Source organism: Dermacoccus sp. Ellin185, assembly GCF_000152185.1.
Taxonomy (GTDB): Bacteria; Actinomycetota; Actinomycetes; order Actinomycetales; family Dermatophilaceae; genus Dermacoccus; species Dermacoccus nishinomiyaensis.
The window spans coordinates 169,018-224,490 of sequence record NZ_AEIQ01000088.1 but is presented as its reverse complement, the minus strand read 5'-3'; the positions used below and the strand labels follow the sequence as shown (position 1 = coordinate 224,490).

General features: G+C 68.8%; 52 protein-coding genes and 1 pseudogene (2 of these 53 cut by a window edge). 29 read left to right on the top strand and 24 right to left on the bottom strand.

From position 1 onward, the window contains the following. A protein-coding gene (locus HMPREF0321_RS10430) for an MFS transporter (protein ID WP_006946276.1) crosses the window boundary here: on the bottom strand, positions 1-801 show its 5' portion. It extends 348 nt beyond the left edge of the window; 801 of the gene's 1,149 nt are visible here — the first part of the coding sequence; its start codon is at positions 799-801; its stop codon lies beyond the left edge, outside the window. 410 nt (positions 802-1,211) lie between these two features. Here HMPREF0321_RS10430 and HMPREF0321_RS10425 point away from each other — a divergent pair, with 410 nt between their 5' ends. Then, entirely contained in the window at positions 1,212-2,804 is a 1,593-nt protein-coding gene (locus HMPREF0321_RS10425; RefSeq protein ID WP_040014828.1) for a DEAD/DEAH box helicase, read from the top strand. A 56-nt stretch (positions 2,805-2,860) separates the two neighbouring features. On the opposite strand, the gene HMPREF0321_RS10420 is transcribed toward HMPREF0321_RS10425, so the two are convergent. Next, the gene (locus HMPREF0321_RS10420; protein WP_006946092.1) at positions 2,861-3,784 is read right to left on the bottom strand and encodes a patatin family protein; all 924 of its coding nucleotides are present in this window, start codon (positions 3,782-3,784) and stop codon (positions 2,861-2,863) included. 133 nt (positions 3,785-3,917) lie between these two features. On the opposite strand from HMPREF0321_RS10420, the gene HMPREF0321_RS17090 reads away from it, so the two are divergent. From HMPREF0321_RS17090 to HMPREF0321_RS10410, 3 genes are all read left to right on the top strand, one after another. Next, on the top strand, positions 3,918-4,397 hold the full coding sequence (locus tag HMPREF0321_RS17090; protein ID WP_006946252.1) for a TSUP family transporter: 480 nt from the start codon (positions 3,918-3,920) through the stop codon (positions 4,395-4,397). 53 nt (positions 4,398-4,450) lie between these two features. Next, positions 4,451-4,678, top strand: coding sequence for a hypothetical protein (locus HMPREF0321_RS17085; RefSeq protein ID WP_254653988.1), 228 nt, complete (start codon positions 4,451-4,453; stop codon positions 4,676-4,678). Between the two features lie 66 nt (positions 4,679-4,744). Next, on the top strand, positions 4,745-5,608 hold the full coding sequence (locus HMPREF0321_RS10410; RefSeq protein WP_006946260.1) for an oxidoreductase: 864 nt from the start codon (positions 4,745-4,747) through the stop codon (positions 5,606-5,608). A 97-nt stretch (positions 5,609-5,705) separates the two neighbouring features. On the opposite strand, the gene HMPREF0321_RS10405 is transcribed toward HMPREF0321_RS10410, so the two are convergent. Both HMPREF0321_RS10405 and HMPREF0321_RS10400 read right to left on the bottom strand, forming a co-directional pair. After that, entirely contained in the window at positions 5,706-6,152 is a 447-nt protein-coding gene (locus tag HMPREF0321_RS10405) for a M48 family metallopeptidase (RefSeq protein WP_082740402.1), read from the bottom strand. A 118-nt stretch (positions 6,153-6,270) separates the two neighbouring features. Continuing rightward, entirely contained in the window at positions 6,271-7,284 is a 1,014-nt protein-coding gene (locus HMPREF0321_RS10400; RefSeq protein ID WP_006946109.1) for an alpha/beta fold hydrolase, read from the bottom strand. Positions 7,285-7,651: 367 nt separating this feature from the next. Here HMPREF0321_RS10400 and dnaK point away from each other — a divergent pair, with 367 nt between their 5' ends. The 4 genes from dnaK to HMPREF0321_RS10380 all read left to right on the top strand — a co-directional run bounded on the left by dnaK (position 7,652) and on the right by HMPREF0321_RS10380 (position 11,990). Next, positions 7,652-9,538, top strand: coding sequence for a molecular chaperone DnaK (dnaK, locus tag HMPREF0321_RS10395; RefSeq protein WP_006946091.1), 1,887 nt, complete (start codon positions 7,652-7,654; stop codon positions 9,536-9,538). Positions 9,539-9,659: 121 nt separating this feature from the next. Next, positions 9,660-10,289 (top strand): nucleotide exchange factor GrpE, encoded by a 630-nt coding sequence (locus HMPREF0321_RS10390; protein ID WP_006946131.1) that lies wholly within the window; start codon positions 9,660-9,662, stop codon positions 10,287-10,289. A gap of 178 nt (positions 10,290-10,467) precedes the next feature. Continuing rightward, positions 10,468-11,484, top strand: coding sequence for a DnaJ C-terminal domain-containing protein (locus HMPREF0321_RS10385; protein ID WP_006946096.1), 1,017 nt, complete (start codon positions 10,468-10,470; stop codon positions 11,482-11,484). Beyond that, positions 11,481-11,990: a heat shock protein transcriptional repressor HspR gene (locus HMPREF0321_RS10380; protein WP_006946076.1), complete on the top strand. Its 510-nt coding sequence runs from the start codon at positions 11,481-11,483 to the stop codon at positions 11,988-11,990. The genes HMPREF0321_RS10385 and HMPREF0321_RS10380 overlap by 4 nt, the downstream gene beginning before the upstream one ends. 139 nt (positions 11,991-12,129) lie before the next feature. Here the strand turns inward: HMPREF0321_RS10380 and HMPREF0321_RS10375 are convergent, their stop codons facing one another. Further along, positions 12,130-13,896 (bottom strand): oleate hydratase, encoded by a 1,767-nt coding sequence (locus HMPREF0321_RS10375; RefSeq protein ID WP_006946221.1) that lies wholly within the window; start codon positions 13,894-13,896, stop codon positions 12,130-12,132. Between the two features lie 66 nt (positions 13,897-13,962). Further along, positions 13,963-14,976: a zinc-binding dehydrogenase gene (locus HMPREF0321_RS10370; protein ID WP_006946072.1), complete on the bottom strand. Its 1,014-nt coding sequence runs from the start codon at positions 14,974-14,976 to the stop codon at positions 13,963-13,965. Between the two features lie 87 nt (positions 14,977-15,063). On the opposite strand from HMPREF0321_RS10370, the gene HMPREF0321_RS10365 reads away from it, so the two are divergent. Beyond that, on the top strand, positions 15,064-15,792 hold the full coding sequence (locus tag HMPREF0321_RS10365; protein ID WP_006946266.1) for a TetR/AcrR family transcriptional regulator: 729 nt from the start codon (positions 15,064-15,066) through the stop codon (positions 15,790-15,792). A 25-nt stretch (positions 15,793-15,817) separates the two neighbouring features. On the opposite strand, the gene HMPREF0321_RS10360 is transcribed toward HMPREF0321_RS10365, so the two are convergent. Together HMPREF0321_RS10360 and HMPREF0321_RS10355 are read right to left on the bottom strand one after the other, a co-directional pair. Further along, positions 15,818-16,657: an SGNH/GDSL hydrolase family protein gene (locus tag HMPREF0321_RS10360; protein WP_040014827.1), complete on the bottom strand. Its 840-nt coding sequence runs from the start codon at positions 16,655-16,657 to the stop codon at positions 15,818-15,820. A 285-nt stretch (positions 16,658-16,942) separates the two neighbouring features. After that, complete coding sequence (locus HMPREF0321_RS10355) at positions 16,943-17,206, bottom strand: hypothetical protein (protein WP_006946272.1); 264 nt, start codon at positions 17,204-17,206, stop codon at positions 16,943-16,945. A 152-nt stretch (positions 17,207-17,358) separates the two neighbouring features. On the opposite strand from HMPREF0321_RS10355, the gene HMPREF0321_RS10350 reads away from it, so the two are divergent. Beyond that, positions 17,359-17,640, top strand: a complete 282-nt coding sequence (locus tag HMPREF0321_RS10350) for a hypothetical protein (protein ID WP_006946280.1) — start codon at positions 17,359-17,361, stop codon at positions 17,638-17,640. A 230-nt stretch (positions 17,641-17,870) separates the two neighbouring features. Here the strand turns inward: HMPREF0321_RS10350 and HMPREF0321_RS10345 are convergent, their stop codons facing one another. Further along, complete coding sequence (locus HMPREF0321_RS10345) at positions 17,871-18,338, bottom strand: SRPBCC domain-containing protein (RefSeq protein ID WP_040014869.1); 468 nt, start codon at positions 18,336-18,338, stop codon at positions 17,871-17,873. A 326-nt stretch (positions 18,339-18,664) separates the two neighbouring features. Between HMPREF0321_RS10345 and HMPREF0321_RS10340 the strand changes: the two genes are divergently transcribed. Continuing rightward, positions 18,665-19,291, top strand: coding sequence for a DUF2382 domain-containing protein (locus HMPREF0321_RS10340; RefSeq protein WP_040014826.1), 627 nt, complete (start codon positions 18,665-18,667; stop codon positions 19,289-19,291). Positions 19,292-19,421: 130 nt separating this feature from the next. Here HMPREF0321_RS10340 and HMPREF0321_RS10335 read toward each other — a convergent pair whose 3' ends face one another. Continuing rightward, complete coding sequence (locus HMPREF0321_RS10335) at positions 19,422-19,727, bottom strand: hypothetical protein (RefSeq protein WP_006946294.1); 306 nt, start codon at positions 19,725-19,727, stop codon at positions 19,422-19,424. Between the two features lie 134 nt (positions 19,728-19,861). Beyond that, positions 19,862-20,098, bottom strand: a complete 237-nt coding sequence (locus HMPREF0321_RS10330; RefSeq protein WP_040014825.1) for a hypothetical protein — start codon at positions 20,096-20,098, stop codon at positions 19,862-19,864. A gap of 318 nt (positions 20,099-20,416) precedes the next feature. Between HMPREF0321_RS10330 and HMPREF0321_RS10325 the strand changes: the two genes are divergently transcribed. Then, complete coding sequence (locus HMPREF0321_RS10325; protein ID WP_006946253.1) at positions 20,417-21,916, top strand: neutral zinc metallopeptidase; 1,500 nt, start codon at positions 20,417-20,419, stop codon at positions 21,914-21,916. Between the two features lie 9 nt (positions 21,917-21,925). Here the strand turns inward: HMPREF0321_RS10325 and HMPREF0321_RS10320 are convergent, their stop codons facing one another. The 3 genes from HMPREF0321_RS10320 to HMPREF0321_RS16105 form a co-directional block, all read right to left on the bottom strand. Then, a complete protein-coding gene (locus tag HMPREF0321_RS10320; RefSeq protein WP_006946094.1) occupies positions 21,926-23,764 on the bottom strand; it encodes an ABC transporter ATP-binding protein in 1,839 nt (612 codons plus the stop codon). Between the two features lie 152 nt (positions 23,765-23,916). Then, complete coding sequence (locus HMPREF0321_RS10315) at positions 23,917-24,387, bottom strand: hypothetical protein (RefSeq protein WP_040014824.1); 471 nt, start codon at positions 24,385-24,387, stop codon at positions 23,917-23,919. Continuing rightward, positions 24,384-24,629 carry a hypothetical protein gene (locus HMPREF0321_RS16105; protein ID WP_006946249.1) on the bottom strand — a complete coding sequence of 82 codons (246 nt, stop codon included), beginning with the start codon at positions 24,627-24,629 and terminating at the stop codon, positions 24,384-24,386. Before HMPREF0321_RS16105 ends, HMPREF0321_RS10315 begins: the two co-directional genes overlap by 4 nt. Before the next feature lie 272 nt (positions 24,630-24,901). Between HMPREF0321_RS16105 and clpB the strand changes: the two genes are divergently transcribed. Continuing rightward, the gene (gene clpB, locus HMPREF0321_RS10310) at positions 24,902-27,562 is read left to right on the top strand and encodes an ATP-dependent chaperone ClpB (RefSeq protein ID WP_040014867.1); all 2,661 of its coding nucleotides are present in this window, start codon (positions 24,902-24,904) and stop codon (positions 27,560-27,562) included. Between the two features lie 193 nt (positions 27,563-27,755). Beyond that, entirely contained in the window at positions 27,756-28,637 is an 882-nt protein-coding gene (locus HMPREF0321_RS10305) for a universal stress protein (RefSeq protein ID WP_082740471.1), read from the top strand. Positions 28,638-28,751: 114 nt separating this feature from the next. Here HMPREF0321_RS10305 and HMPREF0321_RS10300 read toward each other — a convergent pair whose 3' ends face one another. Further along, on the bottom strand, positions 28,752-29,660 hold the full coding sequence (locus HMPREF0321_RS10300) for an alpha/beta fold hydrolase (RefSeq protein ID WP_006946120.1): 909 nt from the start codon (positions 29,658-29,660) through the stop codon (positions 28,752-28,754). Between the two features lie 121 nt (positions 29,661-29,781). Between HMPREF0321_RS10300 and HMPREF0321_RS10295 the strand changes: the two genes are divergently transcribed. Further along, positions 29,782-30,495 carry an LppX_LprAFG lipoprotein gene (locus tag HMPREF0321_RS10295; protein WP_006946146.1) on the top strand — a complete coding sequence of 238 codons (714 nt, stop codon included), beginning with the start codon at positions 29,782-29,784 and terminating at the stop codon, positions 30,493-30,495. An 81-nt stretch (positions 30,496-30,576) separates the two neighbouring features. Then, on the top strand, positions 30,577-32,391 hold the full coding sequence (locus HMPREF0321_RS10290) for an MFS transporter (protein ID WP_006946211.1): 1,815 nt from the start codon (positions 30,577-30,579) through the stop codon (positions 32,389-32,391). An 84-nt stretch (positions 32,392-32,475) separates the two neighbouring features. On the opposite strand, the gene HMPREF0321_RS10285 is transcribed toward HMPREF0321_RS10290, so the two are convergent. The 5 genes from HMPREF0321_RS10285 to HMPREF0321_RS10265 form a co-directional block, all read right to left on the bottom strand. Then, a complete protein-coding gene (locus tag HMPREF0321_RS10285; protein ID WP_040014823.1) occupies positions 32,476-33,309 on the bottom strand; it encodes a CoA ester lyase in 834 nt (277 codons plus the stop codon). An 88-nt stretch (positions 33,310-33,397) separates the two neighbouring features. After that, a complete protein-coding gene (locus HMPREF0321_RS10280) occupies positions 33,398-33,943 on the bottom strand; it encodes a MaoC family dehydratase (protein ID WP_006946184.1) in 546 nt (181 codons plus the stop codon). A 106-nt stretch (positions 33,944-34,049) separates the two neighbouring features. Next, positions 34,050-35,225 carry an acyl-CoA dehydrogenase family protein gene (locus HMPREF0321_RS10275; RefSeq protein ID WP_006946270.1) on the bottom strand — a complete coding sequence of 392 codons (1,176 nt, stop codon included), beginning with the start codon at positions 35,223-35,225 and terminating at the stop codon, positions 34,050-34,052. Between the two features lie 155 nt (positions 35,226-35,380). Next, entirely contained in the window at positions 35,381-37,510 is a 2,130-nt protein-coding gene (locus HMPREF0321_RS10270; protein WP_006946200.1) for a biotin carboxylase N-terminal domain-containing protein, read from the bottom strand. 5 nt (positions 37,511-37,515) lie between these two features. Continuing rightward, the gene (locus HMPREF0321_RS10265) at positions 37,516-39,093 is read right to left on the bottom strand and encodes a carboxyl transferase domain-containing protein (RefSeq protein WP_040014862.1); all 1,578 of its coding nucleotides are present in this window, start codon (positions 39,091-39,093) and stop codon (positions 37,516-37,518) included. A 394-nt stretch (positions 39,094-39,487) separates the two neighbouring features. On the opposite strand from HMPREF0321_RS10265, the gene HMPREF0321_RS10260 reads away from it, so the two are divergent. Then, a complete protein-coding gene (locus HMPREF0321_RS10260) occupies positions 39,488-40,111 on the top strand; it encodes a GNAT family N-acetyltransferase (protein ID WP_006946247.1) in 624 nt (207 codons plus the stop codon). 93 nt (positions 40,112-40,204) lie between these two features. On the opposite strand, the gene HMPREF0321_RS10255 is transcribed toward HMPREF0321_RS10260, so the two are convergent. Together HMPREF0321_RS10255 and HMPREF0321_RS10250 are read right to left on the bottom strand one after the other, a co-directional pair. After that, positions 40,205-40,639, bottom strand: coding sequence for a lipoprotein (locus HMPREF0321_RS10255; RefSeq protein ID WP_006946077.1), 435 nt, complete (start codon positions 40,637-40,639; stop codon positions 40,205-40,207). Positions 40,640-40,900: 261 nt separating this feature from the next. Then, positions 40,901-41,467, bottom strand: coding sequence for a DUF4352 domain-containing protein (locus tag HMPREF0321_RS10250; protein ID WP_040014822.1), 567 nt, complete (start codon positions 41,465-41,467; stop codon positions 40,901-40,903). A 167-nt stretch (positions 41,468-41,634) separates the two neighbouring features. Here HMPREF0321_RS10250 and HMPREF0321_RS10245 point away from each other — a divergent pair, with 167 nt between their 5' ends. The 5 genes and pseudogenes from HMPREF0321_RS10245 to HMPREF0321_RS10225 all read left to right on the top strand — a co-directional run bounded on the left by HMPREF0321_RS10245 (position 41,635) and on the right by HMPREF0321_RS10225 (position 46,473). After that, entirely contained in the window at positions 41,635-42,261 is a 627-nt protein-coding gene (locus tag HMPREF0321_RS10245; RefSeq protein ID WP_006946248.1) for a TetR/AcrR family transcriptional regulator, read from the top strand. A 118-nt stretch (positions 42,262-42,379) separates the two neighbouring features. Further along, positions 42,380-44,040 (top strand): annotated as a pseudogene (locus HMPREF0321_RS10240) (AMP-binding protein). A gap of 19 nt (positions 44,041-44,059) precedes the next feature. After that, positions 44,060-44,575 carry a tRNA (cytidine(34)-2'-O)-methyltransferase gene (locus HMPREF0321_RS10235; protein ID WP_006946097.1) on the top strand — a complete coding sequence of 172 codons (516 nt, stop codon included), beginning with the start codon at positions 44,060-44,062 and terminating at the stop codon, positions 44,573-44,575. A gap of 112 nt (positions 44,576-44,687) precedes the next feature. Further along, complete coding sequence (locus tag HMPREF0321_RS10230) at positions 44,688-45,935, top strand: glucose-1-phosphate adenylyltransferase family protein (protein WP_006946110.1); 1,248 nt, start codon at positions 44,688-44,690, stop codon at positions 45,933-45,935. 163 nt (positions 45,936-46,098) lie between these two features. Next, positions 46,099-46,473 carry a hypothetical protein gene (locus HMPREF0321_RS10225; protein ID WP_139023622.1) on the top strand — a complete coding sequence of 125 codons (375 nt, stop codon included), beginning with the start codon at positions 46,099-46,101 and terminating at the stop codon, positions 46,471-46,473. Positions 46,474-46,549: 76 nt separating this feature from the next. On the opposite strand, the gene HMPREF0321_RS10220 is transcribed toward HMPREF0321_RS10225, so the two are convergent. After that, the gene (locus HMPREF0321_RS10220; RefSeq protein ID WP_006946121.1) at positions 46,550-48,022 is read right to left on the bottom strand and encodes an NAD(P)/FAD-dependent oxidoreductase; all 1,473 of its coding nucleotides are present in this window, start codon (positions 48,020-48,022) and stop codon (positions 46,550-46,552) included. Between the two features lie 207 nt (positions 48,023-48,229). Continuing rightward, complete coding sequence (locus tag HMPREF0321_RS10215; protein ID WP_006946080.1) at positions 48,230-49,018, bottom strand: exodeoxyribonuclease III; 789 nt, start codon at positions 49,016-49,018, stop codon at positions 48,230-48,232. 85 nt (positions 49,019-49,103) lie between these two features. On the opposite strand from HMPREF0321_RS10215, the gene HMPREF0321_RS10210 reads away from it, so the two are divergent. The 7 genes from HMPREF0321_RS10210 to HMPREF0321_RS10180 all read left to right on the top strand — a co-directional run. After that, positions 49,104-49,886 carry an SDR family oxidoreductase gene (locus tag HMPREF0321_RS10210; RefSeq protein ID WP_040014821.1) on the top strand — a complete coding sequence of 261 codons (783 nt, stop codon included), beginning with the start codon at positions 49,104-49,106 and terminating at the stop codon, positions 49,884-49,886. A 28-nt stretch (positions 49,887-49,914) separates the two neighbouring features. After that, the gene (pyrE, locus tag HMPREF0321_RS10205) at positions 49,915-50,469 is read left to right on the top strand and encodes an orotate phosphoribosyltransferase (RefSeq protein ID WP_040014859.1); all 555 of its coding nucleotides are present in this window, start codon (positions 49,915-49,917) and stop codon (positions 50,467-50,469) included. Positions 50,470-50,682: 213 nt separating this feature from the next. Beyond that, positions 50,683-53,319, top strand: a complete 2,637-nt coding sequence (nirB, locus tag HMPREF0321_RS10200; protein WP_006946090.1) for a nitrite reductase large subunit NirB — start codon at positions 50,683-50,685, stop codon at positions 53,317-53,319. Beyond that, complete coding sequence (locus HMPREF0321_RS10195) at positions 53,316-53,720, top strand: nitrite reductase (NAD(P)H) small subunit (RefSeq protein ID WP_006946104.1); 405 nt, start codon at positions 53,316-53,318, stop codon at positions 53,718-53,720. The genes nirB and HMPREF0321_RS10195 overlap by 4 nt, the downstream gene beginning before the upstream one ends. Before the next feature lie 79 nt (positions 53,721-53,799). After that, a complete protein-coding gene (locus HMPREF0321_RS10190) occupies positions 53,800-54,069 on the top strand; it encodes a DUF4031 domain-containing protein (RefSeq protein ID WP_006946225.1) in 270 nt (89 codons plus the stop codon). 130 nt (positions 54,070-54,199) lie between these two features. Then, on the top strand, positions 54,200-54,985 hold the full coding sequence (gene cobA / locus HMPREF0321_RS10185; RefSeq protein ID WP_136788560.1) for a uroporphyrinogen-III C-methyltransferase: 786 nt from the start codon (positions 54,200-54,202) through the stop codon (positions 54,983-54,985). A 73-nt stretch (positions 54,986-55,058) separates the two neighbouring features. Continuing rightward, positions 55,059-55,473 carry the 5' end (the start) of a uroporphyrinogen-III synthase gene (locus HMPREF0321_RS10180; protein WP_231729565.1) on the top strand. Its footprint extends 455 nt past the window's final position, so the window shows 415 of its 870 coding nt (coding positions 1-415); the start codon lies at positions 55,059-55,061; its stop codon lies beyond the right edge, outside the window.

Sequence of the window (55,473 nt, the reverse complement as noted above, 5' to 3'; positions counted from 1 at the left end):
CGGCGCGTAGCCGATGCCGACGTAGTACGTGATCGACCCGAGCGCCGAGATGGCGAAACCACGCCACACCGCGGCGGGCTCGGTCTTGAGCACCTCGACGAGCGGGTTCATCGACTTGTCCGCCTCGGATTCCTCTTCGAACACGGGCGACTCCTCCATGCGTGAGCGCATGAACAGGGTCGTCGCAGCCATCGCCGCGCCGATGAAGAACGGCACGCGCCAGCCCCAGGAATCGAGGTCGTCACCGACGAAGTACGACGTCGTAATCGCCGAGAGGCCGACCGCCAGCAGGCCACCGATCTCGCTCGCCGCGGAGGCCAGCGACGTGACGAAGCCGCGGCGGTGCGGTTCGGAGCCCTCGACGAGGTACGTCATGACGCCCGAGTACTCGCCGCCGACGCTGAACGCCATGAGGGCGCGCAGCGCGATCATCAGGTAACCCGCCATTGGCCCGATGGAGGCGTACGTCGGCAGGCAGGCCGTCGCGAGCATCGCCAACGTCATGAGGGCCATGGAGATGAGAAGGACGGGCTTGCGCCCGATGCGGTCGCCGACATGGCCGAAGAACGCGGCGCCGACGGGGCGCATCAGGTAGGTGCCGGCGAAGACCAGCAGCGTCCATGCGGTACCGCTCGTGCCGCCGCCGAAGAAGACGCGCGAGATGACCGTCGTCAGGTACAGGTACAGCGTGAAGTCGTACCACTCGATGACGGTCGACGACCCCGCGACGGCGAGCGACGTCTTGCTCAGCGGGCGATGGGCGTCGAGGGCGCGTGGCGCGTCGACGGGGATGGCTGCCATGAGAGATCCCTTGTGCTGGAGGCGTCCTCGGCTCGGGTGATGCATCGAGCGTCATGGTGCGAGGGGCGGGCGCCAGGGGCGAATAGGTGACCTCCAGCCAAGCACGATGATGCGACGAATGCCACGCCCGTGACAGTGACATGTGAAGGTTCGCAACCTTTGCGCGTAGACTGGATGCTTCGTGCAGGTGGCCGACTCGCCCCTGCGCCTCCCCTCGAGTAGGAGCGCCCCGCGCTCGTCGTGCGCCCGGCGCGCGGCAGCGCCAAACCGGGCAGCACGCGTCGTCGAACGACGCCCTCCGATCTCGGGAACGCGTGGCGCATGAGAGTCGGACGATCGTCGAGATGCGAGATCGCCTGCGACGCGCGGATTCACCGCGCGGGCTTTCACCATCGATCGTTCGTCTTTCCATGCAACCTCTCCAGGAGTCATCTGTGCCCTCGTTCTCCGATCTCGGCGTGCCCGCCGTCCTCGTCAAGACCCTCGACAAGCTCGGCATCGACACGCCGACACCCATCCAGGCCGCGACGCTGCCCGACTCGCTCAAGGGCCGCGACGTCCTCGGCCGCGGCCGTACCGGCTCGGGCAAGACGTTCGCGTTCCTGCTGCCGCTCGTCGCCCGTCTCGACGAGACGCGCTACGAGATCGACGCCTACCGCCCGCGCTCGCTCGTCCTCGCGCCGACGCGCGAGCTCGCCAACCAGATCGCCGACTCGCTCAAGCCGCTGGCCGCGGCGGCCGGGCTGTCGTACACGACCGTCTTCGGCGGCGTCGGGCAGAACCCGCAGGTCAAGGCTCTCAAGGCGGGCGTCGACGTCCTCATCGCGTGCCCCGGGCGTCTGGAAGACCTCATGAGCCAGGGCTTCTGCGACCTGTCCGACGTCGAGGTCTGCATTCTCGACGAGGCCGACCACATGGCCGACATGGGCTTCCTGCCCGGCGTCAAACGCATCCTGACGAAGGTGCCGCGCGAGGCGCAGCACCTGCTGTTCTCCGCGACGCTCGACGGTGGCATCGACGTGCTCGTCAAGAAGTTCCTGTCGAACCCGGTGACGCACCAGGCCGATTCGGCGCAGTCGCCCGTCGCGACGATGGAGCACCACGTCTTCGCCGTCGACTCCGACTCGCGCATCGACGTGCTCACCGACCTCGTCTCCGCACCCGGACGCACGGTCGTGTTCACCCGCACCAAGCACGGCGCGAAGAAGCTCGCTAAGCAGCTCGCCGGCCGCGGCATTCCCGCCGTCGACCTGCACGGCAACCTGTCGCAGAACGCTCGCGTGCGCAACCTCGACGCGTTCCACTCGGGCGCCGTCGAGACGCTCGTCGCGACCGACATCGCCGCGCGCGGCATCCACGTCGACGACGTCTCACTCGTCGTCCACGCCGACCCGCCCACCGAGCACAAGGCCTACCTGCACCGCTCGGGCCGCACCGCCCGCGCCGGCGCCGCGGGCACCGTCATCACCCTCATGACGCCGGATCAGCGCGGCGACGTGAAGTCGCTGCTGCGCATGGCGAAGATCAACGCAACGACGACGAACGTCACTGCCTCGCACCCGCTGCTCGAGAAGCTCGCGCCCGGTGAGCGTCGCACGATGAGCGCCGACGAGGTCGCCGCAGCACTGCCCACCGCACCCGTGCAGGAGCCCTCGCGCAAGAAGGCTCCGAAGGACGGCGGCGAGCAGCGTCAAGGCGGACGTGGCCAGGGCGGACGCTCCGGCGGCCGAGGCGCTCAGAGCGGCGGCCGCGGCGGTCAGGACGGCGCCGGCCGTGACAACCAGGGCAGCGGACGCTCCGGCGGCGCTGCGACCGGTGGTCGCGACGGCAACCGGGCGGGCGGGCGTCCTTCCGGTGGCTCGGGTTCACGGAGCCAGGGTGGCTCGCGTGGTGGTTCGGGTGCGCGTGGCCAGGGTGGCTCGGGCGCGGCAGGACGCTCCGGCGGCGCTCGTCGCAGCGGCGGTGCAGCCCGGTTCTCATCGAACTCGCGCGCCGGGCGCTGACCCTCCCGCGATTCCCGTCCACATCGGCAAAAGCGCCCAACGGGTACGGGCGTCGATCACAACCCTGCGGCGTCGAGGGTCTCGGCCATGATGCGCTGACCGTCCTCGACGGCACGTCGCTGCACGTCCTGAGCGCGGCCGACGACGGAGATGCGCGCGACGTCGGCGGGCGGCGCCACCTGCGTCACCCGGTCGTCGTGCGACATGAGGTGCTCGAGCTCCTGCTTGCGCAGGTTGCGGCGCGTCCAGGCCGCGCTCGCGCCGGGCGCGTGACGGGACATCCACCGCGCGACGAGTCGCTTCTCGACCGCCTTGTCGCGGCTCAGATCCAGCGACGGCGCCTTGGTGCGCAGCACGAGCACGTGCGTCGCGCCCTGGGCCAGTGCTGTCTCGACGGGGATGTTCTCAGCGATCCCGCCGTCGATGAAACGTCGCCCGTCGATCTCGACGGGTGCGCCGCCGAGAACCGGCAGCCGCGCCGTGGCGCGCAGTGCGTCCTGCAGGCTCGCCTTGTCGTGGATCATCGGCGCCAGGTCGACCGCGTCGCCACTCGCCGCGTCGGTGGCGATGGGGTGGTACTCGACATCGCTCGCGAGGATCTCCTCGAACCCCATCGGCGTGACGTTCTCGTACAGGTCGTAGACGATGACGTCGGTGTCGACGACGGGTTTGCGACGCAGCGCGTTCGACGGGCGGATCGTCGCATTCATGCTCTCCGGCGCCCACCAGCCGTGCAGATTGGCCCGGGCGCGGCCACAGATCAGCCAGGCGCCGTTGAGAGCTCCGGCCGACGCGCCGTAGACCGCATCGACGGTCGTGAGCAGGTCGCGAGCCTCGAGCTCGGCCACCATGCCGCCGCCGTAGGCCGCGCGGGAACTGCCGCCTTCGAGGACGACGGTGACGCGCGCGTGGTCGTGACGCCGCAGGGGCTGGCTCGAGTTGTCGCGCCGGTGGCGCATGACGTCGAGGACGGTCTTCACGGTTCCCCATCCTGACGCGCGTCGGCCCCACGGGCCAAACGCGAGGGTGAAACCCTCCCGACCGCCCCAGGCCACCAACGCGGCCCGCTGACCAGAGGAACGGCGGCGGGGGACGACCTGCTTGGATGTGCGGATGGAGTTCACCGCCGCGATGCTCGCCGCCGTCGTCGCGGCGATCCTCGTCGGCGCGGTGCTCCAACGCCTGTCGGGTTCGGGCATGGGGCTCGTCCTGGCTCCGACACTGACGCTCATCATGGGCGCCGCCCATGGCGTCCTGCTCGCGAACGCGACGACGACCGTTTCCGGCCTGCTGCTCACCCTGACGTTGCGACGTGACGTCGACTGGCGGCGCGCCGGCATCATCTGCGCCTGTGTCGTGCCGGGCGCTCTCGTGGGTGCCGTGGTCGTACGCGAGGTCAGTGCGGCCTGGCTGCAGGTCGTCGTCGGAGTGGCGGTGCTCGGCGCGATCGGCTTCACCGTCGGCGCCGATCGCCTCGGCCGTCTACCGCACGTCACGTCCGCGTGGGTGACGCCCGTCGCAGGCGTCATCGGCGGATTCTTCAATACGCTGTGCGGGTCTCGGCGCCCGTCCTCGTCATCCACTCCCGGCTGACGCGGTGGGAGCACCGATCGTTCGCCGCGACCCTCCAACCCATCTTCATGACGATGGGGGCCATCTCGGTCATCGCGAAGACGACGCTCGGGTCGACGGGCTCGACCGAGTTGCCGCCCTGGTGGCTCATGCCGCTCGTCGTCGTGCTCGTGCTCATCGGTGTCCGCATCGGCGAGGGTCTCACGCCTCGCGTGACGACGGCGCAGGCGAAGCGACTCGCGATGGCGCTCGCCGCGCTCGGTGGCGCGTCGGCGCTCGTGCGGGGTCTTCTCACACTCTGACGCTCACCTGACGAGCATCTGCGACGCGCCGCCGCCTGCCCCCAGGCCGGCGTGGTCGAATGACGCATGAGCACTTTCACCGTCGCCGGTCATCACGTCGGACGCGTCGGGTACGGCGCCATGCAGCTTCCCGGGCCGGGCGTGTTCGGTCCGCCACGCGATCACGACGAGGCCGTCCGCGTGCTGCGTCGCGTCGTCGAGCTCGGCATCGACCACATCGACACGTCGCAGTTCTACGGCCCGAACGTCTCGAACGAACTGATCAAGGAGGCGCTGCATCCCTACGCCGACGATCTCGTCATCGTCTCCAAGGTCGGCGCCGTGCGGGGCCCGTCGGGTGAGTGGCTGCCGGCGCAGCGCCCCGACCAGCTCGTGGCCGCGGTCCGCGAGAACCTCGTGACGCTCGACGTGGAGCGGCTGCCGGTCGTCAACCTGCGCGTCATGCCCGTCGACGAGATCGGCGAGGAGAACGCCTGCCCCCTCGAGGAGCAGCTCGGTGCCATGCAGGGCCTGGTCGAGGCGGGGGAGCTCGAGGCGTTCGGCGTCAGCAACGTCTCGACCGAGCAGGCGCGCGTCGCGCTCGACGCGGGCGCCGTGTGCGTGCAGAACGCCTACAACCTCCTCATGCGTGACGACGACGCCACGCTCGAGCTGTGCCGTGAGCGTGGCGTCGCCTACGTGCCGTTCTTCCCGCTCGGCTCGGCGTTCGAGCACCTGCCGAAGGTCGGCGACGACCGGGCGGTGCAGCGCATGGCCGCCGAACGCGGCGTCACGCCGGCGCAGGTCGGCCTGGCTTGGTTGCTCGCGCGCGCCGAGAACGTCCTGCTCATCCCTGGCACATCGTCGATCGCGCACCTCGAGGAGAACACGGCGGCTCGCGACGTCACCCTCAGTGACGACGACCTCATGACGCTGAACGCCCTGCGCTGAGCGGCGCGTGCCGCGCACCGTCGCAGCGGCAGCAGCTGACGTCGATGGGAGCGTTCTTCCGTGCCCTCACAGACCAGATGCTGCCCTCCGACGTGCGTCAGATGTCGGCGCCGAGCGACTGGGCGAGGCGTCGCACCGGGGCGGCCTCGTCCTTCTTGCCCGCACGCTCGAGCGAGCGGGCCAGGAGCACGGCGGCGTCGACGTTCGTCGGGTCGACGTCGAGCAGTTCACGGGCCGCGACGGTGGCCTTCGTCAGCTGCGCCGAGTGGTAATAGCTGCGGGCGAGCAGTTCGCGAGCATCACGCGACGCGCCCTCCGGCGTGCCGGTCATGCCCTCGATGAGACGCGCCGCCTCGGTGTACTTGCGCGTGTCGAACAGCTCCTTGGCCGTGCGCAGGGTCTCGTAGGGGTCGCCGCTCGGGTCGGTGATCGTGTGCAGGCCTGACGGACTGGTCGCCGCGCCGAGCATCTGCTCCATCGTCGGCGTGGCCGCCGGCTCGTGCGCCTTCATCGGCGTGGTGGGCTCGAAGGTCTCGTCGCTCATGGCTGCTCCTGTGCGTCGCGGTGTGTCCGCGTCAACCATCGCTGCGGCGCCGCTGTTCCCGATCACCTCGCCTCCGAACCGCGCGCCGACGAGTGGTGGCAGCACACCGCGGGGTTCGTCAGTCCGTCGTGCGTGCCGCTTCGGACGTCGACTCGTCCTCCGCGGCCTCCGCGGCGTCGAGGGGTACGGCATCGACGTCGGGGGAGTCGTGCGGGCCGTCGTATCCGGCGAGGGAGCGGCGGCTGCCGCGGGCGACGAGCGCATCGTCGCCGGTGACCATCCCGCGCAGCGTCGTCGCACCGCCACGCAGTCGCGAGAGGAAGCGCACGAGCGAGCGGCGCTCGTCGGGGTTCGTGCGCTGGTCGATCTGTCGATCGCGAGGGTCGTCGTGCGCGGCTTCGGGGTGCTGCATGTGCTCGATGATCAAGGCGGCCACGGCGCCGGCGTGCGCGTACATGACGGAGTGCGCTGCGCTCGGGATCTCCCAGGCGCGTGCGTGCGGCGTGATGTCGCACAGGTGCCGTGCCCAGGAGCGCGGGCTGGTCGCGTCGTGCTGCCCACGCAGGATAAGGGTGTGCGCGCGCACGTGCGGGAGCCGCTCTTCGATCGGGTAGTTCATCATCTTCGGCAGCACCTTGAAGAACCACCACGGCCCGCAGAGCACGTAGGAGATGAGGACGTGCACGGTGATCGCGAAGGGTTCGCGCCCGGCGCACTGGGCGAGGCGCCACGCCTGGCGCGCGATGCTGCTCTCGGCAGAGTTCACGACGGGGCCGATGAGGACGATGGTGCTGAGATCCGGGCGCCGCGCCGCGACCTCGGTGACGACCTGTGAGCCCATGGAATGCCCGACGAGGACCGGGTCGTCCAGCTCGAGCTGGGTGATCGCGGCCTCGACGAGATCCGCGAATCCTTCGATCCCGGGCGTTTGCTTGCCGTGCGGAACGCCGCCGAAGCCGGGAAGGTCGATGGCGTGGACGGTGCCGACCTGATTGAGATCGAGGGCGAGGCGAACGTAATAGTCGGAGGCCACTCCGATGCCGGCGACGAGGACGAAGTCGCGACCGCGGGGGCCGCTGATCGAGGTGACGCGCGCTTGGGAGGGGCCGTGCTGCACGCGCGAGACCGTCACGTTTCCGCTCGTCGCGTGTTGCTCGGGCTCTGTCCGCATCGTCGCTCTCCATCGTCCCGCGGCGCCGGCGAACCCACACGCGCTCGCCCTGTCTATCCCGCGATCCTACCCAGGGGTAGTGGCGGCGTCCGCGCGACGGGCGAGGCTCGTCCAAGGCTGACGAGACGGGGCCCGGAGAAAACTTCTGCGACGGGGAATGAAGTGCGGATCAAACAAGTTGAGTCAAGTAACAGCAACTTTGGTGAGCCGAGGGTTGACACTCACGGCGAAACGGAGTTGAGTCAATATCAGTCAATCTGACGGTGTGGGCCACGCCTGCAGGGCGCGCGCACAGATCGTCGTTTCATCGAACGAAGGAGATCCCACCATGGGTCGCGCAGTCGGTATTGACCTCGGTACCACCAACTCGGCCGTCGCCGTTCTCGAAGGCAACGAGCCCAAGATCATCGCGAACGCCGAGGGCGGTCGCACCACCCCATCCGTCGTCGCGTTCACGAAGAACGGCGAGATCCTCGTCGGCGAGATCGCGAAGCGTCAGGCGGTCACGAACGTCGATCGCACCATCCGTTCCGTCAAGCGCCACATGGGCACGGACTGGACGACGGAGATCGACGGCAAGAAGTACACGCCGCAGGAGATCTCGGCCCGTATTCTCATGAAGCTCAAGCGTGACTCCGAGGCCTACCTCGGCGAAGAGGTCACGGACGCCGTCATCACGGTTCCCGCCTACTTCGACGACGCCGAGCGTCAGGCCACGAAGGAGGCCGGCGAGATCGCGGGCCTCAACGTCCTGCGCATCGTCAACGAGCCCACCGCCGCGGCCCTCGCCTACGGCCTCGACAAGGGCAAGGAGGACGAGCTCATCCTCGTCTTCGACCTCGGTGGCGGTACGTTCGATGTCTCCCTGCTCGAGGTGGGCAAGGACGCGGAGGACGGCTTCTCCACCATCCAGGTGCGCGCCACCTCCGGTGACAACAAGCTCGGTGGCGACGACTGGGACAACCGCATCGTCGAGCACCTCATCAACAAGGTGAAGAGCGAGTCCGGCGTCGACCTGAGCAAGGACAAGATCGCCATGCAGCGTCTGCGTGACGCCGCGGAGCAGGCGAAGAAGGAGCTGTCGAGCTCGACGTCGACGAACATCTCCCTCCAGTACCTGTCGATGGGCGAGAACGGCCCGATCCACGTCGACGAGACGATCACGCGTGCTCAGTTCGAGCAGATGACGAAGGACCTGCTCGAGCGCTTGAAGAAGCCGTTCGAGAACGTCATCAAGGACGCGGGCGTCAAGATCTCCGACATCGACCACGTCGTCCTCGTCGGTGGCTCGACCCGCATGCCGGCCGTCGTCGAGCTCGTCAAGCAGATGTGCGGTGGCAAGGAGCCGAACAAGGGCGTCAACCCGGACGAGGTCGTCGCCGTCGGCGCCGCGCTGCAGGCCGGTGTGCTCAAGGGTGAGCGCAAGGACGTGCTGCTCATCGACGTCACGCCGCTGAGCCTCGGCATCGAGACGAAGGGTGGGCTTTTCACCAAGCTCATCGAGCGCAACACGGCCATCCCGACGAAGCGCACCGAGGTGTTCTCGACGGCTGAGGACAACCAGCCGTCCGTCGACATCCAGGTGTTCCAGGGTGAGCGCGAGATCGCCAAGGCCAACAAGGCTCTCGGCAACTTCGAGCTCACGGGCATCGCTCCCGCGCCGCGTGGCGTGCCGCAGATCGAGGTCACGTTCGACATCGACGCCAACGGCATCGTGCACGTCTCCGCGAAGGACCGTGGCACGAACAAGGAGCAGTCGATGACGATCTCCGGTGGCTCCGCGCTGCCGAAGGAGGACATCGAGCGCATGGTCCGCGAGGCGGAGGAGCACGCCGCCGAGGACGCGAAGCGTCGCGAGGAGGCCGAGGCCCGCAACACGGGCGAGGCTCTCATCTACTCGACGGAGAAGTTCCTCGAGGAGAACGGCGACAAGGTGCCCTCTGACGAGAAGTCGGCCACCGAGAGCGCCCTCGCCGAGCTCAAGGAGGCCCTGAAGCCGGAGTCGTCCGCGTCGCCGGAGGACATCAACGCGAAGGCCACGGCGCTGTCTGAGGCCAGCCAGAAGATGGGCGCCGCGATGTACGCCGCGCAGGCCGAGAACGGCGACGCCGCGGGTGCGGCCGGTGCCGAGGGCGCTGCAGGCGAGCAGAAGCAGGGTGGCGACGACGTCGTCGACGCCGAGGTCGTCGAGGACGACGACGACACCTCCAAGTGAGTGCCTGACCGGGGTGCCCCGCGCACCCCGGTCGGCCCCTGACACGAGTACGGCCGGTGGGCTGCCCACGGGGAGCCCACCGGCCGCTTCGCCACCAGGAGGTGGCAGGAAGGAGTCCGTCATGACGGACCAGAACACGAGCGGCGCCACGCCCCACAACGCCGACGGTGCGACGCAGGGCGAGACCGACAACTCGTTCGCCGGCGGTGTGGGTTCCGACCTGCCCGGCGGAGAGCAGCCCGAGAACCTGCAGACGCGTTCCGACGAGGCCGCCACGCAGGCCGGCCCCGACGCGACGAGCGCTGACGACGCGGTCGCCGAGCACCCGGACACGAAGCTCGCTGCGGAGCGCCTGTCCGACCTGCAGCGCATCCAGGCCGAGTACGTCAACTACCGCAACCGCGTCGAGCGCGACCGGGCTCGTGAGAAGGAGACGACGATCGGCTCGGTCGTCGAATCCCTCATCCCGGTCCTCGACGACATCGAGCTCGCGCGCCAGCACGGCGACCTCACCGAGGGCCCGATGAGCAAGATCGCCGACAAGATCGAATCGACGCTCAACCGCTTCGGTGTGGCACGCTTCGGCGCGGTCGACGAGGCGTTCGACCCCAGCGTCCACGAGGCGCTCATGCACGTCGAGGCCGAGGCGCCCGAGGGCGTCGACGGAACCTTCGTCGTGCAGGTGCTGCAGCCGGGCTACAAGGTGGGCGAGCGCGTCGTGCGTCCCGCCCGCGTCTCGGTCGCAGGCTGATCGAGCGCGCCGCGGCCGAGCCGAGTCGCTTCGTGCCGCGGGGCAACCTGCTTCGCTGACGTCGCGGCGGCGCCCCCACCGGGCGCCGCCGACACACAACTGAAAACCCCATTCGCACGCGCACGCGATGCACGCCCGGTCCGCAACCGGCGGGCGTGAAACCACGAAGGAGGTGCGCATGGCCAGTCAGGACTGGTTCGAAAAAGACTTTTACGCCACCCTCGGTGTCGCGCAGGACGCGAGCGAGGAGGACATCAAGAAGGCCTACCGCAAGCTGGCCCGCAAGTACCACCCGGACAAGAACCCCGGTGACACCTCCGCCGAGCAGAAGTTCAAGGAGATCGGCGAGGCCAACCAGGTGCTCTCCGATCCGCAGCAGCGTCAGGAGTACGACGCCGTGCGTCAGATGGCGCGAGGCGGCGCCCGCTTCAGCGGCGGTGCCGGCGGCGCCGAGGACGTTTTCTCGTCGATGTTCGGCGGGGGCGGCGGCAGCGGTTACCGCACCTATTCGAGTGGGGCGGGTGGCCAGCAGGGCATCAACCTCGAAGATCTGCTCGCCCAGTTCGGTGGCGCCGGCGGAGGCTTCGGGGGCGGCGGGTTCAGCTCCGGCTTCGGCGGCGGCTCCCGTCAGCGCGCCGCCCAGAGAGGCGAGGACGTCGAGGCGCGCGCGTCGATCACGTTCCGTCAGGCCGTCGAGGGCAGCGAGGTGCGCATCAGCGACGCCGATGGTCAGAGCTTCACCGCGCGCATTCCGGCCGGGGTGAAGGACGGGCAGAAGATCCGGTTGCGCGGCAAGGGCCGTCCCGGCTTCGGCGGTGGCCCGAACGGCGACATGATCCTGCACATCAGCGTCGGCACCGACCCGGTCTTCGGCCGCGACGGTGACAACCTCACCGTCGAGCTGCCCGTGACGTTCGCCGAGGCCACCCTCGGCGCCACGGTGCAGGTGCCCACCTTCGACGGCAAGAGCGTCAAGGTCCGCGTCGCGCCCGGCACGCCCTCGGGCCGCAGCCTGCGCGTCAAGGGCCGTGGCGTGAAGACGAAGAAGGCGACCGGCGACCTCATCGCGAAGGTTCACGTCGTCGTGCCGAAGGAGCTCACCGACGAGCAGCGTCGGGCCGTCGAGACCCTCGCGGCGGGCGAAGCCGACCCGCGCGAAGAGCTGCTCGCGAAGGCGCGTCAGGCCGCGTCGTGACGCCGTCGCGGGTCGAACGGCGGCTCGGCGAGATCGTCGACGACCACAACGGACGCGTCGGTGACGAGCGGCTGCACGGCCTCGACGATCCGGCGAAGCCGGTGTACGTCATCTCCGTCGCCGCCGAACTGGCCGGGATGCACGCCCAGACGCTGCGCCAGTACGACCGTCTGGGGCTCGTCACCCCCGAACGCACGGGTGGCGGCGGCCGCCGCTACTCGATGCGCGACATCGCGCAGCTGCGTCGGGTGCAGGAGCTGTCGTCGGAGGGAGTCTCGCTCGCCGGCATCCAACGCATCATGGAGCTCGAGCACCAGGTCACGGCGCTACGGGCGCGGATCGAGGAGCTGAGCGAACAGAACGCGCAGTACCGGGACGCACTCGAATCGCGCTCTCACACGTGCGTCTTCGCGGCCGGACGCGACGGCATCGTCGCGCTGGGGCCCGGCGAACGACCGCGCCCGCGCTCGATCGGGCGTTCGCTCCGGCCGTACAGCACCCGCTGAGCCCGAGCTCGTCACGACGCACGCTCCGGAGCGCACGACGCAGCGCCACACCGTCGTCGGACAACACCTGCATGGCCGAGGCCCTCATCCCCGACTCGGGATGAGGGCCTCGGCGCGCGATGCGGGCGTCAGGTTGCCGTCACAGGATGCCGTGCTCGCGCAGCAGCACGCCGATCTCGGTGGAGTCGAGCCCCTTCGCGATCTTGCGGCGCAGTACGGCGGGGCCGGGCAGCTCGGTCTTCTCGCCGTCCTTGAGGCGCGCCGAGGCATCGAGCAGCGTCCGCACGTCGTAGGTCGAGTTGAACACCTCGGGCACACCGCGCTCGACGCCGAACAACTGGTAGGTGGCTTCCATGCCGGTGCGCACCGAGTACTCGGTCGTGAAGATGCAGTCGCGGCTGGTCTCGGCGAACTGGCCGATGAAGGCGAAGTTCTCCGCGCCCTCCGGCACGACGTCAGGGCGGTCACCGGCCTTGCGGGGCATGAAGAACGACGTCACGTACGGCATCATGACCGGTACGCACTTCGCGCCCGTCGCCGCGAGTTCGGGGATGTCAGCCTCGGGCACGCCGAGGTGGTAGAGCCACTCGGCGGTGATCTCCTCGCCGGTGCACTCGCTCATCGGCTTCTTGACGTAGTCGCCGGGCGTGTCGACGAACAGGCTGTAGACCCACACGACGATCTGGTCCTTCGGCTGCTTCTTGAAGTGCGGCTGGCGGTTCACCGTCCAGCTCATGAGCCAGCTCGAATCCTTGACGGTGACGATGCCGCCCGTCACGACCCGTCCGCTGAAGGGGTCGCGCTTGGCGATGCGCCGGATGTACTCGGGGATGCGCTCATCGAGCGTCGTGACGGTCGCCGACTCCCACTTCGTCTCGTCGATGGAGCTGCAGAACACCTCGGGGCGCCCGAACGACGGATCCTTGCGCGCGATCTTCTTCCACAGGTCCCACGCCGACGCAGGGCCGCGGTTCAGCGTCGCGGCGGTGTGGTGGTCGCCCTCGTCGGAGTTGTCGACGAGCGAGCCGATCGTCAGCAGGACGTAATCGTCGTCCCCGAGGTTGACGCCCGTGTCACCGGCGTGCTCACCGGTGCGGGTCCACTCGATGCGGGTCGCGCGCTTGGCCGACGCCGTCAGGTCGAACTCGACGTCCGTCACCTCCGTGTCGTACTGGAAACGCACGCCCTGCTCGCTCAGCCACTTCGTCATCGGCAGCACGAGCGACTCGTACTGGTTGTACTTGGTGAACTTGAGCGCCGAGAAGTCCGGCAGTCCGCCGATGTGGTGGATGAAGCGGTGCAGGTACAGCTTCATCTCGAGTGCGCTGTGCCATTCCTCGAACGCGAACATCGTGCGCCAGTAGAGCCAGAAGTTGCTGTCGAGGAAGTCGCGGCCGAACACCTCGTCGATGCGCTTGTTCTCCATCTCCTCGCGCGTCGCGAGGAACACCTTGACGAGGTCCTTCTGCGCCTTCTTGTTCAGCGTGAACAACCCGTCGGTGTGCGCGTCCTGGCCGCGTTCGACGGTGGCGCGCTGCAGCGAGTAGTTCGGGTCGTCCTTGTTGAGCCAGTAGAACTCGTCGAGCACGGACGCGCCCTCGACCTCGAGGCTGGGGATCGTGCGGAAGCAATCCCACAGGCACTCGAAGTGGTTCTCCATCTCGCGTCCACCGCGGATGACGAACCCCTTCTCGGGCTCCTCGATCCCGTCGAGGGCGCCACCGGCGAGGGAGCCCTTCTCGAGGATCGTGATGTTCTCGCCGGGGACGGCGGCGTCACGGATCATGAAGACGGCCGCCGCGAGGCCCGCGAGGCCGCTGCCGACGATCCAGGCGTGCTTGCTCGCGGCGTCCTTCGGCGGGCGGGGACGGGCGAAGGCTTCGTAGTTTCCACTGCTGTAGTACATGGGACCTCCTCGAGGTCGGGTGCGCGAGATCATCGCGCCGGACGATGGATGAGCGGACGTGCGCCGTCAGGGATGCAGGATGAAACGGATCGGGTTGCCGTCCTTGCGCGCGAGCCGCTCGAGCACTTCGGGCGCTTCCTCGAGCGGGAAGACCCCGCTGATCGACGCCGACAGGTCGAGCCGCTTCGTGCGGGTCAACGCGACGAGCTGGTGGACGTCCGTTCCCTCGCTGCCGTAGTGGCCGCGCAGCGTCAGCTGCTTGTAGGCGAATGCGGTGTCGGACGGAATCTCGATGGGCCGCCCGGCGAGGCCGACGATGACGAGACGTCCCTGCGGCGCGAGGGAGGCCATCGCCTGGGCCCGCACGGGGGCCACGCCCGCGAAGTCGAACGCGACGTCGAGACCGCGGGGCGAGAGCTGGCGGATGGCGTCCTCCGCGTCTTCAGGGGCGCACGCCACGTCGGCGCCGACGGCGAGCGCCCGTTCGCGCGCGGCCTCGAGCGGGTCGATCGCGACGATGGGGGAGGCGCCGATGAGACGCAGCAACTGCACGGCGTGAATGCCCAGCCCGCCGAGGCCCCAGACGCCGACGGCCTCGCCGGCGCGCACGCGCCCGCTCGTCTGGATGGCTGCCCACGGCGTCGAGACGGCGTCGGGGATGATGGCGGCCTGCTCGAACGGGAGGTCGTCGGGGATCGGGACGAGCGTCTCGGCCTGCGCGAGGGCGTTTTCGGCGTACCCGCCGTCGTAGTCGACGCCGCGCGTCAGGATGCGGCCGTTCGGGAGGCGGTGGCCGGCCTGCAGCAGGACGCGGCTGCCCACTTCGATGCCGGGCAGTGTCGGCACGCCGTCACCGAGGGCGGTGACGACGCCCGCGACCTCGTGACCGAGCGTCACCTTCTCGCTGTCGAGGAACTGCGGCGCGATGAGCCCTTCGAGCAGGTGCACGTCCGACAGGCAGACGCCCGCCGCCTTCACCTCGATGACGGCTTGGCCCGGCCCTGGCGTCGGGACGGGTACCTCCTCGACGTTCAGGGTGTGGTGCGTGACGTCGAGGCGTGCGGCCTTCATGGTGTCCATGGTGTCTCCTTCGTTTCCGATATTTTTGACTGTACTCATTTTTTGCGGCGCCGCCAGGGCCTTTCGGCCCGGGTAATGTTTCGATCCATGTCGCTTCCCCTCAGCGCCACGGCCGCCTCCGCGGCACCGTCGGCCGGTTCGACGGCCCCGACGAGGCCGGCCCCCACGCCGGGTACGCCTGACGCCACGGTCGTGACCTGCCGACGTCCCGTCGTGAGCGGCTCGGACCAGCAGGGTCGTCGCGCGCGCAACAAGGCTGACAAGCAGGCCCGCATCCTCGCGGCTGCCGAGAGCCTGCTCGGTGAGGTGGGGTACGAGCGCATGACGACGGCCGAGGTGGCCAAGCGCGCCAACGTCGCCGCCGGCACCGTGTTCCAGTACGCCCCGACGAAGGCGGAACTGCTCATGATGGTCGTCGAACACGAGTGGCGTGATCTCGTCGACGATCACCTGCCCGACGACGCCGGTGACGGTGGGGTGCGCGAGCACGTCCTGCGTCTGCTCGAACCGTTCGCGCAGCAGGCCCGTGACTACCCCGAGAACGCGATGGTCGTCGGACGGGAGGTGCTGTTCGGTGCGCCCGGACCGTATCGCGAGAAGGTCGTCGCGCTGGTCGCCGGTCTCGAGGACGCCATCGCGGGGCTGCTCGTCGCAGCGGGGGGTGACGCGGAGCGCAGCGTCGTCGCCGCGGGCCTCATCGTCTCCGGTGGGGTGCTCGAGCTGAACCGCACGCGTACCGGACGCGCCGAGGTCGAATCCGTGGCGCGCCGCCTCGGAGATCTCGTTGACGTCGCGGTGCGCGGCGCGGGCGTCTGATCGCTCGTGAGCGTGACGCGGGCGCTCAGCCGGCGTGGCGTTCACCTGCGCGTGCCCTGACCTCGACGGCGTCGCCCGCGCGCGCACGGGCCAGTCGCTTCATGCCGTCCGCGGGGCGGATCGGTTCGGGCCACTTCGGGGGAAGCGTATCGCCCTCACGGACGCCGTTGATGCGGCGCCGGAAGAGGGGGATCACCTCGGTGGCGAGCCATCGGCTCTCGGTGCGGATGCTCTCGCGCCAGTGCGGCGCCTCGAACGGAGGCAGCTCCGGCAGTTTGAGCGTGTGGGGGATGCCGAGTTCGGCGAGCACGTAGGCGGCGAGGTGCTTGTGCCCGAGCCGGCTCATGTGGATGCGGTCGAACGCCCACATGCGCGGGTCGTCGAACTCTCGAAACTGGGTGTGATCGACGAGCAGGCAGCCGTACTGGCGGGCCAGTTCGCGCACGGCGTCGTTGTAGAAGACGATGCGCCGCCGCAGCGGCTCGAGCGCCGTCGAGATCTTCACGTCGAACGTCGTGAACAGCAGCACCTCCGCGCCCGATCCGACGAGGCGCTGCAGCGCGGCCTCGTAACGCTCCATGATGGCGGGCATGTCGGAGCGGACGGCGAGGATGTCGTTGCCGCCGGCGTAGAACGAGATGAGCGTCGGTTCGAGCGCGAGGGCGGCGTCGAACTGCTCGTCGACGATCTCGTCGAGACGCTTGCTGCGGATGGCGAAGTTCGCGTACTCCCACGTCGCGTCCACGCGCCCCATCTGGCGGGCCATACGATCGGCCCACCCGCGCACGCCGTTGGGGTACATGAGGTTCGCGTCACCGACGCCCTCGGTGAACGAGTCTCCGACCGCTACGTAACGTCCCTTCATCGGGCTGACGGTAGGTCGTTCGCGTGGCCCGATGTCGGCGTCCGGCTGGCCGTGGGTGATCCGGGGCATGAAGCCTGGGTGAACTCAGGTGGACGAGCAGCTATCGACGAGACGCCGTGACCATCTGCGCTTCCTGTCCCATCTGCGATTCCCGTCCACATTCGTCGATATGACCAAGAATCGCGCACGTGGACGTAGATCGCAGGTGAGGAGCGGGCCACGAGAAGAGTGACCTGACGCGGCTTGACGCGCTCTGACGCCGGCGGCAGGGGCGCCAGCGGCACGTCAGAGCTGGGGGTTGTTCTTGGCGATGACCTCGACGGCGTTCTTGCTCTCGAGCAGGCCGAGGCCCGTCGCGCTGCGATACATCGCGATGGCCTCGATCTCGCGACCCTTGTGCACGAGGTAGCTGACGCGCTCGGACAGATCCTGGCCCGCACGCAGATCGGTGATCTCCTCCTGCAGGTGACGCACCTGCTTCTGCAGCGTCAGGTTGCTCCACCCGATGAGCAGGAGCAGGACGACGGCGACGACGAGGGCCCACACCATGACGATTCCTCACATTCGATCCACGCGCTTGACTCGAGCCGCTCGACTGGAGTCGTCTGACTCGAGCCGCCCCACTCGAGTCGCCAATCTACCGCCTCGCGTGGGCGCGGCGACGATGACAATCCCCAGGTTTCCTTGGCACAGTAGTGCCCATGACCGAGTACCTCATGTTGTTTCCCGAGCGTGACGTCGCCGAGGAGATCGCGGACGACCTGCTCGAATCGGGTGACTTCACCGACGTGCGCGTCGTGCGTGAGGCGCTGGCGGGTGAGGAGGACGACGAGGATCACGAGTGGGGCGTCTACGTCAAGCAGGACACCGTCGACGATCCTGCCTCGGCCGTCGCGCAGGCCCTCACCGAGCGTTTCGACGCGCTCGCCAAGGAGCATGACGGCTGGCTCGACCCCAACCCCGCGCAGCTGCCGACGCGCTGAGCGACGCGGCGTCGGAAGAGCTGACGCGACGCACGTCGCGCCGCCGGTCGTGCTGACGCGTTGAGCTAAACGCCGTCGGGCGTGCTGACGGGCCAAGAGACGCGCCGGGTGGCGACTGCGCGACCTCACCGACGCGTTGCCGCCGTCGACCGGCACATCGGACTAGTTGCTCCCAGCATCGGTGAGGCCCCATTCCCGCGCGGGAATGGGGCCTCACCGATGAACGGGCGTCAGTTCGACGTGGCGCGCTCTTCGAGCTTCGCGAGCGACTCCTCGAGGGCGTGCTTCTCGACGAGGGGGAAGTGCACCTTCTTGAGCAGTTCCTTGTCGGTGACCTTGCTCCAGTCGTACGTCAGGGTTACGGCGGTCTCCTTCGGGCCGTGGGCCTCGAGCTCGTACATCCACTCCCAGCCCTTGGGCTCGGTGCCGGCGGGCGCCGTCTGCCACGCGACGAGCTTGTCATCGGCGTACCCGGTGACGTGGTTGTCGGTCTGGTATTCGCCCCCCATGTGCTCACCGACCATGTTCATGGTGAACACCTGGCCGACCTTCTGGATGCGGTCTCCGTGGTCGACGCTGCGGATGAAGCCCGAGCCGTCGAGCTTGACGTGCTCGGCCGGGTTGGTGAGGACGTTGAAGATGTCCTGCGCCGGGGCCTCGATGGTGCGGGTCACGATGATCTTTTTCTCGTCAGTCATGTCTTCACCTTGGCTCACGGCGCGCGTCTTCGCAAGGCGTCCAGGGCGTTTCGGCGTCGATGCGGGCGACGTGTGTGGGCGGGCGCGCTCGCGGCGAAGGGGCGGCGGCAGGCTGAGGGCCATCGGGCGCCGTTGTCGAATCACGCACGTGGCGCGTGCACCTGGACGGCAGCCGCGCCCTCCCGGTGAGCGCCTGGCTCACCCCGAGAGAGCATCGCGCCGTGACGGGCGCTCGGGTAGCGTGATCGTCGAACGGGGCCGCCATGGCCCCCAACCGATCACGGGCGCAGCGGGGTGCCGCGCTCACCCCACGAAGGAGTCTGCAGATGACGAAGAACCGCCCTGACGAGCGTCCCTTCGACGCCGAGGCCTACGAGCAGGACACGCGTCAACAGGCTGCCGGAATGCGTCGCGATGGCGTGGGCGCCGACGAAGCGGGCGTCGTCCTGCACGAGGAGCGTCTCGTCGCGGGTGTCGAGCGCGCCGAGGCCGGGCGCGTCGAGGTGCGCAAGCGTGTCGTCGTCGAAGAGGTGACGATCACCGTCCCCGTGCGCCGCGAGGTCGTCGATGTCGTGCGCGTGTACGACGACGGCAGCGAGGAAGCCGTCGACGTCCCCGCCTCGACGTGGCAGCCGCGCATCGAGAACCTCGACGGCGGTTCGGCGCTGGGCGAGCACACGCATGCCGAGGGTGAGGTGTACGACGTCGAAGCCGCAGAGGGCACGCACACGCGTGACGCCGACCGGCGCGACGAGGACGGCGTCATCGTGCTGCACGAGGAGCGCCCCGTGCTCTCGACGCGGATCTACGCCGTCGAACGGCTGCACCTCGGCATCAGTGCGACGAAGGAGAACGTCACCGTCACCGAGCCGGTGCAGCGCGAGGTCGTCGAGGTCGACGAGGTCGACGACGTGCGCGACCCACGTGGTGAGGGCGGTTCGGCGCGCGCGTGACGACCTTCCCCCACGCGATGACGTGCCGGGCAAGCTGCTGAGCAGCGCCTCCGTGGGCGCCCAGTGCAGCGTCAGGAGGGCGGTACCCGATCGGGTACCGCCCTCCTGACGTTCCGGCCGAGCCGAGCCGTCAGTAGATACCGTCGACGGCACCCGCCGGGCGGAAGTCGCCGATGACGCTGGAGGCGACCGTCTGCCCGAGCGCGACGCTCTGGTCGCGATGACGATCGGAGCTGCCGCTGTTCTTGGAACCGTCCGCGTATGAGGCAATGGTGCGGGCCAATCGGTTGTACTCCGCGACCTTGGCGTCGTAGTAGTTCTGGCACGCAGCGCCCTGCCCGGACGTGAGGGCGATGGGCTCGAGGGTGGGCGGCAGGGGCGTGTTGGGCATCAACGGGGTGATGCGGATCCCGTTCGTGATGCGGCCGGTGAACATGAAGCCGTCCTGTCAGTGGAATCAGAAGTCCGCCTCGTTGTCGCCCTTGCCACAAGCGGGACAGTGCCGACGAACGTCCAGGTGTAGGTGAGGGTTCCCGTCGTCTTGTCGAAGCCACCGCGCGTGATGGTGTGCTACGAGGTGGACGGCCAGGTCCCCGCCCGCTCGGTGTCCTTGGGTCCGGTGCGCCCGACGACGTCGACGCGCGGCGCCAGGGGGTGGTCGGCCGCGAAGCGCAGGGGGACGTCGCTGTCGTTGCGCAGGTTGAGCCAGGATTCGCCCTCGAATCCATTGGCGCTCAGGACCAACTGGTAGAAGTTGACCGTCAGCGAGCCCTGCTTCGTCGGCAGGTCGGCGAAAGCGAGATCCATGGTCGCCCTGCTCTCAGGGCTGCGTGCGGTGTTCGAGGCTGTGCCGGACGGGCTCGCCGCGGCGATCGTGACGGCGGGGATGCTCCACGCGGTGCCTGGGACGACGGTGCGGCGGGGTCATCAGAGGAAATTGACCGGCCGTCCAGAGTGTTCTCTGAGGCCGCTCAGGGGCGAGGCGGCGCTGGTGAGCACCCTCCACACGCGCATCCGATCCTGTCGCGGAGGCTCTCCGCCCCGCGCTAACCTCGACGCATCGGCCGGCCATCGGGTGGCTGCCGACGCGCGCGAGAGGCGCGCCGGACACAGGAGGGTGGCTCCATGGGGATGACATCACGACGCGCGACCAAACGCGCCGATCTGCCGGGCACCGACGCGGCGTCACGGCGAAGCGCAGCCGCGCGCGGCCGCATCATGCGGGGCACGGTCGTCACCGTCGCGGCCGCGCTTGCCGTGACGGGGTGCACGAGCGCCACGACCGGTGGCTCCTCGGCGCCCACCTCGGCGCCCGCCTCGGCCACCACCTCGGGACACACCGGCGCCGCGTCGTCGCCGTCCGCGAGCACCCCCGGATCGCAGGCGTCCACCTCGAGCCAGCCCATCGATGTGTCGAAGGTCGTCGTGCGAGGCGACCGGCGCAGCGACGCCGCGAAGCTCGCGACGGCCGCCGTCGCGGACCTCGAACGCTACTGGGGTCGGCAGCTGCCAGCGGTCTACGGCTCGGCGTTCACACCCATCAAGGCCTACTACTCCGTCGACACCAAGGCGGGACGCCGTTCACCGTCGGTCTGCGGGGACGTCACCGGAAATGCCTACTACTGCTACGAGGACGGGGCGATCGCCTGGGATTCGACGGGCCTGCTCACCGACATGCGCAGCGCCTACGGCGACATCGCGCCGCAGGTCATCATGGCGCACGAGTTCGGGCACGCGGTGCAGCACCGTTTCGGCTACCGCGGCAAACCCGTCGTGCAGGAGCTGCAGGCCGACTGCTTCGCCGGCGCCTGGCTCCATCACGCGATCGACGACAAGGTCGTCGCCGCCTCGTCGGAGACGCCGACGCAGGCCGCCGCCGCGATCCTCGCGGTGAAGGACCCGGTGGGTGAGGACCCGCGCTCCGAACAGGCGCACGGCAACGGCTTCGACCGCGTCAACTCCTTCCAGACGGGCTACGACGACGGCCTGAAGGCGTGCAAGGCGTACACGAGCGAGGAGCCCGTCGTCACCGAGCTGCCGTTCACGAGCTACACGGACGCTGCGAGCGGCGGGAACCTGCCGTACGAGTCGGCGATGCAGAGCGGCGCCTACGACCTCGACGACTACTGGGAGCACACCTACCCCCAGGTGACGAACGGTCAGCAGTGGAAGCCGATGGGCAAGCTGACGCCGTTCGCGACGAGGAAGCCGGCCACGTGCGGCGACGAGACGGTGACGGACGCCGTCGCGTACTACTGCCCGAGCGACGACTCGATCGGGTGGAACGACGACGTCACGCGTGAGATCTACCGGGAGACAGGCGACTTCGGCCCAATCGTGCTCCTGGCCGCGCAGTACGGCAAGGCGGCCCTGAGCCGCTCGGGCAAGCCGCTCGGCGACGACGCCGCCGATCGCGGCGTCTGCTACGCGGGTGCCTACTCCGCCGACGTCATCCTGCACAACCGTCCGCAGACCAGCTCGTTCACGATGTCGCCTGGCGACCTCGACGAAGCCATCCAGGCACTGCTCATGGTCGGTGGCTCCGACGGTTTCGACCTCATCCGCGCCTACCGCAAGGGTGCGCTCGACGGGCCGAAGGGCTGCGCCGGCGCCAAGGTGTCCTGACGGCGGTGCTCACCCGGCGATGTCGTAGGCCTTGAGGCGCTTCTTGTCGCGCTTCGACCCCGACGCCTGCAGGGCGAGCAACTCGGCGTAGATGCCGCCGGAGGTGGCGAGCTCAGCGGGCGGGCCGACCTCGTCGATGCGTCCGTCGCGCAGGGTGACGATGCGGTCGACGGCGCTGATCGTCGACAGGCGGTGGGCGATGATGAGGGACGTGCGGCCCTCCATGAGCTCGTCGAGGCCGGCCTGCACGAGTCGCTCCGACTTGGTGTCGAGCGCGCTCGTCGCCTCGTCGAGGATGAGGATCGGCGCGTCCTTGAGCATCGCTCGCGCCACGGCGATGCGCTGCTTCTGGCCGCCGGACAGCTTGAGGCCGCGTTCGCCGATCGTCGTGTCGTAGCCGTCGGGGAACTGGCGGATGAACACGTCGGCGTTGGCGCGTTCGGCCACGGCCCGGATCTCCTCGTCGGTGGCCTCGGGGTGGCCGTAGGCGATGTTCTCGCGAATCGTGCCGCTGAACAGCGACGCGTCCTGGAACACGACGCCGAAGTCGCTGCGCAGCTCGTCGAGCGGCGTCTCGGCGGTGTCACGGCCGAAGACGCGCAGGTGCCCGTCATGCACCGTGTACAGCCCGAGCAGGAGGCTGATGAGCGTCGTCTTGCCGCCGCCGGACTCGCCGACGAACGCGACATGTTCACCCCGTTCGACGGCCAGCGTGATGTCCTTCAGCACGTCCCGGTCGGCGTCATAGCCGAACGAGGCGTGATCGAACTCGATGACGGACCCGGTGCATGCGGCGGCGCGCGCACGCGCGGCGTCGATCGTCGCACCCGGCGCGGTGTCGGCGGCGCCGAGCAGGTCGAGGCCCTCCCGCTCTGGTCGTTCTTCGAGGACGCGGAAGTAGTCGCGGCTGCCGGCGACAGCCCGCTGGCCCGAGTCAATGAGGTAGCTCATCATCATGACGGGCTGACGCGCCATGTTGACGAGTTGGATGAGCAGCACCATGTCACCGATGGAGAAGTGCCCCTCGACGGTCTGCACGAAGATGATCGAGTAGACGCCGAAGAAGATGACGTTGAGGGCGCCGCGTCGCGCGCCGTCCATGAGGTGCCAGTAGCGCGACTGCTCGCGAGTCGTCGCGACGGTGCTCGCGTACCGCTCGTCGAACGACGTGAGCTCGCGGCGCTCCTGACCGAAGCTCTTGACGACGCGGATCTGCCCGACGACCTCGGCAAAACGTCCGCCGGCGATGTCGAACTGGCTGTTCTTCTCGCCCTCGAGCACCTGCCACTTCTTGCTCGTCAGCGTCGTCAGGTACATGAAGACGGGGAAGACGATGAGCAGCAGCAGCGCGAGCGGCCACGAGTAGATGGCGGAGATGACGAGCACCGCGAACGTCGTCAGCAGCATCGGCAGGAAGTTGTTCGCGAACGAGTTGAGGAACTGTGTCGTCTCCGAGATGTTCCGCGAGAGGCGGTTGATGATCCTGCCCGTCAGCTCACGGTCGAAGTAGCTCTGCGGCAGCGTCAGCAGCTTCTCGAAGTAGCGCGTCGACAGGATGCGGCGCAGCCGCACCGCCGTCACGTCGCCGATGTACCCGCCGATGTTGCTGATCGCCGTGTTCGCGAGGTCGGCCACGAGCAGGGCCACCGCGAACCACATGATGGTCGTGACGTGCCCCGACGGGTTCGCGCCCGTCTTGACGACGGAGACCACCTCGTCCGTCGCACCCGAGATGATGAACGGCATGACGAGCGACGTCGCCGTGATGAGAACCGAGCTGACGACGATCGCGAGATACGACGGCCACAGCGCGCGGGTGGAGGACAGGATCTTGCCGATGCTTCGCACGGATGAAGCGTGCCACCCGGCGACGACAACCCCGAAATCTCGCGGCGACGCGGTGTCCGGTGGCCGACACGACGACGCGGGCCGCCCCGGAGAAAGAAGGTGCAGCCCGCGGTGTCGGAGCGGCCGGTGCGTTCGGCGTCGCAGCGGTGTCGTCAACACGTGTTCGATGCGTCGAGCGACTTGACCTGGCACGGCACCGTCGTGCCGTCGGGCAGCGTGACCGTGACGTCCTGTACGTAGCTGAGTCCGCCCTGCGCCACACCGCACCCGAGCGGGGCGACGGCGTTCGAGTAGTTCGTGATGAAGCGACCCGAAGGGCCGGTGGTGAAGTTGCGGCACGTCGTACCCGTGACAAGGCTGTACGAGCCTGCCCCGCTTCCTGCGCGCCACTCGACGTGAAGATTCCAGCTCGCGAGGGTGCCATTGAGGTGGGCGATGATCGTGCTTCGTGAGGTGCTGGTCACCGGCTGCCACCCCGCGCTGCCGTAGGAGTAGGTCATGTTGGAACAGGTGGACGAGCCACAGGAACTCCGGCGGTTGGAGGTGGTGTCACCGACCCAGAAGATGCCAGGGCCGGAAGATGTCTGGCCGTTGCGCAGCCCGAGCCAGTAGTCGTAGGTCACCTGGCAACGGTCACGCCGGCGGGCAGGTTGTCGACGCATGTCGGGGCGCCGACGTTGAGCGATTGATTCGCCGTCGGTGCGCTGACATCACCCCAGTCGTAGATGACGCCGCCGCTGACACGAGGTGTGGGGGCGCCACAGGTGGATGCCGCCATCACGGGGGCAGCGCCCGCAACGGTGACGGCGGGGATGCTCCCGGCGGCCCCGCGGGCGACGGAACGGCGTGAGATGGGTGTGGTCATGTGGATCCCCAGGCGATGAAACGTTTTTTGAGCACACTCAGTTGTGCATTCGAGGTCGCCGTCATCAAACGAGGGCCGTCCGTGTGGACACACTCATGAGCTTCGTGTGTACCCGTGAGTTGAGTGGAATACGCGCAACTTTGTTGCGGTTGTACCTGACAGGAAGATGCGCGACCAGCCATACTGAAGGTGAGGTCGCTGTCGAGCCACCGGGCCCGTCAGCGAACGTCGTGCATTGCAGCAAGAAGACGTTCAACGACAAGGAGTCAGCAGTGGATATTCAACTGACAACGAAGGCGCAGGAGGCCCTCTCCGCCGCCGTGACGGCCGCGCAGTCGGCCGGCAACCCCTCGATCGAGCCCGCGCACCTCCTCAAGGCGCTCGCGGAACAGACCGACACGACCACAGGCCCGCTGCTCGAGGCGACGGGCACCACTCCGCAGGCAGTCATCGCGCAGGCCGAGGCCGACCTGCGCACGTTCCCGAGCAGCTCGGGTGCAAGCGTGGGCCAGCCCGGCATGAGCCGTGAGCTGCTCAACGTGCTCGAGAAGGCGCGCAGCGACATGAGCGCCATGGGGGATGCGTTCACCTCGACCGACCACCTGCTGCTCGCGCTCGCTCGCACGGGCAAGTTCTCCACGCTGAACGCGGAGGCGATCGAACAGGCGATCCCCGCGACGCGCGGTGGCCGCAAGGTCACCTCCGCCGAGCCCGAGGGCACGTTCGAGGCGCTCGAGAAGTTCGGCACCGACCTGACGGCCCTCGCCCGTGAGGGCAAGCTCGACCCCGTCATCGGCCGCGACAGCGAGATCCGTCGCGTCGTGCAGGTGCTGAGCCGCCGCACGAAGAACAACCCCGTCCTCATCGGTGAGCCCGGCGTCGGCAAGACGGCCGTCGTCGAGGGTCTCGCGCAGCGCATCGTCGCCGGGGACGTGCCGGAGAGCCTGCGCGACAAGCGCCTCATCTCCCTCGACCTCGGCGCGATGGTCGCCGGTGCGAAGTACCGCGGCGAGTTCGAGGAGCGCCTCAAGGCCGTCCTCGAGGAGATCAAGAACTCCGACGGCGAGATCGTCACGTTCATCGACGAGATCCACACCGTCGTCGGCGCGGGTGCCGGCGGCGACTCGTCGATGGACGCCGGCAACATGCTCAAGCCGATGCTCGCGCGCGGCGAGCTGCGTCTCGTCGGTGCGACGACGCTCGACGAGTACCGCGAGAACATCGAGAAGGACCCGGCGCTGGAGCGTCGTTTCCAGCAGGTGTTCGTCGGTGAGCCGAGCGTCGAGGACACGATCGCGATCCTGCGCGGCCTGAAGGAGCGCTACGAGGCGCACCACAAGGTCGCCATCGCCGACCAGGCGCTCGTCGCCGCTGCGACGTTGAGCGACCGCTACATCACGAGCCGACAGCTGCCCGACAAGGCGATCGACCTCATCGACGAGGCCGCGTCGCGTCTGCGCATGGAGATCGACTCGAGCCCCGTCGAGATCGACCAGCTACGCCGCAGCGTCGACCGCATGAACATGGAAGAACTGCACCTCGAGAGCGAGACCGACCCGGCCTCGCGCGACCGACTCGCGAAGCTGCGGGCCGACCGCGCCGACACCGAGGAACAGCTCGCCGCGCTGACGGCGCGTTGGGAGGCCGAGAAGGCCAGCCTCAACAAGGTCGGTGATCTCAAGGCCCAGATCGACGACCTGCGCACGCAGGCTGAGAAGCTGCAGCGCGAAGGTGACTACGGCAACGCCTCGAAGTTGCTCTACGGCGACATCCCGGCTCTTGAGAAGCAGCTCGACGAGGCGCAGGCAGCCGAGGCGACGTCCTCGAAGGCCGGCGGCGAGGCGCCGATGGTCTCCGACGAGGTGACCGCCGACGACATCGCCGAGGTCATCGCCAGCTGGACCGGCATCCCCGCCGGGCGTCTGCTCGAGGGCGAGACCGAGAAGCTGCTGCGCATGGAGGACTTCCTCGGCGAGCGCCTCATCGGTCAGAAGGCCGCGGTCGAGGCTGTCAGTGACGCCGTGCGCCGTTCGCGCTCCGGCATCGCCGACCCCGATCGTCCGACCGGTTCGTTCCTGTTCCTCGGCCCGACGGGTGTGGGCAAGACGGAGCTCGCGAAGTCGCTCGCCGACTTCCTCTTCGACGACGAGCGCGCCATGGTGCGCATCGACATGTCGGAGTACTCCGAGCGTCACGCCGTCGCGCGCCTCATCGGTTCGCCTCCCGGCTACGTCGGGTACGAAGAGGGCGGTCAGCTGACCGAGGCCGTGCGCCGTCGCCCGTACTCGGTCGTGCTGCTCGACGAGGTCGAGAAGGCGCACCCGGAGACGTTCGACATCCTCCTGCAGGTGCTCGACGACGGGCGCCTGACGGACGGGCAGGGCCGCACGGTCGACTTCCGCAACGTCATCCTCGTCATGACGTCGAACCTGGGCAGCCAGTTCCTCGTCGACCCGACGATGGCGCCGGAGGCCAAGCATGGCGCTGTCATGGGTGCGGTGCGCGCGCAGTTCAAGCCCGAGTTCCTCAACCGTCTCGACGAGATCGTCATCTTCGACCCGCTGACGCGGGACGAGCTGTCGCACATCGTCGAGCTGCAGGTCGCGTCGCTGAGCAAGCGGCTCGCCGATCGCCGCATCACCCTCGAGGTGACGCCGGCCGCGCGCGAGTGGCTCGCCGAGACGGGGTACGACCCGGCGTACGGTGCGCGCCCGCTGCGTCGCCTCGTGCAGAAGGAGATCGGCGACCGTCTGGCTCGTGCACTCCTCGCCGGCGAGGTGCTCGACGGCGAGAAGGTGACGATCGACGTCGAACGTGGCGCGGCGCTGAAGCTGCCGGATGGCGTCACGGCACCGGAGGGCGTCGAGCCTCCGGTGACGGGTCTGCGCATCGTGTCGGAGAGGGTCGAGCCCGACGCGGGCGTCGAGAGCTGATCGTCGCGACAGCTGCCTGAGCAGTGAACCGCACACTGAAACGGCCGGACACCGATCACGGTGTCCGGCCCGTTTCGCGCGTCCCCTCTGCGGTTCCCGTCCCCTTCTGCGATTTTCGTCCACCCTTGCGAGTTTCGGTCACATTCGTATCGCGGCGCTGATGGCACGGCATCGGGGCAGGTAGATTTGACGTATGACAGAGAACACACCTGCAGTGACGACTCCTGGCACGCGCTACCTCGTGGCCTGGGGTGGGGACAAGCGTTCGGAGGACGCCCTCAAGCTCGGCGCCGTGCTCGCGCGCACCTTCGAGGCGAAGCTCGACATCGTGTACGTCGTCTTCCAGCAGACGAACGGTTTCACCGTCACCGCGGGCGACCGCACCTTCGAGCAGGAGGTCGGACGCGAGGCGGCCGGCTGGCTGAAGACGGCCGCGAAGTCGGTGGGCGAGGGCGTCGAGGTCGAGACGCACGTCGTCTACGGCGAGTCGATCACGCAGGGCATCCTCGCCGCAGCCGAGCAGCTCGGCTCGCAGGCCATCGTCATCGGTGCCGGTTCGGGCGCGGGTCAGCCCGTCGCGACGAACGCCATCGTCGGCGGCCTGCTGCACTCGAGCCCCGTCCCGATCGCCATGGCGCCGCGCAACTACCGCAAGGTGAAGTTCGACTCGCTCTCGTCGCTGTCCGCCGCCATCGGCCCGCGCCCCGGCGCGCACCAGGTCGCCATCGAGGCCGCAGACGCGATCAAGCGCGTCGGCCTGCCGCTGCAGCTCATCTCGCTCGTCTCGCTCAAGCAGGACAAGCAGTTCCACGTCGACGGCTTCGATGAGGCCGAGCGCGTGCTCGCCGACGCAGCCAAGCGCGTCGGTGACCGCGCGGAGGTCACGACCGTCGTCGGTCAGGGCCGCTCGCTCAAGCAGGCCGTCAAGAAGATCGACTGGGACGAGCGCACGGCGCTGTGCGTCGGCTCGTCCCGGCTCGCGCAGAACCGACGCACCTTCCTCGGCTCCGCTGCGACGCGCATGCTCTCGTCGCTGCCCGTGCCGATGATCGTCGTCCCGCGACGCGACGCTTGAGCCGCCACCTCGCGCACATGACTGAGCGCGGCGTCCCCTTCGCGGGGGCGCCGCGCTCAGGCGTCCTGAGCGGGACGCCGACGTGGCCGCGGCAGGCGCACGATGGCCCCGGCGTCACGCGGACGTGACGGCAGAGCCCTGATCGTTCGCGCCGGCCTGCGTGATGACGTCGCCGATGGCGTCGGTGACGAGGTCGGGCTCCTCGTACGTCAGCATGTGGCCCCGGCCGTCCACGATGTCGAGGTGAGCGTCGGGCATGGCCTCGGCGAGAGCGATGGAGTGGCGCTTCGGCGTCAGCAGATCACGCGAGCCGACGAGGATGCGCACGGGCACCTTGCTCAGCGCGGCCAGCGCGGCGAGTTCGTCGTGCGCCATGAGCGCGGTGTAGAACGCGCCGCTCGTCGAGATGCGCGTGGCGGCGATCTGGTCGCGCGCGGCCCGGACGTCTTCGTCGCGCGGGTCGATGCCGAAGCCGCCGCGGCGCTGTGAGGCGAGGGTGACGAGACGGCCCGGGCGGAGCGGAACGTGCTTGAGCGCCTTGACGATCCACTTCTCGCCGGGGACGGTGAAGCCGCGCAACTGCCCTGACGACGTCGAGACGAGCACCGCGCCGATGACCTTCTCACCCAGGAGCCCCGGGTGCAGCCCGGCGAACGCCATCACCGTCATCCCGCCCATCGAGTGACCCGCGACGATGACCGGTGATCCCTCCGGTGCCGTCTCGGCGACGACGCTCGCGAGGTCCTCGCCGAGCGCGCGCACGGTCTCGTCGCCGGGGCGCATGCGGCCACCGGCGAACGTCGAGTCGCCGTGCCCGCGCTGATCCCACAGCACGACTCGCACGCCGCCGCGATCGAGCAGACGCTGCGCAACGGGTTCCCACGAGCGGTGGCTCAGTGTCCAGCCGTGGGACATGACGACGGTCGGCGCGTCGGGCGCCAGATCGGCCGGCTCGGCGGTGAAGACGGCGAGGCGCGCGCCGTCGGCGGCGGTGACGGTGGTGCGGGCGAATTCGTGGTTCACGCGACCCACTCAAACACACCCGGAGACGGTGAACCGCCCCGTTTCGGAACCTGCATTGCATAGGCTGCGTCACAACGACAGGTGAGCATCCGCTCACGACCCCCGACGGACAGGTGAGCTCATGACCTCCCACATGCCCACGCGCCGCAGCGTCATGACGGCAGCGCTCGCGAGCGTCGCCCTGACGGCGTGCTCGTCGGCGAAGAAGTCCGATTCGAACGCCTCCAGCGGCGAGGACGTGACGAAGCGTCTCAAGGCCGCGCAGGACAAGATCGGCAAGACGTCCGGGTACCACACGAAGGTGACGTGCTCGGCCGCGCCGAAGGACGAACCGGCGCTCAAGGCGGGGGAGGGCGACGTCGTCAACTCGCCCGCCGCGTTCAAGGGTGACGTGACGGCGAGCACGCAGGGCAACGAGATCAAGGCCGGCATCATCAGCATCGGCGACAAGAACTGGGTGAAGCCGAGCTTCTCGCCCAAGTACCTGACGGTGAACCTCAAGTCGCTCGGTGTGCCGTCCCCGACGTCGCTTTTCAACGCGACGAGTGGCATCCCGGCGATGCCGCTCATGAGCAAGGACATGAAGCGTTCGGGCGAGAAGCTCGTCGGCGGCGAGAAGGTGACGACGTACAAGGGCACGCTCGACGGCCCGAGCGCCGCGAAGGCGATGGGTTTCGGCAAGACGCGCGGCGACTACACCGTCGAGGTCGGCCTCACGGACTCCGACGAGGTGCGCACCATGATCATCACGGGCCCGTTCTTCGACTCGGCCGACGCGACGTACACGATCGACATCTCCAAGTACGACCAGAAGGTCGAGATCAAGCAGCCGTGACCGTGCCTGCCGGTGATTCACCCCTGCTCGTGACGCACCCGGCCGCCGACTGACCCCCGACGCGAGAGACCTCGACGACCCATGACGCTCACCGCTGCCACCGCGCCCGACGCCGACGTTCCGGCGATCGCCACCCGTTCGAAGGCGCTGCTCGCGACGGCGGCACTCGCCGTCCTGCTGACGGCGGCCGACACGTACGTCGTCGTCCTCGCGCTGCAAGACATGATGGCGGGCGTCGGCCTCGGCATCGACGAACTGCAACGGGCGACGCCGATCGTGTCGGGCTTCCTGCTCGGTTACATCGCCGTGCTGCCGCTCATCGGCCGGTTGTCCGACCTCGTCTCGCGCCAACGCGTGTTGCTGTGGTGCCTCGTGCTGTTCGGCCTCGGCAGCGTCGTGACGGCGCTCGCCGTCGGCCTGCCCGTCATCGTCGGCGGGCGCGTCATCCAGGGCATCGGTGGCGGCGGGCTCGTGCCCGCGACGCTGGCCCTCGTCGCGGATCTGCTGCCGCGCGGGCGACGGGGCATGGCGCTCGGGATGGTGTCGGCGGTGCAGGAAGTGGGGTCGGTGCTCGGCCCACTGCTCGGCGCCGCGATCCTCGCCGTGTGGTCGTGGCGCGCGATCTTCTGGGTCAACGCTGCAGCGGCCGTCGTGCTCGCCGTCACGATCGGTGTGCTGGGGCGACGGACGAGCGCGCAGGTCCCCGAAGTGGGTGATGGCGTTGAGCCGGTGGGCGGACGCGGCGCGTCGACATCCGCGGCTGGCGACGGCGCGCACCGCGTCGCTGCTGCGTCGTCAGGCCCCGGGCGTGTGGCGCGCATCGTCGGATGGTTGGGGTGGCTGGCGCTGCTCGTCGGCACGCTCATCGTCCTGCTCGCGCTGTGGGCGCCGGAGCGACTGACCTCCGACGTCGACTACGGCCTGCCGTTCGTCCCGTACGACGGCTACACCTCGCGCATGGCGACGCCCATCGCATTGCGTGGCCTCGGCGTCCTCGTGCTGGGCATCGCGCTGACGGCACGGATCTGGTGGCCGCGGCTACGCGCCGTCGACCTGCCCGGCGCCGTGCTGCTGACGGGCGCGCTCGCCTGCATCGTGTGGGCGTTCGCCGCGGCTGATACCTCGAAGGAGGTGCTCAGCCCCGCCGGATACGTGCTGCTGCCGGTGGCGGCGGTGCTGCTCGTCGGGTACGTCATCCGTCATCGCACGGCGCGGCGACCACTCATCGAACGCGGCGTCCTGGCGGGTCGGGTGCCCGTCGCGCTACTGGTGTCGTTCCTCGTCGGCACGGCACTCGTCGCGATCGTCGTCGAGATCCCGGTCCTCGCGCGACTGACGCTGACGGACTCGCAGACGGCGGCCGCGTTCGTCCTGCTGCGCTTTCTCGTCGCCGTGCCCATCGGGGCGTTCCTCGGCGGGTTCCTGCTGCGCCGCGTGGGGCCGGCCCTCGTCGCCGCTCCCGGTCTCATCATGGCCGGGGCCGCGATCCTCGCGATGAGTACGTGGGGGCGCGACACGCTCGGCGGCGTCGTCATCTCGACGCTCGTGCTCGCCGTCGCGGGCCTCGGCATCGGCCTCGCCATCGCGCCCGTCAACGACGCGGCGCTCGCCGACTCGCCCGACGACGCGCACGGCGTGACGTCGGCACTCGTCGTCGTCGGCCGCATGATGGGCATGGTCGTCGGCCTCGCACTGCTGACGGCGATCGGCCTGCACCAGTTCAGCGTCGAGATGCAGAAGGCCGCTCATACGAGCGAGCAGACCGTGCGTGACGCGGGCGTCGTGCAGGTGCACACCGTGTTCGTCGGCGCAGGAATCGCGGCGCTCGTCGCGGCGGTGCTGGCGTTCTTCTTCCTGGGGCGCCGGGTCATCGGTTCACGCCGCGTCGAAAGTTGAGTGCAGGCTCGCCGACCACCGCGACCGTGTTCGGCGAGCGAATCATCAATGCTCGGGGTCCTGGCCCGTTTCGCGGTAGCGCGGTCAGTTCGCGCGTCGCAGGATCTGCTCGGCCTGCTTGAACACCGGCCCGTCGACCATCTGTCCCTCGAACGTGAACACGCCGCGTTCGTGCTTCGCCGCGTCCATGAGGCGCGTGGCCCAGTCGATCTGCTCATCGGCCGGGGCGTAGGCGTCGCGGATCGTGGCGACCTGCTTGGGGTGAATGGCGACCTTCGCGTCGAAACCGATGGCGACGGCGTCATCGGCCTCGGCGCGCAGGGCGAGGAGGTTGCCGATGTCCATGAACACGGAGTCGAGTGCGAAGCAGCCATGCGCCTTCGCGGCCAGCAGGACGTTGCCGCGCACCTGCTGAACGATCGGGTGGTAACTCCCGTCGGCCAGGCGACTGCGGCGCCCACCGAGGCCCGCCGTCAGGTCCTCGGAGCCCCACATGAACCCGGCGACGTTCGGGGCGGCAGCGATCTCGGCGGCGTTGACGGCACCCAGAGGAGATTCGATGAGGGCGATGACGTCGTGGTCTGGCAGCGCGTCGACGTCGGCGCGCGTCTCGGTCTTGGCGAGCATGACGCGACGGACGGGTAGCTGCTCCAGGCAGACGAGGTCGGCGGCGAACTCGTCCGTCGTCGCGGCGTTGACGCGCACGACGATCGTCTCGACGTCCGGTGCGCCGTCACAATTGAATGCGTCGATGAGGGCCTGACGTGCCGCGGGCTTGTCCGCCGGGTTCACGGCGTCCTCCAGATCGAGGATGACGACGTCCGCCGCCGCAGCGGCCTTCGCGTAGCGCTCCGGGCGGTCCGCCGGGCAGAAGAGCCAGCCCGGCCCCGGCATCGTCCACGAGGTGCTTGTGTCCATGAGTTCCTCCGGTCGGTAGACGGTGACGGTTGGGGTGGATGGTGACGTCCGAACGTCCCCATCCACCCCAACCGTCACCAGGTGTGCATCAGGCCGACGGCGCGCACTTCACGAGCGTCTGACGCACCGCGACGGCGACGACGTCACCGTGCTGGTTCTTCGCGACGTGCCGCAGCGTGACGATGCCCTGGCCGGGGCGCGACTTCGATTCGCGCTTGTCCTCGATCAGCGTCTCGGCGTACATCGTGTCACCGTGGCGCATCGGCTTGGGAAAGCTGATCTCGCTGAACCCGAGGTTCGCGACGATCGTTCCCATCGTCAGCTGGGCGACCGACAGCCCGACGAGCGTCGACAGCGTGAACATCGAGTTGACGAGGCGCTCGCCGAACTCCGTCCCCGCTCCGTAGTCGGCGTCGAGGTGGAGGGCCTGCGTGTTCATCGTCAACGTCGTGAACAGCACGTTGTCGGCCTCGGTGACGGTGCGTCCGGGGCGGTGCTCGTAGATCGCGCCGACCTCGAACTCCTCGAACCACAGTCCCCGCTGCGTGATGCGCTTGGGCTGTCGCTCGCCCGATTCGGGGCCGGTAGCGGCGTCGTCGCTCGAGGCGTCTTGGGGTGTTTCAGGAAGGGGCATGACGGCCTTTCGTCGAGTCGATCTTTCGTCGAGTCGATCTTTCGTCGAGTCGATGTTGCCCGGGTTTCGGGGCGCCTGCGCCCCGAAACCCGGGCAACATCGTGGGTCACAAGGACAGTTCGCGGGCGATGAGCATGAGCTGCACCTCGGTTGTGCCCTCGCCGATCTCGAGGATCTTCGAGTCGCGGTAGTGACGCGAGACGACGTACTCGTTCATGAAGCCGTAGCCGCCGTGGATCTGCGTGGCGTCGCGGGCGTTGTCCATCGCGGACTCCGACGCGACCATCTTCGCGATCGACGCGGCCTTCTTGAACGGCTTGCCGGCGAGCATGAGTGCCGCGGCGTTGTAGTACGCCGAACGCGCCGTGTGAGCCCGCGCCTCCATGCGGGCGATCTTGAACTGAATGGCCTGGTACTCGCCGATCGCGTGCCCGAACGCCTGACGTTCCTTTGCGTACTTCACCGATTCGTCGACGCATCCCTGCGCCGCACCGACCGCCAGGGCCGCGATGGCGATGCGGCCCTCGTCGAGGATGCGCAGGAAGTTCGCGTACCCGCGACCGCGTTCGCCGAGCAGGTTCGCCCTCGGCACGCGCACGTCCGAGAACGACAGCGGATGCGTGTCGGAGGCATTCCAACCGACCTTGTCGTAGGCGGGCTCAGCCGTGAAACCCGGCGTGTTCGCCGGCACGATGATCGTCGAGATCTCCTTCTTGACGCGCCCGTCAGCTGTCTGCGACTCGCCCGTCACCGCCGTCACCGTCACCAGCTTCGTGATGTCGGTGCCCGAGTTGGTGATGAACTGCTTCGAGCCATTGATGACCCACTCGTCGCCGTCTTCCTTGGCCGTCGTGCGCGTGCCGGACGCGTCAGAACCGGCGCCGGCCTCCGTCAGACCGAAGCCGCCGAGCGCCTCACCGGACGCGAGCATCGGTAGCCACTGTTCCTTCTGCTCCTGCGAACCGAAGCGGTAGATCGGCATCGCGCCGAGCCCGACGCCCGCCTCGAGGGTGATGGCGACGCTCTGGTCGACCTTCGCGAGTTCCTCGAGCGCGAGGCACAGGGCGAAGTAGTCGCCGCCCATGCCACCGAACTCCTCGGGAAATGGGATGCCGAACAGGCCCATCTCCGCCATGCCGGAGACGACCTCGTACGGGAACGTGTGGTCCTTGTCGTGCTGCGCCGACACAGGCGCGACTACACGCTGCGCGAAGTCACGCACACCCTTCGCGAGGTCGGCGTACTCGTCGGGCAGATTTCCCTGCGCGATGAAGTCGGTCATGGCGGTCTCCTACGGGTGTGTGGGCGTCTACCCCCTCTGCGTGCAAGTGAACCCGGGTGCACTTGCACGCAGAGGGTCAAGGCTCGGCGGGGGGTCAGGGCTCGGCGAAGGGCTGAAGAGGCGGAAAGAGTGGGGTGGGATGCAGAGGGATGGGGTCAGGAGGCGTCGGGCGGTGTGATGCGAGCGAGCACCTCGTCGACGGCCACCTGAGTGCCTGCGGGGGCGAGAATCTCGACGGTGCCGTCGATCGGTGCGGTGAGGGAGTGCTCCATCTTCATCGCCTCGACGATGACGACGACGTCGCCCGCCGACACCTCGGCACCATCGGCCACCTGCACGGCGATGACGGCGCCCGGCATCGGGCTCGTGATGTCACCACCCGCGCTGGCCGCAGCCGACGCGCGCAGGCTGACGTGTGGTGCCTCCTTGAGCGAGAACGTCCCGTCGGGTGAGTCGACCCAGACCGTGCGGGTACTGCTCTTGTCGCTCGAGATCGCCGTTCGGTACGTGCGGCGTTCGCCATCGGCGTCGATGACGAATCGCGTTGTGCCGTCGGTCTCCTCGCCCTCGATGACGACGGCGAGCCGCGTTGTCTCCCCGTCGCCGCGGGCCGCCGTCACGGAGGCGGGCACGTCGCGGCTTATCGTGACGTCATCACCGTCGCGGTGATGCACGAGGGCGACCTCGACGATGCCGCTGGCATCCTCACTCGGGTCGGTGACGGCGAAGCGGGCGCGCCGCGGGCTGTTGTGGCCGGTGCGCCATCCGTCTCGCCCGGCCCACAGGTCGCCACCGCCGGCGAGCCCCAACGAGGCCGACGCTGCGGCGACGAGCACGCCGTCGGGCGCGGGGGTGGCGACGTAGTCGGCGACGCGCGCGTCGAGCAGGCCGGTGTCGAGGCGCCCGGCGATGACGTCGGGGTCGGCGAGCAGGAAGCGGCAGAAATCGATGTTGGTCACGACGCCGCCGATGTGCGTCTTCGCCAGCGCCGCGTCGAGGCCTCGCAGGGCGGACGCGCGGTCGGGGCCGTAGGCGATGACCTTGCTCAGCATCGGGTCGAAGTTGCTGCCGACGATCGTGCCGACGCGCAACCCCGAGTCGACGCGCACCCCGGCGCCCGTCGGCTCGGACAGCGAGATGACCTCGCCGCCGGTGGGTAGGAAGCCGCGCGCCGGGTCCTCGGCGTACACGCGCGCCTCGATGGCGTGGCCCGTCAGCGTCACGTCGTCCTGCGTGAACCCGAGCGGCTCACCGGCGGCCACGCGCACCTGCCACTCGACGAGGTCGAGGCCGGTGACGAGTTCGGTGACGGGGTGCTCGACCTGTAGGCGCGTGTTCATCTCCATGAAGAAGAACTCGTCGGGCGCGTCGGCGCTGACGATGAACTCGACCGTCCCCGCACCGACGTAGTCGACGGATCGTGCTGTGTTGCAGGCCGCTTCGCCGATTCGTGCACGCGTGGCGTCGTCGAGCAGCGGTGACGGTGCCTCTTCGATGACCTTCTGGTGACGGCGCTGCAGCGAGCACTCGCGCTCGCCGAGATGCACGACGTTGCCGTGCTTGTCCGCGATGACCTGCACCTCGATGTGCCGCGGGCGCAGCACGAACCGTTCGAGGAACAGCGTGTCGTCGCCGAAGCTCGAGGCGGCCTCCCGACGGGCGCGCGCGACGGCGTCGGCCATGTCCTCGGCACGCTCGACGACGTGCATGCCCTTGCCGCCGCCGCCGGCGCTCGGCTTGATGAGGACGGGGAAACCGACCTCGCTCGCGGCCGCGACGAGCTCGTCGTCACTCAGGCCGGATCGGGCGAGGCCGGGCACGACGGGCACGTCGAACGCGCTGACGGCTGTCTTCGCCGTGATCTTGTCGCCCATCGTCTCGATGGCGCGGCTGCCGGGGCCGAGGAAGGCGATGCCCGCCTCCTCGCACGCAGCCGCGAACGCGGTGTTCTCCGACAGGAACCCGTAGCCCGGGTGCACGCCGTCGGCGCCACTGATGCGGCACGCCTCGATGACGGCGGGGATGCTGAGGTAGTTCGTGCGAACCGGGGCGCTGGCGTCACCGCGCGCAACGTCGAGACGGTCCAGGTTGATGGCGACGTCGGCTTCGCGCACGTGCAGCGCGCTCGCGTCGGCGTCGGTGTAGACGGCGACGCTGCGGATGCCCATGCGGCGCAGCGTGCGCATGACGCGGACGGCGATCTCGCCGCGGTTGGCGATGAGAACCGTTGCGATGTCGCGCTTCTCGACGTTCGTGTCGGGGGCGGAGGTCGTGTTCGAGGTCATCTCACTCACATCCGGAAGACGCCGTAGCTGACGTCGGGCAGGTCGGTGCCGGAGCAGGCCTCGAGGGCGAGTCCGACGAGGTCGCGGGTGGAGGCGGGGTCGATGACGCCGTCGTCCCAGAGGCGGGCGGTCGAGTAGTAGGGGTTGCCCTGCGTCTCGTACTGCTCGCGGATCGGGGCCTTGAACGTCTCGGCGTCGTCGTCGCTCCACGGGGTGCCGGCGGCTTCGAGCTGGTCGCCGCGCACCGTCGCGAGCACGCTCGCGGCCTGTTCACCGCCCATGACGCTGATGCGCGCGTTGGGCCACATCCACAGGAATCGCGGCGAGTAGGCGCGCCCGCACATCGAGTAGTTGCCGGCACCGTAGCTGCCGCCGATGACGACGGTGAACTTCGGTACGCGCGCGCAGGCGACGGCCGTCACCATCTTCGCGCCGTGCTTGGCGATGCCCCCGGCCTCGTACTCGCGGCCCACCATGAAACCGGTGATGTTCTGCAGGAACAGCAGCGGCGTCTTGCGCTTGTCGGCAAGCTCGATGAAGTGCGCGCCCTTCTGCGCGGATTCGCCGAACAGCACGCCGTTGTTCGCGATGATCGCGACGGGGTGGCCGTGGATGTGCGCGAACCCGGTGACGAGCGTCTTGCCGTACTCGGCCTTGAACTCGTGGAACTCGCCGGCGTCGACGATCGTCTCGATGACATCGTGCACGTCGTACGGTGTGCGCAGGTCGACGGGGACGACGTCGTAGAGGCGTTCCTGATCATGCACGGCGTCGCGCGGTTCCACGGTGCGCCAAGGGGTTTCGGGCTTCGGCCCGAGCGTGCTGACGATGCTGCGCACCGTCATGAGCGCGTCGTGGTCGTCATCGGCGAGGTGGTCGGTGACGCCTGAGACCTTCGAGTGCAGGTCGCCGCCACCGAGATCCTCGGCCGTGACGACCTCGCCCGTCGCAGCCTTCACCAGCGGCGGGCCGCCAAGGAAGATCGTGCCCTGCTCGCGCACGATGACGGTCTCGTCGCTCATCGCGGGCACGTAGGCGCCGCCGGCGGTGCACGAACCCATGACGGCGGCGATCTGTGGAATGCCCTTCGCCGACAGCGTCGCCTGGTTGTAGAAGATGCGGCCGAAGTGGTCGCGGTCGGGGAACACGTCGTCCTGCTTGGGCAGGAACGCTCCGCCGGAGTCGACGAGGTAGATGCACGGCAGGTTGTTCTCGCGCGCGATCTCCTGCGCGCGCAGGTGCTTCTTCACCGTCATCGGGTAGTACGTGCCGCCCTTGACGGTCGCGTCGTTCGCGACGATGACGCACTCGCGACCCTCGACGCGGCCGATACCGCCGATGACGCCGGCGCCGGGGCACTCGTCGTCGTACATGCCGTCGGCGGCGAGGGGCGCGAGCTCGATGAACGGGCTGCCCGGATCGAGCAGCGTCTCGACGCGGTCGCGCGGCAACAGCTTGCCGCGGGCGACGTGGCGCTCGCGCGACTTGTCGCTGCCACCCTTCGCAGCGCGGGCCAGCTTGTCGTTCAGATCGTCGAGCAGGCGCAGATGCTCGGCTCGGTTGGCGGCTTGGTCGAAGGCCATGCGTTCGCTCACCCCGTGACGTCGGTGGGACGGGTCGGTGCGAGCGATCACGTGACCTGCGCCACTCGCGCATTCAGTTAATCACAATTAACTCAAGTGTGGTGAGCGGGGAGGTCTGCCCGGGTGTCCTCGCCCGAGCACGTGGCGGGAGTCGTCGCAGTGAGCGGTGGGCGGTGGGCCGCTTGTGGCGGCTGGCGTCGTCAACCGTCCGTGTCGCATTCGTGCCAAGGGCTTTACGAGTCGGCGAGGCGAGCGTCCTGGTGAGTGAGGTGCGCATGTGCGCGGCCGGTTGGCGGCGGCCGTCGAGGCTGCGACGGCCGCGGGGGACCAGGGGGATCTGATGACTCGCAGGGATGAATTCACGAATCATGCTCAGTCGTGGCGACGGGCGGCTGTGGGAGCGGGAGCGACGCTCGTCGTGACGCTCGGGGGTGCGGCCTGCGGGTCGTCCGACCAGAGCGCGGCGCAGGCGTCGAGTCTGGCGTCGGCGTCGATGCCGTCGCCGGTGCGTCGGGCTCCCGGTGAGGCGACGCTCGTAGGCTGGCTTCGCGAATCGGCTTCGTACGACCCGAGGTTCGCGTTCGTCGCACTCGATGGGGACAGAATCGTCGGGCACGTGATGGCGACCGGGGGTGACCTCGACGGGGCGCCGACGCTCGGGCTGGGGCCGTTGTCGGTCGAGCCGTCGAGGCAGGGGCAGGGCATCGGGTCACGGTTGATGGGGGCGACTCTGGGCGCTGCTCGCCAGGCGGGCGCGAGCGTCATCGTCCTGCTGGGTGGGCCGGGCTATCACGCGCGTTTGGGTTTCGTGCCGGCTGCGGATCTCGGCATCAGCGCAGACCCGTCATGGGGTGAGTTCTTCCAGGCGCGTCCTCTCGCGGACGGCTGGGGGCGCGACGGTGACGCTGAAAGCCAGGCACACGCCGGACCGCGCGGCGTCATCACCTACCCTGAGCCGTTCGCGCGCCTGGGGTGGCGGCCGGCGCACCCCGTCGTGGCGTCTGAGCGGAGCCAATGAGGGTGGTCGGCCCATGCGGCGCCCAGCGTCGCGTGTGAGGGAGCGTCGCGAGGCCCCTGAGGCGCGACAACGTGTGGCGTCGGCGACGCTACGTCAGGGGCAGGTTTCGTCGAGCTTGACGGTCTTGAACCGCACGTCGACGCCGTCCTTGACCTCGGTTCCGGCCGCAGGGGTCTGTGAGCAGACCTTCCAGTGCTTGTCGAGCAGTTGGGGGCGGCTCGTGCCGAGCGCGTCGTCCGAGTGCGAGACGTAGAGCGGGTTGCCGGAGACCCGCTGCACGTCGTCCTGCGCGGCTTGCAAGGTCTTGCCGGTCTCGTCGGGCATGGTGAACGGCTCGGCCTGTGCCCCGACGGCCTTGGAGCTGGCATCGCCGGCTGCGCTCGATGCTGCGGAGCCTGCGCTCGCCACCGCGCTCGTGGCCTGCGACGCAGCACTGGTTGCGGCGTCCTCGGCCTTGTCGGTGTCGTTGCTCGAGCAACCGGCGAGGGCGAGGACCGCGGTCAGGGCGAGGAGGCTGGTCTTGTTCATAGATCGACCTTAGGCTGAGTTCCCTGGCTTAAGTCTCGCTGGTCATGCTTGTGTCCAACTCGTCACGCACGGCAGGGACCTCTCATGTCCGGGGCTTGCGCCGATGTGGTGGCTTAAGGATGAACCGGGATAACGGACGCTGAGGCCCTCCGTCCCCTTCCGAGTTCACGGGGCGCCGCAGTAGTTCCGTATGAGAGGCGGCTGTACCGTGATGATCAGCGCCGCCGCAGTGATCTTGTCCAACCCCGTCGGGGCGCTGTCCTATTTGTAATAGCCCTTTGCGTTGCCAAAGCCGTTTTCAACCGCGATGACGAGGTCGCCCGTGGCGTCGACACCGTAGGCCTGCTTCCAAGTGAGCGTCTTGCCGGGGAGAATGTCAGCGGTGGGCAGATCAACGCCCTTCTCGGTGTCGAAGGCCCCGTCGGATTGCTTATCTCCGCTCGTGGCTGTGGTCGTGAGCGTCATGGCGTTGTAGGGCTCTTTAGATCCGTTCTTCAACGTGACATCGACGATGACGAACTTCTTGAACTTGGTGTCAGAGGCTGCGTAGGGAGACGGTTGAAAGGGCTGAGGCTTCGAGATGGTGATCGCGACGCCGTCGTCCCACGTGAACGTGGATCCGAAGGGCTTGGTCTTGCTGTTGACTTCGTCAGATGACGTAGAGGTCGCTGAGCTGGATGTCTGAGGTGTCGTGCCTTCCCCGGCGGCTGACGAGGCCGACGAGGCGGGGGTGTTGCTGCCAGGGGCGTCGTTCGTGTTCTTGACCTCTGACGAACAGCCGCACAGGGCGAGGGCAGCCGCCACGGAGCAAATCTTCAGATTGCGCATGCGGCCAAGATGGAGGGTTTCGTATCTTTCGCGGGGGTTCGCGAGGTGACTTCTTTGGGTGACTGCCTGCGTTGGTGCGCCATGAGGAGTCCGTCGAGGTCAACCACACTCAGTTCATTGTGATTAACTCAATCGTTGGTATCTGTCTCTCGCCCACGGGGGTTCGCATGGCGCTCGACGTCGCGGCAGGCGCGGAGCTGACGGCCCGGGAGCGCAGCAAGGCTGCCCGGCGTCAGCAGATCCTCGATGCCGCTGCGGGCCTCATCGCCGAGCGTGGGCTCGCGGGGGTGCGTCTCGAAGACCTGGGCAGCGCGGTCGGCATCAGCGGCCCCGCCGTCTACCGCCACTTCGCGAACAAGGAAGCGGTGCTCGCCGAACTGCTCGTCGGCATCAGCCGGTATCTCCTCGAGAACGGTTCGCGCGTCGTCGCTGACGCCGCCACGGCTGACGAGGCGCTCGAGAACCTCGTCGACTTCCACATCGACTTCTCCCTGACCAAGCCGGCGCTCATCCGCGTGCAGGGCCGCGATCTCGCAAGCCTCGACGCAGCCGCTCGTCGCGACGTGCGGCAGCTGCAGCGCCAATATGTCGAGATCTGGGTCGGTGTGCTGCGCGACGTCGACCCCTCTCTCAGCGACGACGAGGCCCGCATCAAGGCCCACGCCGGCTTCGGCGCGCTCAACTCGACGCCGCACTCGACCGGCAGGACGAAGACCGCGGTCGAAGCTCACCGCGAACGCACCCGAGCCGTCCTGCGCGCGATGGCGCTCGCGGCGCTGCGCCCTGCTGGGTGAAGCCGGGTCGTTCCGCCCGTCGAGAAATTCAGTTAAGAACCATTAACCGAGACGGTGTGATGTGGTTCACTAAAATCCTGTGATGCGAGTCACGGATGACGCGACCGGAGGAGAGCCGATGTCCGCCACCGACACCCTCGAGAACGACCTCGACCCGACGCTCAGCCACACGCGTGGGGCGCCCGAATCGCCTCTGATCGAGCAGACGATCGGCGACAACCTCGACGCGACCGTCGCTGCACATCCCGATCGTGAGGCGCTCGTCGACGTGGTGAGCGGCCGTCGCTGGACGTACACGCAGTTCCTCCACGACGTCGACGCACTTGCCCTGGCCCTGCTCGACGCCGGCGTCGCGACGGGCGACCGCGTCGGCATCTGGGCGCCCAACTGCCCCGAGTGGACGCTCACCCAGTACGCGACGGCCAAGATCGGCGCCATCCTCGTCAACATCAACCCCGCCTACCGCAGCCACGAACTCAAGTACGTGCTGGGCCAGGCCGGCATCACGACACTGATCGCCGCCCCGAAGTTCAAGACGAGCAACTACGCGCGCATGATCGAGCAGGTGCGCGGCGAGTGCCCCGACCTCGCGCGCGTCGTTCTCATCGGCGAGACGTCGTGGAGCGACCTCGCCGACGCGGGCGCGAAGGCTCTCGCCGCGGAGGGCGGACGCGAGCGCCTCGCCGCCGTCCAGAAGACGTTGAAGAACACCGACGCCATCAACATCCAGTACACGAGCGGCACGACCGGCTTCCCCAAGGGCGCGACGCTGAGTCACCGAAACATCCTCAACAACGGCTTCTTCGTCGGCGAACTCTGTTCGTACACAGCCGAGGACCGCGTCTGCATCCCCGTGCCGTTCTACCACTGCTTCGGCATGGTCATGGGCAACCTCGCCTGCACCTCGCACGGCGCGACGATGGTCATCCCCGCGCCCGGCTTCGACGCCGCCCTCACCCTGCAGACCGTGGTAGACGAACGGTGTACGAGCCTCTACGGCGTGCCGACCATGTTCATCGCCGAACTCGCGCTGCCCGACTTCGACCGCTACGACCTGACGAGCCTGCGCACCGGCATCATGGCCGGCTCGCCATGCCCCGAGCACACCATGCGTCAGGTCATGGAGCGCATGCATATGGAGGAGGTCTCCATCTGCTACGGCATGACGGAGACCTCGCCCGTGTCGTTGCAGACACGCAAGAACGACACCGTCGAGCAGCGCACGCAGACGGTCGGGCGCGTCGGCCCGCACCTCGAGGTCATGGTCGTCGACCCCGTCACGTACGAGCCCGTCAAGCGCGGCGAGCCGGGTGAGCTGTGCACCAAGGGGTACTCGGTCATGCTCGGCTATTGGAACCAGGGCGACAAGAGCGCCGAAGCCATCGTCGACGGCTGGATGCACACAGGCGACATCGCCGCCATGGACGACGACGGGTACGTCGCGATCACGGGGCGCATCAAGGACATGGTCATCCGCGGCGGCGAGAACATCTACCCGCGAGAAATCGAGGAGTCCTCTACAACCACCCCGACATCGTCGACGCACAGGTCATCGGCGTGCCCGACGAGAAGTACGGCGAGGAACTCATGGCATGCGTCCGGATGGTCGACGGCGCGGAGCCGCTGACGGTCGAATCGCTGCGCGCCTACTGCGACGGCAAGCTCGCCCACTACAAGGTGCCGCGCTACGTGCGCGTCATGGATGAATTTCCGATGACGGTGACGGGCAAGATCCGCAAGATCGACCTGCGCGAAGAGGCGCCGCAGTACATGACGTGACGCTGGTAGGTTCGCGGGCGTGCAGATCGTCCTCGTCGCGCCGCAGATCGCGCCCAACACCGGCAACATCATCCGCCTCGCCGCGAACGTCGGCGCGAGCCTGCACCTCGTCGAACCGCTCGGTTTCTCGATGGACGCCCGCCTGCTGCGCCGCGGCGGGCTCGACTACCACGAGTTGGCCGACGTCCACGTGCACGCGGACGTCGACGCGGCCCGCGCCGCTTGCCCCGGGCGGTGGCTCGCGCTGACGGCGCGTGCCCGGCGACGGTACGACGCCGTCGACTACCGTGACGACGACGTCCTCGTCTTCGGTTGCGAGGCAACAGGATTGCCTGACTATCTCCTCGCGACGTTCAGCGCTGACGAGCGACTGCGCATCCCCATGCGCCCCGACAACCGCAGCCTCAACCTCGGCAACGCGGTCGCCGTCGTCGCGTATGAGGCATGGCGTCAGCTCGGCTTCACCGGCGCGGCTGATGACGGCACCGGCACCCTCGAGGCGCTGAGCGCTGACGCCCCACGACGGGAGGCATGAGTTTCCCGCGTGAGACGCGAGGTGCCCGGTGCGGGGTGTGCGGCGGGGCGGTCATGAACACAGGATGCGACGCCGGCTCGACGCGGGGAGGTCGCCTTGGCAGGATGGCGGCATGGCCGCTCACATGCCCCTGACCGACGCTCCGCGCGTGCTCGCCATCGTCCAGGCCGGAGGTAAGGGCTCACGGATGGGTGTGCTCACCACGCACCGCGCGAAACCGGCGCTGCCGTTCGGCGGCACGCACCAGCTCGTCGACATCGCCATGTCGAACCTCGTCAACTCGGGCATCTCCAGCGTCTGGGTTTCCGTGCAGTACCGCGCGGGCACGCTCGACAAGCACCTGCAGCACGGACGCCCCTGGGATCTGGACCGCAACGACGGCGGTTTCCGCCGCATCGTGCCCGAGGAGATCGACGCCGCGCGCACGGGTGGGTTCGCCACCGGCAACGCGGACGACCTGTACCGCATCCGTCATCAGATCGCCGACGAGAACGCTGACGTGACCGTCGTGCTGAGCGCCGATCAGGTGTTCACGCTCGACCTGCGGGACGTCGTCGCCGCTCACCTCGCCAAGGGCGCCGACCTCACCATCGTCACCACCGAGGTGCCCGTGACGGAGGCGTCGAACAAGGCTGTCGTGACGAGCGACGCCACCGGCAAGGTAACCCGCATCGACGAGAAGCCCGAGGACCCGGCCCACGGAACGATCTCCGCGGAGGTCTTCATCTACCGCACGGCAGCGCTGCTCGACGCCCTCGACGAAGCCGAGAAGGCGACGCGCCCTGAAGCCGACGACGAGGACGACACCGGTCTCGGCGACTTCGCCGAACACCTCATCCCGACGCTTGTCGCGCGTGGACGTGTGCGCACCCATGCCCTCGAGGGGTACTGGATGGACATGGGCCGGCCCGAGACCTACCTGCGCGCTCACCGCGACCTCGTGCGTGGTGACGTGCCGATCTTCGACGACGAGGCGTGGCCGATGCGCACCCTCGCGACGAACAAGTGCGCGGCGCGCGTGCGCGAAGGGGCCGTCGTCGACGCGTCCTACCTGTCGCCAGGGTGCGACATCGCCGGCACCGTGCGCCGCTCGGTGCTCGGGCCCGGCGTGATCGTGCGCGCGGGGGCCGTCGTCGAGGATGCGGTGGTGCTCGACGGCACGGTCATCGAGAAGGGTGCCGAGGTGCGCACCGCAATCGTCGACGTCGACGTCGCGGTGCGCCGGGATGCGCGCGTGGGGGCAGCCCCCGCGGCCACCAAGGCGCGGGACGCGGACATCGCCGTCATCGGCGCGGGTGCCACCGTGCGCGGTGTCGTGAAGCCGGGGGAGCAGATCGAACCCGGCGACGTGGTTGGCTGAGCCGCGCCGGGGGCGCCCCGGCAACCCCGTGGGGTGACGCAGGGGCGCCGACGGCTGTGGACGATGACGGCTGCGCGGCCTTCCGCGGCCGTCCTGCACCCTCGTCCACAGGGTTTGCGGCCGGCGCCGACGGCACACCCCGTGACATGCCTACCGTCGACGCATGACTATCTTCGCAACTCACGGTGTGCTCGCGGTCGCGGACGATCCCAACGCGGAGGCGCTCGCGACGTTCATCCACTGGTTCGTCGTCGTCGCCGTCCTGCTCTTCGTCGTCGCCCCGGCGCTGTGGCTCACCGGTGCCATCGTGGCGACCCGCAGCCTCAAGAAGTGGCCGAGTCTCGTCGCCGACACCGAGGACGCCATGTACCGCTGGGCCCTGCTCGTCGGCGTCCTGCCCGTCGTGGGCCCGCTCATCTACGCCGTCTCGTTCCAGCAGGCCAAGAACCGTCGGACGCCTGAGCAACTCGTCCTCGAGCGGATGACTCATCGGGAGCGCCATCGTCAGGCGCAACTCGCCGGCATCGGGCGACGGTAGCCGGGCTCTCGTTCGCGCATGACAAGGCGCGGGAGCGCAGGTAAGGCGAACGACTCCGGCCGGCTCGCCGGTGTGCTCAGGTGAAGAGGAAGTCGACGGCCGACGGCTCGGTGAGGCGCCGTTCGTATTCGCCGACCCCGCCGGGCCACAGGGTGCGGTTCTCGCCGTCGTCATCGAGGTACCAGGAGGTGCAGCCGCCCTGCGTCCACACCGAGCGACCGCTGCGTTCGCGCATCTCACGCGTGAAGGCGGGCACGAGTTCGGGGCGCACCTCGACGGCGTGGGCGCCTCGGCGATCGCGTTCGTCGAGCAGCGTCATGACGTGGGCGATCTGCGCTTCGATCATGAGCACGACGCTCGTGTGCCCCAGGCCCGTGTTGGGCCCCAGCAGCATGAAGAGGTTGGGGAAGTCGGCCATCGTCACGCCGAGATAGGACTCGACACCGTTCTGCCATTCCTCGGCGAACGAGCGGCCGTCACGCCCGGTGATGTCGAGGTGGGCGTACGAGCCGCGGGGGTCGAAGCCGGTGGCCAGCACGAGGGCGTCAACCTCGTGCAGGGTTCCGTCGGCGGTGACGACGCCGTCGGGCGTCACGCCCACGACGTCGTCGGTCACGACGTCGACGTCGGCGCGCGCGAGGGCAGGGTAGTACGTGTCGGACAGCAGGACGCGCTTGCACCCCATCGTGTAGGTGGGGGTCAGCTTCTCGCGCAGCTGCGGATCCTTGATCTGGTTGGCCAGGTGCCGTCGGGCCTCGCGGGAGGCGAGTTCGAGCAGCCGCGGCTGGCTGTCGAACGCGACGGCAGGCAGGTCGTTGCGTCGGCGCAGTGCAGCCCGATGGGCCCGCATGAGCGCGGGGTGACGCCGGAAGCGGTCGATCGTCGCGTCGGAGTACTCGCTGTTGCGCTGCGGCATGATCCACGGTGCGCTGCGCTGGAAGACGGTGAGGTGCTCGGCGTCCTCGGCGAGCGCCGGGATGCACTGTACAGCCGAGGCGCCCGTGCCGATGATGCCGACGCGGCGGCCGAACATCGAACTGTCGCGAGGCCAGGCTGCGGTGTGGATGAGTTCGCCGGCGAACGTGTGCAGCCCGTCGATGAGGGGGATGTGCGGCAGGTGCAGCGCACCGACGCCGAGCACGAGTGCGCGGGCGGTGACGGTGTGCGTCGAACCGTCCGAGGAGTGCGTCGCGATCGTCCACACGCCGCTCGACTCGTCGAAGTCGGCGGCGTGCAGCGCCGTGTCGAAGCGGATGTGCTCGCGCAGCTCGTACTTCTCGACGACGGCGAGCAGATAGTCCTGGATGACGTCACCGCGCGAATAGGTGTGCGACCAGTACGGGTTGAGCTCGAAGCTGAACGAGTACAGGTGGCTCGGCACATCGCAGGCAACACCGGGATAACGGTTGTCACGCCACGTGCCACCGATCTCGTCGGCCTTCTCGAGGATGACGAAGCTGCGGCCGGCGTCCTGCAGCGCCACGGCCATGCCGATCCCGGAGAAACCGGTGCCGACGACGACGACGTCCACCTCTGCCACAGTGCTCACCGCACCAACCTAACGGGGCCGACCGCCGCCATCGCGCACCGACACAGCCGACGGCGCGTGATGGCGCTGCTCGCGCCGCCACTGCGTCAGTCAGTGCCGGTTGCGTCACGCAGGACTGACTCGAACGACACGGACTGACGCAGCTGGGCTCGGCTGATCGCACCGTGCGCCGTCACGCTGCCAGCCGACTCGTCAGTCAAGACGCTGTCAGTCGAGCTGCACGATGACGGGCGCGTGGTCGCTCGCACCCTTGCCCTTGCGCTCGTCGCGGTCGATGACGGCGCCCTGGACGCGCCCGGCGAGGGCGGGGGAGCACAGGGCGAAGTCGATGCGCATGCCCTGCTTCTTGGGGAAACGCAGCTGCGTGTAATCCCAGTACGTGTAGGTGCGCGGCTCGTTCGTGTGCGGGCGCACCACGTCGGCGTAGCCTGTGTCGATCATCGCCTGGAACGCGTCACGCTCGGGTTGCGTCACGTGCGTCTTGCCCTCGAAGAACGCCGGATCCCAGACGTCTTCGTCTCTCGGCGCGATGTTCCAGTCACCCGTCAGCGCGATCTGCGCCTCGGGGTTCTCGGTGAGCCACTTCTCGCCGTCGGCGCGCAGCGCGGCGAGCCAGTCGAGCTTGTACTCGTAGTGCGGGTGGCCGATCTCGCGACCGTTCGGCACGTAGAGCGACCACATGCGCACCCCGTCGCACGTGGCGGCGATGGCGCGGGCCTCCGCCGCGATGGGGTCGCCGAAGCCGGGCATGTCCTCGAAGCCGATCTGCACGTCCTCGAGGCCGACGCGCGAGGCGATCGCGACACCGTTCCACTGGTTCAGCCCGTGATGGGCGACCTCGTACCCGGCTTCCTCGAAGCGGGCCATGGGGAACTGCTCGTCCTTGCACTTCGTCTCCTGCATGGCGAGCACGTCGACGTCACCACGTTCGAGGAAGGCGATGACGCGGTCGACGCGGGTGCGGATGGAGTTGACGTTCCACGTGGCGATTCGCATGCCTCAACCCTAGACGGGCCCTGCGACAACCCTCGAAACCAGCGGGATCCTGCGGTTGTCGGCGACGAGTGGCACAGTGGTGAGCATGACGAAATGGGCACTGGTCACCGGCGCGAGCGCCGGCATCGGCAAGGAGTTCTGCGAGCAGCTGGCGGCGCGCGGCGACAACGTCGTCCTGGTCGCGCGGCGCGCCGACCGGCTCGAGGAGCTCAAGGCACACCTCGAGAAGCGCTACCGCGTGCACGCCGAGGTCCTCGCGGCCGACCTCGCCAACGCTGACGATCTCAAGCGCGTCGCCGAGCGTGTCGCGCAGGCGAGCGACCCCATCGAGGTGCTCGTCAACAACGCCGGCTTCGGGCTCAAGACGGCGTTCCTCGACACCGACGTCGAGAAGGAGATCGCCTCCGTTGACGTCATGGTCAAGGCCGTCGTCGTGCTCAGCCACGCCGCAGGCCGCGCGATGCGTGAGCGGGGGCGGGGCGCGATCATCAACGTCTCGTCGGTCGCGGGGTTCATGGCGAGCGGCACCTACTCGGCGGCGAAGTCGTATGTCACCGTGTTCAGCGAGTCGCTCGCCGGCCAGCTCGCGGGCACGGGCGTCACGGTGACCGCGCTGTGCCCAGGTTTCACCCACACCGACTTCCACGCGAGCGCCGACATCGACGTCGACAAGACCTCGGCCATCGGCAAGCGACTCTGGCTCGACGCCGACCGCCTCGTGCGCGACTGCCTCGCCGACGTCGACGCCGGCCGCGTCATCTCGGTGCCGGGGAAGCAGTACAAGGTCGCGACGCAGTTGCTGCGCCACGTGCCGCGCTCCATCGTGCGCGCGGGCGCTTTGAGCAACCGTCATCGGCCGCGCGACTGAGGAACCCCCGCCAAATAGAATGGACGGCATGACGAACATCGCCGAAGACCGCGCCCGCCTCCTGCAACTCATCAAGGACAACGCCATCGTGCACGGCAAGGTGACGTTGAGCAGCGGCAAGGAGGCCGACTACTACGTCGATCTGCGTCGCATCTCTCTCTCCGGCGAGTCTGCGCCGCTCGTCGGACGCGTCATGCGCGATCTGACGAGGGACTTCGACTACGTCGCCGTCGGCGGTCTGACGCTTGGTGCTGACCCCGTCGCGACGTCGATGCTGCACGCTGCGGCTGCTGCGGGGGAGCAGGTCGACGCGTTCGTCGTCCGCAAGGCCGGCAAGGCGCACGGCCTGCAGCAGCGCATCGAGGGCCCCTCGATCAAGGGTCGTCGCGTGCTCGTCGTCGAGGACACGACGACGACGGGTGCCTCGCCGTTGGAAGCCGTCGCCGCGTGCCGTGAGGAGGGCGCCGAGGTCGTCGGCGTCGCGACCATCGCCGACCGTGCCACCGGTGCGCAGGAGAAGATCGAGGCCGAGGGCCTCACCTACGTCAGCGCCTTCTCGATGGAAGATCTCGGCCTCGCCTGAGCGTCTGTCACGCCGCGCCTCTTGGCTGTGCGCGAACGAGCCGTCACCGTCACCGGTGGCGGCTCGTTCGTCTGTGCCTCAGGGGTGCGCGCCCGTCGCCACGGAGCTGGACACCGCTGCAGGTGAACACCCGGTGAATCGGGACCATGGCCCCTTCGCCGACGTCCCGGTGCGCTCGTACGGTGGGATGACACGACCCGTTCCGGAGGAAGCATGCGCCAAGACAGACCCACCCACGTCGTCGTCATCGGCGCGGGGATGGTGGCCCACAAGTTCGCCGAGACGCTCCTCGCGAAGGACGACGCGCGCCGCGTCTCGCTAACGGTCATCGGTGACGAGCCGTTCGCGCCGTACGACCGGGTGCATCTGACGAGCTTCTTCTCGGGCTCCACCGCGTCAGATCTGCTGCTCGACGAGAGTGTCTGGGACGACGAACGGGTGACGTTGCGCACGGGCACGCTCGTCACCGGCATCGACCGAGACGCGCGAGCCGTCGAGACGGAGGGCGGCGAGCACATCTCCTACGACGCCCTCATCCTGGCAACGGGCTCGCACGCCGCAGTGCCGCCCATCGAGGGGCGCGACGTCACGGGTTGTTTCGTCTACCGCACCCTCGACGATGTCGAGGCGCTTCGGCGCTACGTCTCGGACACGGCCGGACGCCACCCCGAGCGGCAGGTGCGCGGCGCCGTCATCGGAGGTGGTCTGCTCGGCCTCGAGGCCGGTGGCGCGCTGCAGGCGATGGGAGCGGATACGACGGTCGTCGAGTTCGCTGACCGCCTCATGCCCATGCAGGTCGACGCGGGAGGCGGCGAGGATCTCAAGCGCATCATCGAAGGCACCGGCGTGCACGTGCGCACCTCGACCGCCACGGCACGCATCAACGCGGGCGACGACGGTCGCGTCGCCTCGATGGACTACGCGAGTGGCGAGCGGGACGACGTGGACGTCGTCGTCTTCGCCACGGGCATCCGTCCTCGCGACGAACTCGCGCGTGCCGCGGGCCTCGAGCTCGGGCCTCGCGGCGGCGTCCTCGTCGACACCCACTGCGCCACGACGGACCCGGCCATCCACGCGATCGGTGAGGTCGCGTGCATCCAGGGGGAGGTGTGGGGCCTCGTCGCACCCGGGTACACGATGGCCGAGATCGCCGCTGCGCATCTGCTCGGCGAAGCGCCGGACTTCGACGGCGCCGATTCCTCGACGAAGCTCAAGCTCATGGGCGTCGACGTCGCGAGCTTCGGCGACGCGTTCGCCGCGACGCCCGGCGCGCGCGAGGTCGTCTACTCGGATGCCATGACCGGCTGGTACCGCAAGCTCGTCGTCGCCGATGACGGACACACCCTCCTCGGCGGAGTGCTCGTCGGTGATGCGAGCGCGTTCCCGAGCCTGCGGGCGATGGTCGGCCACGACCTCGCAGCGCCGAGCGCCTTCGTCATCCCCGAGGACGAACGCGGCGCGAAGGCCGAGATCAACCTCGAACTGCCCGACGACGCGGGCGTCTGCTCGTGCAACAACGTGAGTGCGGGCCAGATCCGTGCGGCGTTCGCGGACGGTGCCACGACGGTCTCGGACATCAAGACCTGCACCAAGGCAGGGACCTCGTGCGGATCATGCCTGCCGCTCGTCATCAAGCTCGTCGAGGTCGAGCAGGCGAAGGCCGGTATCGAGGTCGACAGGTCGTTGTGCGAGCACATGCCGTTGTCACGAAGCCAGCTGTTCAACGCGATCAAGGTCGCGAGGCTCACGTCCTTCGACGACGTCATCGAGCGTTTCGGCGCCGGGCGTGGCTGTGACGTGTGCAAGCCGACGATCGCCAACATCCTCGCCAGTCTCGAGAACGGCCACGTGCTCGACGGTCAGCAGGCGACGATGCAGGACACGAACGATCACGTCCTCGCCAACATGCAGAAGGACGGTACGTACTCGGTCGTGCCGCGCATCCCGGGTGGTGAGGTGACGCCGTCGGGTCTCGTCGCGATCGGGCAGATCGCCGAGAAGTACGGCCTCTACACGAAGATCACCGGCGCCCAGCGCATCGACATGTTCGGTGCCCGCATCGACCAGCTCCCCGCCATCTGGCGCGAGTTGCTCGACGCGGGCTTCGAATGCGGCCAGGCATACGGCAAGAGCTTGCGTGCGGTGAAGTCGTGCGTCGGGCAGACCTGGTGCCGCTTCGGCGTGCGCGACTCCGTCCGTCTCGCGATCGACCTCGAGACCCGGTACAAGGGGCTGCGCAGCCCGCACAAGCTCAAGATGGGTGTCTCCGGGTGCGCGCGCGAGTGCGCCGAGGCGCGCGGCAAGGACGCCGGCATCATCGCGACGGAGAACGGGTGGAACCTCTACGTCGGGGGTAACGGTGGCTTCAAGCCGGTGCACGCGCAGTTGCTCGCTGAGGACCTCGACGAAGAAGAACTGATCCGCACCATCGACAGGTTCTTCATGTTCTACATCTCGACAGCCGAGCGGCTGCAGCGCACCGCGCCGTGGCTCGCCGAGCTCGAGGGCGGCACCGAGCACCTGCGCGAGGTGATCATGGACGACGCGTTGGGCATCTGCGCCGACCTCGACGCGATGATGGAACGTCACGTCAACGCCTACTCCGACGAGTGGCGCGACGTCCTGGAGGACCCTGAGAAGCTCGCCCGGTTCACGGCCTTCGTCAACGACGACACGAACGTCGACCCCGATCTGCTCTACGTCGTGGAACGTGACCAGCCCCGCCCGGCGACCCCGGCCGAGAAGGCCGACGCCACCCTCGAACTCATCGACTCCAACCGACGTCCCGTCCGGATCGCAGGCGAGCGCATCCCCGTCGGCGCAGGCGCTGCACAAGGAGGCCAGGGATGACAACCCCCACACCTAGCGAGGCCGGTACCTCGTGGACCCCGCTGTGCGCCGTCGACCGGCTGACACCGGAGCGGGCCGTTGCGGCACTCACGCCGGACGGCGCGCAGGTCGCCCTCGTGCGCCTCGCGAACGACGAGGTGTTCGCCGTCGGCCACCGTGACCCGTACGCCCTCGCGAACGTCATCGCCCGCGGCGTCGTCGGGACGCGCACTCTCGACGGTCAGACGTACGACGTCATCCAGTCGCCGCTGTACAAGCAGGCCTTCGACGTGCGGACGGGCGAGGACGTCGCCGACCGCGCCGTCCGTCTCGGCACCTGGGCCGTGCGTGAGCGCGACGGGATGATCGAGTTGGGCGAGCGCACGAGCGACTACGCAGAACCGGAGCAGACGACGCGCTGATCGTCCGGCCGCCTCGCCAGGTCGGTCGCCTGCGGCGGGGACGGTGGCGATGTGCCCGGCCAACCGCGATGATGGGACGATGGCCATCCTCATCGACCCGCCGATGTGGCCCGCGTGGGGCACGGTGTTCTCGCATCTCGTCTCCGACAGCTCGCTCGACGAGCTGCACGCCTTCGCGCACGATCATGGCGTTCCGGATGCTGCGTTCGACGTCGACCACTACGACGTGCCGGAGCGCATGTACGACGCGTTGGTCGCGGGTGGCGCGCTGCCCGTGCGCGCCACTGAGCTCATTCGCCGATTGATCGCCGGCGGTGTGCGGGTTCGTGCCGTGGAGCGCCGATCATGAAACTGCTCGACGGGTGCTGCGCGGGCGTGAGTGCGCGACGCTTCTCGCGTCACGAACATCACGGCGGCCGCGGCGCGTCGCTGCCTAAGGTCGGGGAGTGAACACGAAGGGCCGCAGCGAGGAGGAACGGATGAGCGACGCAGTCGCGGCGGGGCGCGTCGTCCTCGTCGGCGGCGGACCGGGTTCGCTCGACCTGCTGACGCTGCGTGCCCTGCGCGAGCTCGAGCAGGCGGACGTCATCGTCGCCGATCGCCTTGGCCCGCGGGACGAACTGGCGCGTCTCGATCTGAGCGCCGAGATCATCGACGTCGGCAAGAGCCCGCACCATCACCCCGTTCCGCAGGGCGAGATCAACGCGATTCTCGTGCGTGAGGCGCGGGCCGGGCGGCGGGTGGTGCGCCTCAAGGGCGGCGATCCGTACCTGCTCGGCCGCGGGGGGGAGGAATACCTGTCCTGCCATGCGCACGGCATCGACGTCGATGTCGTGCCCGGCGTGACGAGCGCGCTCTCCGCGCCGCTCGCCGGCGGCATCCCGGTGACGCATCGCGGATCGTCGGCGGGCCTGCTCGTGCTCTCCGGGCACGACGAACTGGCGCTGCCGGCGCTGGCGGCATGGCCGCACACCATCGTCGTCCTCATGGGGATGGGACGCCTGGGCGAGCTGACGGCCGGCCTCGTCGCGCACGGCAAACCGGCCGCGACGCCCGCGGGCGTCGTCCACCGTGCGTGGACGCCGCAGCAGCAGGTCGTGCGTTCCACCCTCGCCGAGCTCGCCGGCGAGTGCGCCACGCGGGGCATCGGCAACCCGAGCGTCATCGTCATCGGCGACGTCGTCGACGTCCTGCCCGACGCGGCGATCATCGCCATGACGACGCAGCAAGCCACCACCGAGGGGACGGGTGAGACCGATGCGTGACCAGCAGCCGGACGGCGCGAGCGCCCCTCGAGACGCCGCTCGGCGTGCGTCGCACGCCTCTGCCGTCGCTTCGGTGGAGTTCGCTTCGGATTCCGCTCCCCAGCAACGACGGGCGCCGCACGACCTCGCCGGGCGGCGCATCGTCATCACCGCGCAGCGCAAGGCCGATGAGTTCGCCGCACCGCTCGAACGTCGCGGCGCCGAGGTGATCCGGGCAGCGACTATGTCGCACGTGCCGCACGTCGACGACCCTGAGCTGCTCGCCCATACCCGCGCGCTGATCGAGGAGCCGCCCGACCTGCTCGTGGTGACGACGGGCATCGGGTTCCGGGGCTGGTTCGAGGCCGCCGAGGCGGCCGGGCTGCGCGAGCGACTCCTCGACGCACTGCGGACGACTCGCATCTACGCCCGCGGGCCGAAGGCGCGCGGCGCTGTCGTCGGAGCGGGTCTCGAGGTCACGTGGACGGCCGCCTCGGAGACGGCCGAGG

What these genes read in the sequence shown, in the direction of transcription:
- HMPREF0321_RS10280 (WP_006946184.1), bottom strand. Translation starts at nt 33,943, where the DNA reads ATGCCCCTTCCTGAAACACCCCAAGACGCCTCGAGCGACGACGCCGCT.
- dnaK (WP_006946091.1), top strand. Translation starts at nt 7,652, where the DNA reads ATGGGTCGCGCAGTCGGTATTGACCTCGGTACCACCAACTCGGCCGTC.
- HMPREF0321_RS10250 (WP_040014822.1), bottom strand. Translation starts at nt 41,467, where the DNA reads ATGCGCAATCTGAAGATTTGCTCCGTGGCGGCTGCCCTCGCCCTGTGC.
- HMPREF0321_RS10290 (WP_006946211.1), top strand. Translation starts at nt 30,577, where the DNA reads ATGACGCTCACCGCTGCCACCGCGCCCGACGCCGACGTTCCGGCGATC.
- HMPREF0321_RS10285 (WP_040014823.1), bottom strand. Translation starts at nt 33,309, where the DNA reads ATGGACACAAGCACCTCGTGGACGATGCCGGGGCCGGGCTGGCTCTTC.
- HMPREF0321_RS10210 (WP_040014821.1), top strand. Translation starts at nt 49,104, where the DNA reads ATGACGAAATGGGCACTGGTCACCGGCGCGAGCGCCGGCATCGGCAAG.
- HMPREF0321_RS10370 (WP_006946072.1), bottom strand. Translation starts at nt 14,976, where the DNA reads ATGGACACCATGAAGGCCGCACGCCTCGACGTCACGCACCACACCCTG.
- HMPREF0321_RS10270 (WP_006946200.1), bottom strand. Translation starts at nt 37,510, where the DNA reads ATGACCTCGAACACGACCTCCGCCCCCGACACGAACGTCGAGAAGCGC.
- HMPREF0321_RS10350 (WP_006946280.1), top strand. Translation starts at nt 17,359, where the DNA reads ATGACCGAGTACCTCATGTTGTTTCCCGAGCGTGACGTCGCCGAGGAG.
- pyrE (WP_040014859.1), top strand. Translation starts at nt 49,915, where the DNA reads ATGACGAACATCGCCGAAGACCGCGCCCGCCTCCTGCAACTCATCAAG.
- HMPREF0321_RS10305 (WP_082740471.1), top strand. Translation starts at nt 27,756, where the DNA reads ATGACAGAGAACACACCTGCAGTGACGACTCCTGGCACGCGCTACCTC.
- HMPREF0321_RS10345 (WP_040014869.1), bottom strand. Translation starts at nt 18,338, where the DNA reads ATGACTGACGAGAAAAAGATCATCGTGACCCGCACCATCGAGGCCCCG.
- HMPREF0321_RS10355 (WP_006946272.1), bottom strand. Translation starts at nt 17,206, where the DNA reads ATGGTGTGGGCCCTCGTCGTCGCCGTCGTCCTGCTCCTGCTCATCGGG.
- HMPREF0321_RS10390 (WP_006946131.1), top strand. Translation starts at nt 9,660, where the DNA reads ATGACGGACCAGAACACGAGCGGCGCCACGCCCCACAACGCCGACGGT.
- HMPREF0321_RS10230 (WP_006946110.1), top strand. Translation starts at nt 44,688, where the DNA reads ATGGCCGCTCACATGCCCCTGACCGACGCTCCGCGCGTGCTCGCCATC.
- HMPREF0321_RS10255 (WP_006946077.1), bottom strand. Translation starts at nt 40,639, where the DNA reads ATGAACAAGACCAGCCTCCTCGCCCTGACCGCGGTCCTCGCCCTCGCC.
- HMPREF0321_RS10295 (WP_006946146.1), top strand. Translation starts at nt 29,782, where the DNA reads ATGACCTCCCACATGCCCACGCGCCGCAGCGTCATGACGGCAGCGCTC.
- HMPREF0321_RS10375 (WP_006946221.1), bottom strand. Translation starts at nt 13,896, where the DNA reads ATGTACTACAGCAGTGGAAACTACGAAGCCTTCGCCCGTCCCCGCCCG.
- HMPREF0321_RS10335 (WP_006946294.1), bottom strand. Translation starts at nt 19,727, where the DNA reads ATGTTCACCGGCCGCATCACGAACGGGATCCGCATCACCCCGTTGATG.
- HMPREF0321_RS10385 (WP_006946096.1), top strand. Translation starts at nt 10,468, where the DNA reads ATGGCCAGTCAGGACTGGTTCGAAAAAGACTTTTACGCCACCCTCGGT.
- HMPREF0321_RS10340 (WP_040014826.1), top strand. Translation starts at nt 18,665, where the DNA reads ATGACGAAGAACCGCCCTGACGAGCGTCCCTTCGACGCCGAGGCCTAC.
- HMPREF0321_RS10330 (WP_040014825.1), bottom strand. Translation starts at nt 20,098, where the DNA reads ATGGATCTCGCTTTCGCCGACCTGCCGACGAAGCAGGGCTCGCTGACG.
- HMPREF0321_RS10215 (WP_006946080.1), bottom strand. Translation starts at nt 49,018, where the DNA reads ATGCGAATCGCCACGTGGAACGTCAACTCCATCCGCACCCGCGTCGAC.
- HMPREF0321_RS10325 (WP_006946253.1), top strand. Translation starts at nt 20,417, where the DNA reads ATGGGGATGACATCACGACGCGCGACCAAACGCGCCGATCTGCCGGGC.
- HMPREF0321_RS17090 (WP_006946252.1), top strand. Translation starts at nt 3,918, where the DNA reads ATGGAGTTCACCGCCGCGATGCTCGCCGCCGTCGTCGCGGCGATCCTC.
- HMPREF0321_RS10195 (WP_006946104.1), top strand. Translation starts at nt 53,316, where the DNA reads ATGACAACCCCCACACCTAGCGAGGCCGGTACCTCGTGGACCCCGCTG.
- HMPREF0321_RS10410 (WP_006946260.1), top strand. Translation starts at nt 4,745, where the DNA reads ATGAGCACTTTCACCGTCGCCGGTCATCACGTCGGACGCGTCGGGTAC.
- HMPREF0321_RS10365 (WP_006946266.1), top strand. Translation starts at nt 15,064, where the DNA reads ATGTCGCTTCCCCTCAGCGCCACGGCCGCCTCCGCGGCACCGTCGGCC.
- HMPREF0321_RS10425 (WP_040014828.1), top strand. Translation starts at nt 1,212, where the DNA reads ATGCAACCTCTCCAGGAGTCATCTGTGCCCTCGTTCTCCGATCTCGGC.
- HMPREF0321_RS17085 (WP_254653988.1), top strand. Translation starts at nt 4,451, where the DNA reads ATGGGGGCCATCTCGGTCATCGCGAAGACGACGCTCGGGTCGACGGGC.
- HMPREF0321_RS10360 (WP_040014827.1), bottom strand. Translation starts at nt 16,657, where the DNA reads ATGAAGGGACGTTACGTAGCGGTCGGAGACTCGTTCACCGAGGGCGTC.
- HMPREF0321_RS10225 (WP_139023622.1), top strand. Translation starts at nt 46,099, where the DNA reads ATGACTATCTTCGCAACTCACGGTGTGCTCGCGGTCGCGGACGATCCC.
- nirB (WP_006946090.1), top strand. Translation starts at nt 50,683, where the DNA reads ATGCGCCAAGACAGACCCACCCACGTCGTCGTCATCGGCGCGGGGATG.
- HMPREF0321_RS10275 (WP_006946270.1), bottom strand. Translation starts at nt 35,225, where the DNA reads ATGACCGACTTCATCGCGCAGGGAAATCTGCCCGACGAGTACGCCGAC.
- HMPREF0321_RS16105 (WP_006946249.1), bottom strand. Translation starts at nt 24,629, where the DNA reads ATGACCACACCCATCTCACGCCGTTCCGTCGCCCGCGGGGCCGCCGGG.
- cobA (WP_136788560.1), top strand. Translation starts at nt 54,200, where the DNA reads ATGAGCGACGCAGTCGCGGCGGGGCGCGTCGTCCTCGTCGGCGGCGGA.
- HMPREF0321_RS10405 (WP_082740402.1), bottom strand. Translation starts at nt 6,152, where the DNA reads ATGAGCGACGAGACCTTCGAGCCCACCACGCCGATGAAGGCGCACGAG.
- HMPREF0321_RS10265 (WP_040014862.1), bottom strand. Translation starts at nt 39,093, where the DNA reads ATGGCCTTCGACCAAGCCGCCAACCGAGCCGAGCATCTGCGCCTGCTC.
- HMPREF0321_RS10190 (WP_006946225.1), top strand. Translation starts at nt 53,800, where the DNA reads ATGGCCATCCTCATCGACCCGCCGATGTGGCCCGCGTGGGGCACGGTG.
- HMPREF0321_RS10245 (WP_006946248.1), top strand. Translation starts at nt 41,635, where the DNA reads ATGGCGCTCGACGTCGCGGCAGGCGCGGAGCTGACGGCCCGGGAGCGC.